This is a genomic window from Microbispora sp. NPDC046973 (assembly GCF_040644495.1).
GTDB lineage: Bacteria > Actinomycetota > Actinomycetes > Streptosporangiales > Streptosporangiaceae > Microbispora.
Map to the genome: position 1 here is coordinate 1 of NZ_JBEYWQ010000022.1, position 54,816 is coordinate 54,816.

At 71.7% G+C, this 54,816-nt stretch carries 58 protein-coding genes (1 of these 58 only partly in view); 27 read left to right on the plus strand and 31 right to left on the minus strand.

The window, feature by feature from the left end; genetic code table 11:
* Positions 1-136: 136 nt before the first annotated feature.
* From ABZ860_RS31405 to rocD, 3 genes are all read left to right on the plus strand, one after another.
* On the plus strand, positions 137-586 hold the full coding sequence (locus ABZ860_RS31405; RefSeq protein WP_357227230.1) for an Lrp/AsnC family transcriptional regulator: 450 nt from the start codon (positions 137-139) through the stop codon (positions 584-586).
* 107 nt (positions 587-693) lie between these two features.
* Positions 694-1,548, plus strand: coding sequence for a dimethylargininase (gene ddaH, locus ABZ860_RS31410; RefSeq protein WP_357226927.1), 855 nt, complete (start codon positions 694-696; stop codon positions 1,546-1,548).
* The gene (rocD, locus tag ABZ860_RS31415; RefSeq protein WP_357226929.1) at positions 1,545-2,750 is read left to right on the plus strand and encodes an ornithine--oxo-acid transaminase; all 1,206 of its coding nucleotides are present in this window, start codon (positions 1,545-1,547) and stop codon (positions 2,748-2,750) included. The genes ddaH and rocD overlap by 4 nt, the downstream gene beginning before the upstream one ends.
* Here rocD and ABZ860_RS31420 read toward each other — a convergent pair.
* Positions 2,719-4,302 carry an alkaline phosphatase D family protein gene (locus tag ABZ860_RS31420; protein WP_357226931.1) on the minus strand — a complete coding sequence of 528 codons (1,584 nt, stop codon included), beginning with the start codon at positions 4,300-4,302 and terminating at the stop codon, positions 2,719-2,721. The two genes, rocD and ABZ860_RS31420, sit on opposite strands and share 32 nt — an antisense overlap.
* Before the next feature lie 245 nt (positions 4,303-4,547).
* On the opposite strand from ABZ860_RS31420, the gene ABZ860_RS31425 reads away from it, so the two are divergent.
* Positions 4,548-5,870 carry a Glu/Leu/Phe/Val dehydrogenase gene (locus tag ABZ860_RS31425; protein ID WP_357226933.1) on the plus strand — a complete coding sequence of 441 codons (1,323 nt, stop codon included), beginning with the start codon at positions 4,548-4,550 and terminating at the stop codon, positions 5,868-5,870.
* Between the two features lie 69 nt (positions 5,871-5,939).
* Here ABZ860_RS31425 and ABZ860_RS31430 read toward each other — a convergent pair whose 3' ends face one another.
* Genes ABZ860_RS31430 through ABZ860_RS31440 form a run of 3 tightly spaced genes read right to left on the minus strand, consistent with a single transcriptional unit; the run spans position 5,940 to position 8,167 of the window.
* The gene (locus tag ABZ860_RS31430; RefSeq protein WP_357226935.1) at positions 5,940-6,845 is read right to left on the minus strand and encodes a Gfo/Idh/MocA family oxidoreductase; all 906 of its coding nucleotides are present in this window, start codon (positions 6,843-6,845) and stop codon (positions 5,940-5,942) included.
* A 34-nt stretch (positions 6,846-6,879) separates the two neighbouring features.
* Entirely contained in the window at positions 6,880-7,809 is a 930-nt protein-coding gene (locus tag ABZ860_RS31435) for an NAD-dependent epimerase/dehydratase family protein (RefSeq protein WP_357226938.1), read from the minus strand.
* A gap of 10 nt (positions 7,810-7,819) precedes the next feature.
* Complete coding sequence (locus ABZ860_RS31440) at positions 7,820-8,167, minus strand: YrdB family protein (protein ID WP_357226941.1); 348 nt, start codon at positions 8,165-8,167, stop codon at positions 7,820-7,822.
* A gap of 112 nt (positions 8,168-8,279) precedes the next feature.
* Between ABZ860_RS31440 and ABZ860_RS31445 the strand changes: the two genes are divergently transcribed.
* Positions 8,280-8,978, plus strand: a complete 699-nt coding sequence (locus tag ABZ860_RS31445; protein ID WP_357226943.1) for a TetR/AcrR family transcriptional regulator — start codon at positions 8,280-8,282, stop codon at positions 8,976-8,978.
* A 17-nt stretch (positions 8,979-8,995) separates the two neighbouring features.
* Here ABZ860_RS31445 and ABZ860_RS31450 read toward each other — a convergent pair whose 3' ends face one another.
* From ABZ860_RS31450 to leuA, 4 genes are all read right to left on the minus strand, one after another.
* Positions 8,996-9,535, minus strand: coding sequence for a MarR family transcriptional regulator (locus tag ABZ860_RS31450; protein WP_357226946.1), 540 nt, complete (start codon positions 9,533-9,535; stop codon positions 8,996-8,998).
* Positions 9,536-9,546: 11 nt separating this feature from the next.
* A complete protein-coding gene (locus tag ABZ860_RS31455) occupies positions 9,547-11,181 on the minus strand; it encodes an FUSC family protein (protein WP_357226948.1) in 1,635 nt (544 codons plus the stop codon).
* Positions 11,182-11,319: 138 nt separating this feature from the next.
* Complete coding sequence (locus tag ABZ860_RS31460) at positions 11,320-12,285, minus strand: hypothetical protein (protein WP_357226951.1); 966 nt, start codon at positions 12,283-12,285, stop codon at positions 11,320-11,322.
* 257 nt (positions 12,286-12,542) lie between these two features.
* Positions 12,543-14,267: a 2-isopropylmalate synthase gene (gene leuA, locus ABZ860_RS31465; RefSeq protein WP_357226953.1), complete on the minus strand. Its 1,725-nt coding sequence runs from the start codon at positions 14,265-14,267 to the stop codon at positions 12,543-12,545.
* 278 nt (positions 14,268-14,545) lie between these two features.
* Here leuA and ABZ860_RS31470 point away from each other — a divergent pair, with 278 nt between their 5' ends.
* Complete coding sequence (locus tag ABZ860_RS31470) at positions 14,546-14,791, plus strand: DUF2630 family protein (protein ID WP_357226956.1); 246 nt, start codon at positions 14,546-14,548, stop codon at positions 14,789-14,791.
* A 75-nt stretch (positions 14,792-14,866) separates the two neighbouring features.
* Positions 14,867-15,931: a GNAT family N-acetyltransferase gene (locus ABZ860_RS31475; RefSeq protein ID WP_357226959.1), complete on the plus strand. Its 1,065-nt coding sequence runs from the start codon at positions 14,867-14,869 to the stop codon at positions 15,929-15,931.
* 15 nt (positions 15,932-15,946) lie between these two features.
* On the opposite strand, the gene ABZ860_RS31480 is transcribed toward ABZ860_RS31475, so the two are convergent.
* Positions 15,947-16,585 carry a DUF1579 family protein gene (locus ABZ860_RS31480; protein WP_357226961.1) on the minus strand — a complete coding sequence of 213 codons (639 nt, stop codon included), beginning with the start codon at positions 16,583-16,585 and terminating at the stop codon, positions 15,947-15,949.
* A 187-nt stretch (positions 16,586-16,772) separates the two neighbouring features.
* On the opposite strand from ABZ860_RS31480, the gene ABZ860_RS31485 reads away from it, so the two are divergent.
* From ABZ860_RS31485 to ABZ860_RS31505, 5 genes are all read left to right on the plus strand, one after another.
* On the plus strand, positions 16,773-18,683 hold the full coding sequence (locus tag ABZ860_RS31485; protein WP_357226964.1) for a histidine kinase: 1,911 nt from the start codon (positions 16,773-16,775) through the stop codon (positions 18,681-18,683).
* Between the two features lie 58 nt (positions 18,684-18,741).
* On the plus strand, positions 18,742-19,347 hold the full coding sequence (locus ABZ860_RS31490) for a response regulator transcription factor (protein ID WP_357226966.1): 606 nt from the start codon (positions 18,742-18,744) through the stop codon (positions 19,345-19,347).
* Positions 19,348-19,632: 285 nt separating this feature from the next.
* Complete coding sequence (locus tag ABZ860_RS31495; RefSeq protein ID WP_357226968.1) at positions 19,633-20,037, plus strand: hypothetical protein; 405 nt, start codon at positions 19,633-19,635, stop codon at positions 20,035-20,037.
* A gap of 28 nt (positions 20,038-20,065) precedes the next feature.
* Positions 20,066-20,902: an NAD(P)H-binding protein gene (locus ABZ860_RS31500; protein WP_357226971.1), complete on the plus strand. Its 837-nt coding sequence runs from the start codon at positions 20,066-20,068 to the stop codon at positions 20,900-20,902.
* 146 nt (positions 20,903-21,048) lie between these two features.
* Positions 21,049-22,095: an alpha/beta hydrolase gene (locus ABZ860_RS31505; protein WP_357226974.1), complete on the plus strand. Its 1,047-nt coding sequence runs from the start codon at positions 21,049-21,051 to the stop codon at positions 22,093-22,095.
* On the opposite strand, the gene ABZ860_RS31510 is transcribed toward ABZ860_RS31505, so the two are convergent.
* From ABZ860_RS31510 to urtA, 7 genes are all read right to left on the minus strand, one after another.
* Positions 22,037-22,498 carry an SgcJ/EcaC family oxidoreductase gene (locus tag ABZ860_RS31510; protein WP_357226977.1) on the minus strand — a complete coding sequence of 154 codons (462 nt, stop codon included), beginning with the start codon at positions 22,496-22,498 and terminating at the stop codon, positions 22,037-22,039. The two genes, ABZ860_RS31505 and ABZ860_RS31510, sit on opposite strands and share 59 nt — an antisense overlap.
* Before the next feature lie 80 nt (positions 22,499-22,578).
* Complete coding sequence (locus ABZ860_RS31515) at positions 22,579-23,610, minus strand: sigma-70 family RNA polymerase sigma factor (protein WP_357226980.1); 1,032 nt, start codon at positions 23,608-23,610, stop codon at positions 22,579-22,581.
* Between the two features lie 177 nt (positions 23,611-23,787).
* Positions 23,788-24,480, minus strand: a complete 693-nt coding sequence (gene urtE, locus ABZ860_RS31520) for an urea ABC transporter ATP-binding subunit UrtE (RefSeq protein WP_357226983.1) — start codon at positions 24,478-24,480, stop codon at positions 23,788-23,790.
* Entirely contained in the window at positions 24,467-25,228 is a 762-nt protein-coding gene (urtD, locus tag ABZ860_RS31525; protein WP_357226985.1) for an urea ABC transporter ATP-binding protein UrtD, read from the minus strand. The genes urtE and urtD overlap by 14 nt, the downstream gene beginning before the upstream one ends.
* Positions 25,225-26,277: an urea ABC transporter permease subunit UrtC gene (gene urtC / locus ABZ860_RS31530; protein ID WP_357226988.1), complete on the minus strand. Its 1,053-nt coding sequence runs from the start codon at positions 26,275-26,277 to the stop codon at positions 25,225-25,227. The genes urtD and urtC overlap by 4 nt, the downstream gene beginning before the upstream one ends.
* Positions 26,274-27,128 carry an urea ABC transporter permease subunit UrtB gene (urtB, locus tag ABZ860_RS31535; protein WP_357226991.1) on the minus strand — a complete coding sequence of 285 codons (855 nt, stop codon included), beginning with the start codon at positions 27,126-27,128 and terminating at the stop codon, positions 26,274-26,276. The genes urtC and urtB overlap by 4 nt, the downstream gene beginning before the upstream one ends.
* Before the next feature lie 8 nt (positions 27,129-27,136).
* The gene (gene urtA, locus ABZ860_RS31540) at positions 27,137-28,333 is read right to left on the minus strand and encodes an urea ABC transporter substrate-binding protein (RefSeq protein ID WP_357227233.1); all 1,197 of its coding nucleotides are present in this window, start codon (positions 28,331-28,333) and stop codon (positions 27,137-27,139) included.
* Between the two features lie 212 nt (positions 28,334-28,545).
* On the opposite strand from urtA, the gene ABZ860_RS31545 reads away from it, so the two are divergent.
* From ABZ860_RS31545 to ABZ860_RS31575, 7 genes are read left to right on the plus strand one after another with little or no spacing between them, the layout of a single operon-like run.
* Complete coding sequence (locus ABZ860_RS31545; RefSeq protein ID WP_139579487.1) at positions 28,546-28,848, plus strand: urease subunit gamma; 303 nt, start codon at positions 28,546-28,548, stop codon at positions 28,846-28,848.
* Positions 28,845-29,201: an urease subunit beta gene (locus ABZ860_RS31550; RefSeq protein ID WP_357226993.1), complete on the plus strand. Its 357-nt coding sequence runs from the start codon at positions 28,845-28,847 to the stop codon at positions 29,199-29,201. The genes ABZ860_RS31545 and ABZ860_RS31550 overlap by 4 nt, the downstream gene beginning before the upstream one ends.
* On the plus strand, positions 29,194-30,912 hold the full coding sequence (locus tag ABZ860_RS31555) for an urease subunit alpha (RefSeq protein ID WP_357226996.1): 1,719 nt from the start codon (positions 29,194-29,196) through the stop codon (positions 30,910-30,912). Before ABZ860_RS31550 ends, ABZ860_RS31555 begins: the two co-directional genes overlap by 8 nt.
* An 8-nt stretch (positions 30,913-30,920) precedes the next feature.
* Positions 30,921-31,844: an urease accessory UreF family protein gene (locus tag ABZ860_RS31560; RefSeq protein WP_357226999.1), complete on the plus strand. Its 924-nt coding sequence runs from the start codon at positions 30,921-30,923 to the stop codon at positions 31,842-31,844.
* Positions 31,845-31,887: 43 nt separating this feature from the next.
* On the plus strand, positions 31,888-32,601 hold the full coding sequence (ureG, locus tag ABZ860_RS31565) for an urease accessory protein UreG (RefSeq protein WP_357227001.1): 714 nt from the start codon (positions 31,888-31,890) through the stop codon (positions 32,599-32,601).
* A gap of 5 nt (positions 32,602-32,606) precedes the next feature.
* Complete coding sequence (locus ABZ860_RS31570; protein ID WP_357227003.1) at positions 32,607-33,449, plus strand: urease accessory protein UreD; 843 nt, start codon at positions 32,607-32,609, stop codon at positions 33,447-33,449.
* Positions 33,450-33,459: 10 nt separating this feature from the next.
* Positions 33,460-33,942, plus strand: a complete 483-nt coding sequence (locus tag ABZ860_RS31575; RefSeq protein WP_357227005.1) for a hypothetical protein — start codon at positions 33,460-33,462, stop codon at positions 33,940-33,942.
* A gap of 6 nt (positions 33,943-33,948) precedes the next feature.
* Here the strand turns inward: ABZ860_RS31575 and era are convergent, their stop codons facing one another.
* The 7 genes from era to ABZ860_RS31610 all read right to left on the minus strand — a co-directional run bounded on the left by era (position 33,949) and on the right by ABZ860_RS31610 (position 39,553).
* A complete protein-coding gene (era, locus tag ABZ860_RS31580; protein ID WP_357227007.1) occupies positions 33,949-34,860 on the minus strand; it encodes a GTPase Era in 912 nt (303 codons plus the stop codon).
* Between the two features lies 1 nt (position 34,861).
* Positions 34,862-35,197: a cytidine deaminase gene (locus tag ABZ860_RS31585; protein WP_357227010.1), complete on the minus strand. Its 336-nt coding sequence runs from the start codon at positions 35,195-35,197 to the stop codon at positions 34,862-34,864.
* Positions 35,194-35,853 (minus strand): hypothetical protein, encoded by a 660-nt coding sequence (locus ABZ860_RS31590; RefSeq protein WP_357227012.1) that lies wholly within the window; start codon positions 35,851-35,853, stop codon positions 35,194-35,196. Before ABZ860_RS31590 ends, ABZ860_RS31585 begins: the two co-directional genes overlap by 4 nt.
* A 276-nt stretch (positions 35,854-36,129) precedes the next feature.
* The gene (locus ABZ860_RS31595; RefSeq protein WP_357227015.1) at positions 36,130-37,425 is read right to left on the minus strand and encodes a hemolysin family protein; all 1,296 of its coding nucleotides are present in this window, start codon (positions 37,423-37,425) and stop codon (positions 36,130-36,132) included.
* Entirely contained in the window at positions 37,422-37,895 is a 474-nt protein-coding gene (gene ybeY, locus ABZ860_RS31600) for an rRNA maturation RNase YbeY (RefSeq protein ID WP_079312172.1), read from the minus strand. Before ybeY ends, ABZ860_RS31595 begins: the two co-directional genes overlap by 4 nt.
* A 28-nt stretch (positions 37,896-37,923) precedes the next feature.
* Positions 37,924-38,946 (minus strand): PhoH family protein, encoded by a 1,023-nt coding sequence (locus ABZ860_RS31605; RefSeq protein WP_357227018.1) that lies wholly within the window; start codon positions 38,944-38,946, stop codon positions 37,924-37,926.
* Positions 38,947-39,208: 262 nt separating this feature from the next.
* Entirely contained in the window at positions 39,209-39,553 is a 345-nt protein-coding gene (locus tag ABZ860_RS31610; RefSeq protein ID WP_357227021.1) for a histidine triad nucleotide-binding protein, read from the minus strand.
* Between the two features lie 244 nt (positions 39,554-39,797).
* On the opposite strand from ABZ860_RS31610, the gene ABZ860_RS31615 reads away from it, so the two are divergent.
* The 3 genes from ABZ860_RS31615 to ABZ860_RS31625 all read left to right on the plus strand — a co-directional run bounded on the left by ABZ860_RS31615 (position 39,798) and on the right by ABZ860_RS31625 (position 42,280).
* On the plus strand, positions 39,798-40,277 hold the full coding sequence (locus ABZ860_RS31615) for a SigE family RNA polymerase sigma factor (protein WP_111697223.1): 480 nt from the start codon (positions 39,798-39,800) through the stop codon (positions 40,275-40,277).
* The gene (locus ABZ860_RS31620; RefSeq protein WP_357227024.1) at positions 40,274-40,939 is read left to right on the plus strand and encodes a hypothetical protein; all 666 of its coding nucleotides are present in this window, start codon (positions 40,274-40,276) and stop codon (positions 40,937-40,939) included. Before ABZ860_RS31615 ends, ABZ860_RS31620 begins: the two co-directional genes overlap by 4 nt.
* A gap of 153 nt (positions 40,940-41,092) precedes the next feature.
* Positions 41,093-42,280, plus strand: a complete 1,188-nt coding sequence (locus ABZ860_RS31625) for a lipase (RefSeq protein ID WP_357227027.1) — start codon at positions 41,093-41,095, stop codon at positions 42,278-42,280.
* Positions 42,281-42,283: 3 nt separating this feature from the next.
* Here ABZ860_RS31625 and ABZ860_RS31630 read toward each other — a convergent pair whose 3' ends face one another.
* The 3 genes from ABZ860_RS31630 to hrcA are packed head-to-tail and all read right to left on the minus strand — an operon-like array spanning position 42,284 to position 45,178.
* Positions 42,284-43,018: a 16S rRNA (uracil(1498)-N(3))-methyltransferase gene (locus tag ABZ860_RS31630; protein WP_357227030.1), complete on the minus strand. Its 735-nt coding sequence runs from the start codon at positions 43,016-43,018 to the stop codon at positions 42,284-42,286.
* 9 nt (positions 43,019-43,027) lie between these two features.
* Positions 43,028-44,164, minus strand: a complete 1,137-nt coding sequence (gene dnaJ, locus ABZ860_RS31635; protein ID WP_357227032.1) for a molecular chaperone DnaJ — start codon at positions 44,162-44,164, stop codon at positions 43,028-43,030.
* The gene (gene hrcA, locus ABZ860_RS31640; protein WP_357227035.1) at positions 44,165-45,178 is read right to left on the minus strand and encodes a heat-inducible transcriptional repressor HrcA; all 1,014 of its coding nucleotides are present in this window, start codon (positions 45,176-45,178) and stop codon (positions 44,165-44,167) included. It abuts the gene before it with no gap.
* Between the two features lie 176 nt (positions 45,179-45,354).
* Here hrcA and ABZ860_RS31645 point away from each other — a divergent pair, with 176 nt between their 5' ends.
* The gene (locus tag ABZ860_RS31645) at positions 45,355-46,011 is read left to right on the plus strand and encodes a hypothetical protein (RefSeq protein ID WP_357227039.1); all 657 of its coding nucleotides are present in this window, start codon (positions 45,355-45,357) and stop codon (positions 46,009-46,011) included.
* Positions 46,012-46,029: 18 nt separating this feature from the next.
* Positions 46,030-46,830, plus strand: coding sequence for a DUF3097 domain-containing protein (locus tag ABZ860_RS31650; protein WP_357227041.1), 801 nt, complete (start codon positions 46,030-46,032; stop codon positions 46,828-46,830).
* A 23-nt stretch (positions 46,831-46,853) separates the two neighbouring features.
* On the opposite strand, the gene ABZ860_RS31655 is transcribed toward ABZ860_RS31650, so the two are convergent.
* Complete coding sequence (locus tag ABZ860_RS31655; protein WP_357227043.1) at positions 46,854-47,789, minus strand: AraC family transcriptional regulator; 936 nt, start codon at positions 47,787-47,789, stop codon at positions 46,854-46,856.
* A gap of 106 nt (positions 47,790-47,895) precedes the next feature.
* Between ABZ860_RS31655 and ABZ860_RS31660 the strand changes: the two genes are divergently transcribed.
* The gene (locus ABZ860_RS31660; RefSeq protein WP_357227046.1) at positions 47,896-48,981 is read left to right on the plus strand and encodes a saccharopine dehydrogenase NADP-binding domain-containing protein; all 1,086 of its coding nucleotides are present in this window, start codon (positions 47,896-47,898) and stop codon (positions 48,979-48,981) included.
* A 55-nt stretch (positions 48,982-49,036) separates the two neighbouring features.
* Here ABZ860_RS31660 and hemW read toward each other — a convergent pair whose 3' ends face one another.
* Positions 49,037-50,257, minus strand: coding sequence for a radical SAM family heme chaperone HemW (gene hemW, locus ABZ860_RS31665; RefSeq protein WP_357227049.1), 1,221 nt, complete (start codon positions 50,255-50,257; stop codon positions 49,037-49,039).
* Positions 50,258-50,375: 118 nt separating this feature from the next.
* Between hemW and ABZ860_RS31670 the strand changes: the two genes are divergently transcribed.
* Positions 50,376-51,632, plus strand: a complete 1,257-nt coding sequence (locus ABZ860_RS31670) for a glycoside hydrolase family 18 protein (RefSeq protein WP_357227052.1) — start codon at positions 50,376-50,378, stop codon at positions 51,630-51,632.
* Positions 51,633-51,724: 92 nt separating this feature from the next.
* On the opposite strand, the gene ABZ860_RS31675 is transcribed toward ABZ860_RS31670, so the two are convergent.
* Positions 51,725-52,489: an SDR family NAD(P)-dependent oxidoreductase gene (locus ABZ860_RS31675; protein WP_357227056.1), complete on the minus strand. Its 765-nt coding sequence runs from the start codon at positions 52,487-52,489 to the stop codon at positions 51,725-51,727.
* A gap of 34 nt (positions 52,490-52,523) precedes the next feature.
* Positions 52,524-53,084, minus strand: coding sequence for an NAD(P)H-dependent oxidoreductase (locus ABZ860_RS31680; protein WP_357227059.1), 561 nt, complete (start codon positions 53,082-53,084; stop codon positions 52,524-52,526).
* A gap of 84 nt (positions 53,085-53,168) precedes the next feature.
* Between ABZ860_RS31680 and ABZ860_RS31685 the strand changes: the two genes are divergently transcribed.
* The gene (locus tag ABZ860_RS31685) at positions 53,169-53,636 is read left to right on the plus strand and encodes a MarR family transcriptional regulator (RefSeq protein WP_357227062.1); all 468 of its coding nucleotides are present in this window, start codon (positions 53,169-53,171) and stop codon (positions 53,634-53,636) included.
* A gap of 732 nt (positions 53,637-54,368) precedes the next feature.
* Here the strand turns inward: ABZ860_RS31685 and ABZ860_RS31690 are convergent.
* A protein-coding gene (locus tag ABZ860_RS31690; protein WP_357227064.1) for a TIGR03086 family metal-binding protein crosses the window boundary here: on the minus strand, positions 54,369-54,816 show its 3' portion. The gene runs 116 nt beyond the window's last position; 448 of the gene's 564 nt are visible here — the last part of the coding sequence; its start codon lies beyond the right edge, outside the window; its stop codon occupies positions 54,369-54,371.

The following is a 54,816-nucleotide window of genomic DNA, read 5'->3' on the forward strand; positions in this document are numbered from 1 at the left end:
CGCGGCCGTGGAGAGGGCGCGGGCCCGGCGAGGGGGCCCGCGCCCTCTGCTGCCTGCCGCCACCCGGGGCGTGCCCGGCGCGGCGCGGTGGCACGCCCGGGAGCATGCCGGGCCCGGCGGCTGTATACAGGTCCACGTGAGGTTGGACGAGCTGGATCGCGCCATAATCCGGGCCCTCGTGGAGGACGCCCGGGCGACGTACGCCGAGATAGGCGCTCAAGTGGGGCTGTCGGCTCCGGCCGTGAAGAGGCGGGTCGACCGGCTCGTCGCCAGCGGCGCGATCACCGGCTTCAGCGCCAGGGTGGAGCCGTCGGCCCTCGGCTGGACCACCGAGGCGTACGTCGAGCTGTACTGCCGGGGCAAGACCTCACCTGCGGAGATCGGCATGGCCGTGTCCCGGCATCCGGAGGTCGTCTCCGCCTGCACGGTCACCGGCGAGGCCGACGCGCTGCTGCACATCCGCGCGACCGACGTGCGGCACGTCGAGCGGGTGATCGAACGCCTGGCGGCCGAGCCGTTCGTCGTGCGCACCAAGAGCGCGATCGTGCTGTCGCGGCTGATTAACGGATCGCTGCACAACGGGTGAAGGACGCAACCGATCCACACGTGATCGCAACGCGGGCGCATTGGATTGTCGCCTTCCGATTCCTACGCTGAAGTCCCGTTCACCCGGTTTCCCGCTTGGAGTCGACGATGACACTCGCGCCAGCCACCGAGACCACGGACAGTGGTCGTACGGGTACGGCCCGGCATTTCCTGATGTGCCGGCCCGAGTTCTTCACGGTCTCGTATTCCATCAACCCGTGGATGCACCCCGAGAACGGCGCCGACACGGCCAGGGCGTTGCGGCAGTGGGAGAGCCTCCGGCAGGCGTACGAGAGCCTGGGCCACACCGTGAGCCTGATCGACCCGATCGAGGGCCTGCCGGACATGGTGTTCGCGGCGAACGGCGCGCTCGTCGTGGACGGGCGGGTCTACGGAGCGAGGTTCGCCCACCCGGAGCGCGCCGCCGAGGGCCCCGCCTACCTGCGGTGGTTCGTCGAACGGGGATACGAGACACTGGAGGCGTCCTTCACCAACGAGGGCGAGGGCGACTACCTGACGCTCGACGAGATGATCCTGGCCGGGACGGGCTTCCGCACCGACGTGGCGGCGCACATGGAGGCCCAGGAGTTCCTCGGCCGCCCGGTCGTCACGCTGCGCCTGGTCGACCCGAGGTACTACCACCTCGACACCGCCCTGTTTCCGCTGGACGGCCACAACGTGGCGTACTATCCGGAAGCGTTCAGCGAGGGCAGCAGGAAGGTGCTGCGGCGGCTGTTCCCCGACGCCGTGATCGCCACGTCCGCGGACGCGGAGGTGCTGGGCCTCAACGCGGTGAGCGACGGCCGCAACGTCGTCGTCAACGCCGAGGCGACCGGGCTGGTCCTGGAGCTCAAGCGCCGTGGCTTCGAGGTCGTCCCGGTGGACCTCACCGAGTTGCGCAAGGCCGGCGGCGGTCCCAAGTGCTGCACCCTCGAGATCCGGCCGAACAGGGAGATTCGATGAACAGCGAGGAACTGATCCGGCTCAGCGAGAGCCACAGCGCGCATAACTACCACCCGCTGCCCGTCGTGATCAGCTCGGCCGAGGGCGCCTGGGTCACCGACGTGGAGGGCAAGCGGTATCTCGACTGCCTGGCCGGCTACTCCTCGCTGAACTTCGGCCACGGCAACCCGGCGATCCTCGCGGCGGCCCGCGAGCAGCTCGACCGGCTGACGCTGACCAGCCGCGCGTTCTACCACGACCGGTTCGCCGCGTTCGTGACCGGTCTTTCCGAGCTGTGCGGCAAGGACATGGTCCTGCCGATGAACACCGGCGCGGAGGCCGTAGAGACCGCCGTCAAGGTCGCCCGCAAGTGGGGCTACGAGGTCAAGGGCGTCGCCCCCGACCAGGCCAACATCGTCGTGATGGAGGACAACTTCCACGGCCGCACCACCACCATCGTCGGCTTCTCCACCGACCCCGAGTCGCGCGACGGCTTCGGCCCCTTCTCCCCCGGCTTCCGGATCGTCAAGTACGGCTCCGCCGAGGCGGTCAGGGAGGCGATCGACGAGAACACCGTGGCCGTGCTGCTCGAGCCCATCCAGGGCGAGGCCGGCGTACTGGTCCCGCCGGACGGCTACCTGGCCGCGGTCAGGGAGATCTGCACCGACAACAACGTGCTCTTCGTGGCCGACGAGATCCAGTCGGGCCTCGGCCGCACCGGCGACACGTTCGCCTGCGATCACGAGCGCGTCGTCCCCGACCTCTACGTGCTGGGCAAGGCCCTCGGCGGCGGCGTGGTCCCGGTCTCCGCGGTCGTCGCGAACGCCGACGTCATGGGGGTGATCGGGCCCGGCCAGCACGGCTCCACCTTCGGCGGCAACCCGCTGGCGTGCGCGGTCGGCGACGCGGTGATCGGGCTGCTGCGGACCGGCGAATACCAGGCCAGGGCCCGCGAGCTCGGCGCGTTCCTGCACGCGCGCCTGGCGGACCTCGGCCCCGGCGTGGTGGCGGTGCGCGGGCGCGGGCTGTGGGCGGGCATCGACATCGACCCCTCGCTCGGCACCGGGCGGCAGATCAGCGAGGCGCTCATGCGCCGCGGCGTGCTCGTCAAGGACACGCACGGCTCGACGATCCGCCTCGCGCCGCCCCTCGTCGTCTCGCAGGACGACCTGGCCTGGGCCGCGGACCAGCTCAGCGCGGTGCTGCGGGAGGCTCGGGCCTGATCCGCACCGCGTCCTGATCGCCGGTGTCGGTGAACCACGTCACCGTGGCCTCCCCGGGCGCCAGGTCGATGGCGGTCATCATGTTGGGGAACCAGGGTCCCTTGCTGATGCGCCACCGCAACGGCGGCCGGGGCAGGCCCCCGGCCCTGGCCAGCACCCCGCCGAGCACGCCCGCCAGCCCGAACGACGCCACGATGTTGGCGAAGCGCAGGGTGCGGCTCAGCGGGTTGCGGATCGGCGAGCAGACGATCTGGTGGACGCGCCCGCCGCCCCGGCGCCGTACGGACGCCATGTAGGAGTAGTGGACGTCGCCCGACAGCAGCAGGACGGTGGCGGGCGGCCTGCCCCGGCCGCCCGAGGCGACCTCCAGCACCACGTGCGCGAGCTCCTCGAACGACCGGCGGAAGGCCCCCCAGTGCTCCAGGTCGAGAAACTGCCGCACCCGCTCGCCCCACCGCGCCGCCCTGCGGCCCCAGATGCCGTCGCAGACCGCCTCGTTCCAGCTCTCGACGTGGTGGATACCGGCGGGCAGCAGGATCGGCAGCGAGGACCCGACGAGCAGGTGGTCGAAATCGCCGGTGGCGTGCTTGTCGAACCAGTCCCACTCCCCGGGGTCGAGCATCCGCCGGCGTCCCGGCTCCAGCACCCGGGCGCTGCGGCTGTCCAGCACGATCAGCCGGCTGCCGCCCAGGTCCCTGTGGTAGCTCCAGCGCACCGAGTCGGGCTCCTTGTCGGCCCGCCGGGCGAAGGCGTCGAGCGCCTCGTCGCCGCCGCCCGCCCGCAGCGCGGCGAGCACGGGATCGGCCTCCCGCTCGGCCGGGGGCAGGTTGCCCAGGTGCTGGTAGATGTAGTACGAGCCGAGCGCGGACACGATACGCCGCTCCCACCACGGCACCTCGGCCATCTGCTCGCGCCATACGTTCGAGGTGTTCCAGTCGTCCCTGACGTCGTGGTCGTCGAAGATCATCAAGGTGGGGACCGTGGCCATCAGCCAGCGGACCGGGGGGTCGGACCACGCCTGCCGGTACAGCTCGGCGTACTCCTCGAAGTCGACGACCTCCTCGGGGCCTTCGTCCCTGCGCCCGGCGATGAACTCCTTCATGTCCGGCGTGAGCTCGTCGGCGTACACCTGGTCGCCGAGCAGCAGGATCAGGTCGGGCCGCTCGTCCGGCGACTCCATCAGGCGCAGCCCGTACGCCCGCAGGACGTCCGGGCCGTGTGTGCGCACGTACGGCTCCTCGTGCGGGACGCTGGTGCGGCAGGAGCCGAAGATCAGCCGGTCGAGGCGGGTCAGCGGGCGGATCACGCTGGGCGGCAGGCCCTCTTCCGGCCACACCCGCCGGTCGTCGAGCTCCACCTCGTAGGCCACCGGGCCCTCGATACCGACGTCGAGCAGGGCGTAGTGGTGGCCGTGCACGGTGAAGGTGCGCTGCTCGGAGCAGGCGTCGCCGGCCCGCACGCGGACCGTGCAGGGCTCGGAGGTCTCCACCCAGACGGTCGCGGCGGCCGTGTCCACGTGGCGCAGCAGCGGGCCCAGCACAAGTTCCGGCACGAGACCTGTCTACTGCAAAAGGACGGCAAAGCGCGACTTATGCCTGTCTGTCCAGCGCCGTTCACCGTCCGTGCGCCGGAACGGCGAAATCCCGCGCGGCGATCGCCGTATTGGCCTATATCGCGATCACCCGGCGCACGGTTTGATCCAGATGTCGCTCCTCCGGTCCGCCTTTCGCGGCCGTCAACGACGACGGCACGCGGGGTCCGGGGGACGACCACGCTTCCGACAGGAGAACAGCAGAAATGACCATCACGGACTTCCCGACAACGGCGTCGGGGGTTCGGTCTCCGATCCCCGGCCTCCGCACCCCCTCACCCGGTGAGCGCGCCCTCGCCGCCGCCCGCTTCCAGCTCGCCGAGGCGTCCCGGTTCCTCGGCCTCGACGACGGCCTGCACCACATGCTCGCCACCCCCCGCCGCTCGCTGACGGTCTCCGTGCCCGTACGGCGCGAGGACGGCCGCCTGGAGGTGGTGCAGGGCCACCGCGTGCAGCACAACCTGTCGCGCGGGCCGGCCAAGGGGGGCATCCGCTTCCACCCCGCCACCGATCTCGCCGAGGTCACCGCCCTCGCCATGTGGATGACGTGGAAGTGCGCCCTCGTCGGCATCCCGTACGGCGGGGCGAAGGGCGGCGTCGCGGTGGACCCGGCCACGCTGACCACCCGCGAGCTCGAACGCGTCACCCGCCGCTACGTCAACGAGATCCTGCCGCTCATCGGCCCGGAGAAGGACATCCCCGCGCCCGACGTGGGCACCGACGAGCAGACCATGGCCTGGATCATGGACACCTACAGCGCGAACGCGGGCTACTCGGTCCCGGGCGTGGTGACCGGCAAGCCCACGGCGCTCGGCGGCTCGCTGGGCCGCGCGGGCGCGACCTCGCGCGGGGTGCAGATCGCCGCGCTGCAGGCGCTGGCCCAGGCGGGTGGGGCGCGATCCCCCGAGGGCGTGACGGTGGCGGTGCAGGGCTTCGGCAAGGTGGGCGCGCTCGCCGCCCAGTATCTGGCCGACGCCGGCTGCCGTGTGGTGGCCGTCTCCGACGCGGGCGGCGCGGTCGTCCGGCCCTCGGGTCTCGACGTCGCCGCGCTGCGCGCCCACGCCGCCGAGACCGGGTCGGTCCACGGCTACCGCGACGCCGACCCGCTCTCCCGCGACGAGCTGCTCGAGCTCGACGTGGACGTGCTGGTGCCGGCCGCGCTCGAAGGCGTGATCACGGCGGACAACGCGCCGCGCGTACGGGCCCGCCTGGTCGTGGAGGGCGCCAACGGCCCCACCACGCCCGAGGCCGACCTGATCCTGGCCGGCAACGGGGTCACGGTGGTCCCCGACATCCTGGCCAACGCCGGCGGGGTGATCGTGTCCTATCTCGAATGGGTGCAGAACACCCAGGCGTACTCCTGGAGCGCCGGAGAGGTCGAGGTGAAGCTCCGCGACCTGATGGAGAACGCCTACCGGGCGGTCGCGGACCTGGCCGCGGAGCGTGACCTCACGCTCCGCCAGGCCGCCCACGCGATCGGCGTGGGGCGGGTGGCCGAGGCCCACCGGATGCGGGGCCTCTACCCCTGACGCCTCTGACGCCCATCTGAGACGGCGACGACGACCGCCTCCCGGGAATATGCGGCTTCCGGGAGGCGGTCAGGCCGTCGCCGCCGTCTCCGTGGCGGCGAGCACGATCCGCTCGCACAGCTCGTGGGTCGCCAGGGCGTCGTTGGCCGCGAGGATCCGCCCCTCCCTGACCGCGGCGAGGAACTCCAGGCAGATCTGCTCGATGCCGCGCTGCCGGGTCGCCGGGACCCAGTCGCCGCGCCTCGTGAGGATCTCGCCCTCGCCGAGGTCCACCAGGTCGCCGAGGTTGACGACCCGCCGCTTCCCGCCGCCGCCCATGACCTCGCAGGTCTCCTCGGCCGCGCCGCTGGTGCGGCTCATCACGCCGACGGCGGTGAAGTGGTCGCCGCCGAGCGTCAGCACCACGTGTTCGAGCAGGCCGTCGCGCACCCTGGTCCTGATCGCGGTGTCGGTGACCGGCCCGGGGGCGAGGAAGCGCAGCGTGTCGGCCACGTGGATGAAGTCGTCGAAGACCACGGTCCGCGGGTCGCCGGGCAGGTCACGCCGGTTCTTCTGCATCACGACCACGTCGCGCGGCAGGCCGCGCAGGGCCGCGTACGCGGGGGCGTGCCTGCGGTTGAACCCGACCATCAGCGACCTGTTGCGCTCGCGGGCCAGCCGTACGAGCCCGGCGGAGGCGGCGGCGTCGTAGGCGAGCGGCTTGTCCACATAGACGTGCACGCCCGCCTCAAGCAGCGTGGTCACGATGGGGACGTGCGCGCTGGTGGCCGCGTGCACGAAGGCGGCGTCGATCCCGGCCTCGGCGAGGCCGTCCACGGAGGTGAAGCGCGCGCCGATCCTGTAGGCGTCGCCGAGCCGGTCGAGAACCGCCCGGTCGCGGGTGCACAGCAGCGGCTCGACGCCCGGCGTCGCGGCCAGCACCGGCAGGTACGCCTTCTCCGCGATGTCTCCCAGGCCGATGATCCCGACTCTCATGCCGGGGAGACTATCGCCGTCCTTCCGGCGCCTTTCACCGCCCCCGCCACCACGCCACCGTCTCCTTCACCCCGTCCTCGATCGGCGTCGGCACAAACCCGAGGACCGCCTGGGAGGCGGAGGAGTCGAGCACGTACGGCCGGTCGAACTGATAACGGGTCTCCCCCAGCTCGCGCAGGAACGGCGACACGAGGCCCCCTGCCTTCAGCGTCCACGCCGGCAGCCGCCGCAGACGCGGCGCCGGGGCGCCCGCGGTCTCGCACACCATCTCGGCGTACCGCCGCATCGTCACCGGCGGCGCGGTCGGGACGTGCCAGGGCCGGCCCCAGGCGCGCTCCTCCTCCGCGGCCGCCGCAAGCGCCCGCACGACGTCGGGCAGGTACGTCCAGCTGTGCGGGATGTCGGGGTCGCTCACGACGGTGGCGGGCCTGCCCGCGAGCAGCGGCTCCAGGAGCCGCGGTCCCAGGTAGGACTGGTCGGACGATCGCGGCCCGTAGTAGTCCGAGCCGCGCACCTCGGTGACCCGGACCCGGCCGGCCTCGTGGGCCGCCCGCATCTCCTCCCACATCCGCGCCCGGACCATGCCCTTCGTGCCCGTCGCGGCGAGCGGCAGATCCTCGGTCATCGGCCCGTCCACCGGCCCATACCCGTACAGGTTGCCCAGGGTGACCAGGACGGCCCCGGACGACTCCGCGGCGGCCAGCAGCGAGGCCGCGATCGGCGGCCAGTCCAGGGCCCACCGGTGGTAGCGCGGGTTGGCGCAGTTGTAGAGCGCGTCGGCCCCCTCGGTGAGCCGCCGCATCACGGCGGCGTCGGCCGCGTCCGCGGCGACCGGCGAGATCCCCTGACGCTCCGGGCCGGAGCCCGAGCGGGTGACGAGGGTCACCTCGTGCCCGCGCTCCGCCAGCGTCTCGGCGAGACCTCCGCCGACCTGTCCCGCTCCGACGATCACATGCCTGCCCATCGGTTCTCCTTCAGACCTGATCCGTCAGCAGCCGCAGCACGCCGTCCACGACGTACACGACCGCGAACACCACACCGGCGGTGACGAGCCCGGAGGCCGCGAGCGCGGCCGCCCCCGCACCGAACCACACGACCTCGAAGGCGGCCCGGGCGATCCCGTGCAGCTGGTGCGGCGCCTTGCCGCCCGCCATGAACAGCCCCCAGAGCGTGGCGAACACGGCCGGGCCGCCGAGCCCCAGAAGGATCTTCACCAGGATGTTGACCTCCCGCGTGAAGCCCCAGTAGGCCAGTGAGATCAGCACTCCCAGCTCCAGGAAGAACATCACTGCCCCGATCGATCCCTTGGCCACGGCGAGCATCTGCACCCCTTGCGTTTATTGCTCCGTTTCGAGAGCAATGCTCTCCCATCGGCACGCTCTCCGTCAAGAGCACCGCTCTCTAATCGCTCGCGTGCTCTGTTAGCCTGGCCTCATGAATGCGAGCAGGACCGCGCGCGAGCGGGTGAGAGCGGAGCTGATCAGGGAGATCACGGACATCGCCCGGCGGCATCTGGCGACGGAGGGGGCCACGGGCCTGTCCCTGCGGGCGGTGGCCCGCGAGATGGGGATGGTCTCCTCGGCGATCTATCGCTACTTCCCCAGCCGCGACGACCTGCTGACGGCGTTGATCATCGACGGATACAACGCCCTCGGAGAGGCCGTCGAGCGCGCCGACGCCGCCTGCGCGCGCGACGACTTCACCGGGCGGTGGCTCGCCGTCTGCCGGGCCGTACGCGAGTGGGCCCTGGCCCATCCGCACGAGTACGCCCTGCTGTACGGCTCACCCGTGCCGGGCTACGCCGCTCCGCAGGACACCATCGCGCCGGCGGTGCGGGACACGGCCGTGTACGGGCGGATCGTCGCCGACGCCCACCGCGCGGGCAGGCTCACCCCACCCCCGATCTGCCCGCCGCCGCCCGCGATCCTGGCCGAGGACGCGAAGATCGTACGGTCGCTGATGCCGGACGTGCCGGACGACGTGGTCACGCGGGCGATCGCCGCCTGGACGGGCCTGTTCGGGATGGTCAGCTTCGAGATCTTCGGCCAGTTCAACAACACGATCACCCACCGCGCCGAGCTGTTCGAGCACAACATGACCTGCCTGGGCCACCTTCTCGGCCTGCCCGAGTAGGCGGCACGGCTCACGGGTCAGAGCGGGCGCGCGCCGAGGCGTCCTTCGAGCAGGAGGAGCAGCTCGCCGAGCAGGTCCCCCAGCTCCCGCCGCCGGTCGGCGCCCATCGCCGCCAGGAGATCGCTCTCATACCGCAGCTGCCGCGGCAGGAGCCGGTCGGCGAGCGCGCGGCCCTCCTCGGTGAGCGCGAGATGGGAGACCCGCCGGTCGCGGTCGTCGAGGCGGCGGCTCACCAGGCCGCGCTCCTCCAGGATCCGCAGCCGCTTGGTGACGGCCGCCCCCGAGGCGAAGGTCTCCCGGGCGATCCGGCCCGGAGTGAGCTCCCCGTCGAGCCGCCGCAGGGCGGCGAGGATGTCGAACTCGGGCCTGGTGAGGCCGTACTCCCGGAGGGGCGCGTCGCCGGCCTGCTGGAGCAGCAGGACGCACCGGGTGAGGCGGCCGATCACGGCGATCGGCGCGGTGTCCAGCTCGGGATGGACACGCCGCCACTGGCGTATCACCTGCGCGACGACGTCCTCTGCGACGCTCTCGGGCGCCTCCTCGGCGATGTCCTCCACGCCCCGATTCCTCAGCCCTGGGTCCGTTCGCAGCCGACTCTATCCCGAGCCGACGCGGCCAGCCTCGCCAGCAGGCGGTGCCCCTCGTGCTCGGCCCGGGCGACCTGCTCCTCCGGCAGCGCGCGCTGCCACCACTCGCCGGCCGCCACGTCGGCGGCCCGGCGCAGCTCCACCAGGGCGTCGACGAGCATGCCGCGGACCCGCGCGGTCTCCCCCGGCTCACCGGCGCCGGCCGCCAGCAGCCGCCGCGCAGCCGCCTGGGCGTCGGCCACGCGCCGCAGCGCGGCGTCGATCCGCCCGGCGCTGCGGCGGTTGGTCACGAGCAGGCAGCCGAGCAGTCCCGCCGCGACACCCACGGCCGTGTCCAGCCAGCGGTCGCTGATCAGCCGCCACCCGGGCTGATAACCGGGCAGCTCGGTGAGCAGGAGGGCCATCGGCGTCACGCACACCGTGCCCAGCCAGTAGTTGCGGGTCATCAGCGCCTCGGTGCAGAACTGGAGGGCCAGCGTGAGCAGGATGAGGGCGAGCGCGCCCGTACGGCCGATCGGCAGCAGCGCCGTGAAGACGAGCAGGCCGACCACGCTGCCGAGGGCGCGCTGCAAAGCCCGTTGCCACGACAGCGTGGCGTTGGCCTGGAAGACGGACGCCGCCGTGACCACCGCCCAGTACGGGTGGCCGACACCCGCCGCCAGCGAGACCAGCCCGGCGAGGGCGGACCCGACGGCGACGCGGACGCCGATCGGGAACAGAGGGGAGGCGGGATGGAACATGCGCAACAGGCCGGGCCCGCCCGGCGCGGCCCGTTCCAGCGCGATCCCCGTGAGCCCGGCGGTCCCCGTCTCACCGAGACTCACCTCGGGCACCGGGCGGTTGCGCCGCACGTCGTCAGCCCAGCCCGCGAAGTGACCCGCCTCGTCGCGGGACACCGAGGGGAGGGACGCCTCCACCCGGGCCAGGAGGCGTTCGAGCGCGCGCCTGCCCGGCCCCTCGGGCGACGGGAGCAACGTGTGCCAGGCCGCGTTGACCGCCGCCGCGGCGTCGTGCCGGGCGAGGGCGGCCGCCGGACCCTCCGCGTGGGAGAGCCGCACGGCGGCCTCCAGGGCGCGGGCCACCGCTGTGCGCTGCGGGCCTTCGGGCCGTACGAGCGCGGGCGCCATGCACACCAGCCAGGCGAGCGCCGCGGCGGACGCGACGAGCGCGAGGTGGATGGGGATCTCCCCGAGCCGCTGCGGCAGGAACGCGCAGGTCGCGCTCATGAAGGTGAAGATCAGGTTCCCCGGCGGCCCGATCCGGGCGGCGTCGCACGCCACCTTGTGCGCGGCGGACAGCAGCGCCGCCACCAGGACCAGGACGGGGGCCGACCGGGTGAGCCCGGCCGCGGTGAGCGCGACGCCCACGCTGGCGACCATGCCCGTCGCCACGCCGAGCAGGGTCCGGGCCCGGACCCGGTAGGGCAGGCCGTGTGCGTAGAGGGCGCACATGGCTCCGGCTGAGGTGTAGACGGCCAGATCCAGGCGGTGCAGCAGGAGAAGGACCGCGTCCGGCACAGCGAGGGCGATGACCGCGCTGACCGCGTGCTTGTGCCAGACGTCCCCCAGCCCGCCGATCCGGAACACTCCCCGCAACGGCAGCCGCCGACCTCGCATGCCCGGCCTCATGATCTCCTATTTGTTTCGCAGGTGGTTTACTCGTAAAACATATCAGCCCGCGAAACGCCTCGACCGGCGCCGAGCCGTCGGGACGCCCCGCCGTACGGCCCACCCGGCTGGGCGTCTCCTCCGGGACTACCCCCGCCGGTCCCTGAGGGCCTCGCCCACGTCGTCGATTTCGGGCAGACCGCCGGCCGGGCCCTCGACCTTGGCGACGAGCGACGACGAGGGCGGCTTGATCGTGACGCGAGGCCGCCAGGCGAGGTATTCGGTTCTCGCCGCTCCCCTGGCGTGGGGCCGGTCGGCCCCGCCCTTGACCCAGGTGTCCCAAATGGAGTCAACCATCATGGGCGTGCCGTCCTTGTCGGTCCACAGCCACCACCACACGAGGGCGGGAGCGAGGGTGGCGTCGGGCTTCTGCCCGAGAAGCGCCCGGAAGGTGGGCGAGACGGCGTACAGATCGGCGAAGGTGATCTTCCCCTTGTAGAGCATCGTGTTCTCGTGTATCCGGCCGTTGCTGTCCTTGAAGCCGGAGCGCTTTTTGAAATAGGTGTCGGACAGCAGCGTTTTCAGCGTCTGCGGCTCGAAGACGTTGACGACCTGATCGGTGAAGGCGCCGCCGTTCGGGATCCCGCCACGCAGGGCCCAGGTCTTCCCCTTGGGCAATGCGGGCGCATACAGGGATCCGGTGGTGTAGAGCCTGCCGTTCACGCTCACGGAACGGTGCGGTCGCGTCTGGATGAGGAGACTCCTGGCCACCGCATCGCCCTCGGCGGCGTCCTTCTTCACGAGGGCCGCGGAGTCGTCCCGCTTGAACCGCAGGCGCCTGCTGAGGTCGGACGCGAGCACCCCCGTCCGCCCGAGCTGGATCGACCCCGCGCGGTCGAAGTCGTACTGGAAGGTGTTGGCCGTGTGGTTGATCAGCCGTGAGCGCGAACCCAGCTGGACGTCTCCCATCTCCGCCACCTTGGCGGTGAGCCGGGCGGACAGCAGCCGCCGCACCGCGGCCACCGGATCGCCGGTGGCGGCTTCCGCGGGAGTGGGAGCCGGCAGAGTGCAGGCCACGGCCGTGGCAGCGAATACCGCAGTTAATCGCCTCATGCGCAGAATGTCCTAACCGATAACCGAGTGGTCAGACATCTTTACATGATCCATTGTGCCTGTGGCCGTGAATGGTGACGCCGCCGTCCATTGATGGACATGCGAAAGGCGGCAGTCGGGGATCTCCCGGTTGCCGCCTTTCGCGTGTTTCACGACAGCCTTATGGGCCGTCAGGGCACTCGCTTGCGCTTTTTGTGCACGGTCACAGGCAGTGAGACCGCAGGTCCTGCCGCATCACTGCGAGGTTCGGAGGGACGTCAGGCGCGGGTCGCGCGGTTGACGGCGGAGATGATGGCCTTGAGCGAGGCGCTCGTCGTGTTCGCGTCGATGCCGACGCCCCACAGCACCTGCGTGCCGTTCGGCCCGCCGACCTCGCACTCCACGTACGACGCGGCCTTGGCGTCGGCGCCCGCGCTCATCGCGTGCTCGGTGTAGTCGAGGACCCGCACCGGCACCCCGATGTTCTCCAGCGCGTCGCAGAAGGCCGAGATGGGGCCGTTGCCGACGCCCTCGATCTCCCGGATCTGGCCGTCGACCCGCACGTCGGCGCTGATCGCGTCCTTGTCGTCCACCGTGGAGGTGTGCCGGTGGGCCAGCAGGCCCAGGCGGCCCCAGGGGCTCGCCGGGTTCGGCAGGTACTCGTCGGCGAACCGCTCCCACATCTCGGCGGCCGTGACCTCGCCGCCCTCGGCGTCCGTACGGGCCTGGATGACGCGGGAGAACTCGATCTGCAGGCGGCGCGGCAGGTCGAGCTGGTGGTCGGCCTTCATGATGTAGGCGACGCCGCCCTTGCCCGACTGGCTGTTGACCCGGATGACCGCCTCGTACGAGCGGCCGATGTCCTTGGGGTCGATCGGCAGGTACGGCACGGCCCACGTGAACTGGTCGACCGGCACCCCGGCGGCGGCCGCGTCGTGCTCCAGGTGCTCGAAGCCCTTCTTGATGGCGTCCTGGTGGGAGCCGGAGAAGGCCGTGTAGACCAGCTCGCCGCCCCACGGGTGGCGGGGGTGCACGGGCAGCTGGTTGCAGTGCTCGACCACGCGCCGGATCTCGTCCATGTCCGAAAAGTCGATCTCCGGGTCGACGCCCTGGGAGAACAGGTTCATGCCCAGCGTGACCAGGCAGACGTTTCCGGTCCGCTCGCCGTTGCCGAACAGGCAGCCCTCGATGCGGTCGGCGCCGGCCATGTAGCCCAGCTCGGCGGCGGCGACGGCGGTGCCGCGGTCGTTGTGGGGGTGCAGGGACAGCACGATCGAGTCCCGGTACGCCAGGTTGCGGTGCATCCACTCGATCTGGTCGGCGTACACGTTGGGGGTGGCCATCTCGACCGTCGCCGGCAGGTTGACGATCACCTTGCGGTCGGGGGTGGGCTGCCACACGTCGTTGACGGCGTTGCAGACCTCGACGGCGTACTCCAGCTCGGTGCCGGTGAAGGACTCGGGCGAGTACTGGAAGTAGATCTCCGTGCCCTCCATCTCGGCCGCCAGCTTCTTGCACAGCTTGGCGCCCTCGACGGCGATCGCGGTGATGCCGTCCCTGTCCTGGCCGAAGACGACCCGGCGCTGGAGGGTGGAGGTGGAGTTGTACAGGTGGACGATCGCCTGGCGGGCGCCGCGCAGCGCCTCGAAGGTCCGCTCGATCAGCTCGGGCCGGGCCTGCGTCAGCACCTGGATGACCACGTCGGAGGGGATGCGCCCCTCTTCGATGATCTGACGGACGAAGTCGTAGTCGGTCTGCGACGCCGCCGGGAAGCCGACCTCGATCTCCTTGTAGCCCATCCGGACCAGCAGGTCGAACATCTTCAGCTTGCGGTCGGCGTCCATCGGGTCGATCAGCGCCTGGTTGCCGTCACGCAGGTCCACCGCGCACCAGCGGGGCGCCTTGGTGATGACCTTGTCGGGCCAGGTGCGGTCGGTCAGCCGTACGGGCTCGAACGGCGTGTAGCGGTGGAACGGCATGGGGCTGGGCTGCTGCTCATTCATGTTTGCTCCTCGTCGGGCGCACGGCGAGCCCCGGGCACGACGTTGCCGTCGATTCGTTAGGGAGGGGCGCCGTTGGATGAAACCAGGGCGGCCGACGCGCATGACTCTCGCACCGCGGCGAGGGAGCCGGCCTCTTACAGGCCCTCGCCGCGGCGGATAAGAAGGAGTCCGCGCAGCATGCCATGCAGACTAGCAGACGCCCTCAATCGGACGAGACACCCGATCACATTCCGAGACGGAGCTCCAGGTTAGGGTGACTCGTGAACGAAGGAGGCCATATGAAGGACGACGAGATCCTGCAGCGGATCAGCGAGCTGGTCGACGAGGAGCACTCCCTGCGCGAACGGCTCGTCGCGGGCGAGCTGACCTCGGACGAGGAGCACAACAGGATCGCCTCGCTGGAAGAGCAGCTCGACCGCTGCTGGGACCTGCTGCGCCAGCGCCGCGCCCGGCGCAACGTGGGCGAGGACCCCGACTTCGCCTCCCCCCGCCCGGTCAACGAGGTCGAGAACTACATGCAATAGGGACCCATACCGCCGCCGTTCCACGATGTGAAAATCAGTCGCGCCCCTGACAAGGGGTGCGGAATTCTTGTCGGCATGCAGATGAAGCGCGTCGCCCCCATCGAGAACGACGCCGAGCAAGGGGAAGACGACCCGGACGGCCCGGCGGGCCACTCCCCCCTGGCGGGTCTGTACGACATCGCGCGAGCATGCGACCATCCGGGTCCGGCGATGTCGTGGCGGCACTTCGCGGAGAGCGTCCGGAGCGGGTCGGGCGGCGAGCGGGCCGAGGCGTGGGTGGCGCGCGACGGCGGCCGAAGTGACAGCGTCCAGATCATCGGCCCGGCCGGCGGTGACCAGGTCGTCGGCGGCTACATCCTCCACTTTCCTCAGGACGACAACACCCATCTCGCGCTGCTCCGGCTGATGACGCATCCGGGCCGCAGGCGCGAGGGGATCGGCGTCGCGCTGCTCGACCACGCGATCGGCCGGGCCCGCGCCGAGGGCAGGCGCGTCCTGATCGCCGAGGCCGCGGCCGACGGTCCCGGCACGCCGTTCGCGAAGGCCCGCGGATTCTCCCCGGCCTCCACGGAGACCCGGCTGGTGCTCGACCTGCGTACGGCCGACTGGTCCGGTCTCGAACTCCTCCGGGCCCGGGCCGTACGGCACGCCACGGGCTACTCGCTCGAACGGTGGGCCGGGCCGACACCCGACGACCTGCTCGCCGACATGGCCCGCCTGGCGGAGGGCATGAACGACGAGCCGCTGGGCGAGCTCGCGATGGAGGACCAGCGGTGGACCGCCGGCCGCGTGCGCGCCCGCGAGGAGATGCTCGCGCGGGCGGGCCAGCGGACGTACACGATGATCGCCCGGCACACGGCCAGCGGAGAGCCGGCGGGGTTCACCCAGCTCGTCGTGGACGCCGACCGGCCGGAGGGATGGGGCCGCCAGGCCTCGACGACCGTCCTCGCGCCGCACCGCGGCCGGCGGCTCGGCCTGGTGCTCAAGCTCGCCAACATCACCTGGTTCCGTGCGTGCGAGCCGTCCGTCGAGCGTGTGATCACATGGAACTCCGTCGCGAACCCGCACATGCTGGCGATCAACGAGGCGATGGGCTTCGAGGTCTTCGACACCTGGCACCAGTGGCAGCTCGACATCTGACCGGGGCCGGCGGGCTTATTTGATCTTCCGGGTGTAGACGACGCGGTCGACCAGCCGTTCGGACTTACCCGGCGGGGTGAAGTACAGGTCGAAGGTGTGCCGGTCGTTCGACCTGATGGTGATCACGGTGCGCATCGGTATGGTCTTCCCGACGTACTCCGGACCGAGCACCCCGGGGTCGGTGAACGTCCCGGGCAGCGACAGCACGTTGCCGCCCTCGTCGAGGGCGGGGCCGCGGTAGGTCATCGCGGTGGGGGTGACGCTGTCGAAGGTGGTCCACTCGTAGCGCCGGTCGATGGTGGAGAAGCCGAGGATTCCCAGCCGGTAGTACGGGTGGCCGCCGAGCACGCCTTCGGCCTCCTCCTCCAGGAACCGGCCGCCCGTCTTGGCGATCCACCGCGTCTTGACCGTGATGTCGCGGGAGACGACCGGCTTGCCGTCGCCGCCGAGAAGGTAGTTGTACTTCGTGGCCTTCCACGTGCCGACCAGCGGGTCGAGCCGGCGATGGAACGGCCCGGGCGCGAGCGGATCGGCGGGTGCGCTCTGGGTCCGGGCGACCGGCGCGACGACCGGCGCCGTCGCGGCGGCCGGCGCGCCGGTCAGAGCCAGTACGGCCGCGGCCGTGACGACGGACAGGGACAGTCTCTTCAGCATGGGTGTCTCCATGAGCGGGGAGGGGCCGGCGGACGAGGTGATGTGGCCGCGCTGATGGTCCGGGCTCGTGCACAGCGAGCCGGCCGCGGGGCGTACCGGATCATGACACCGGGGAAAGCGGGGCTGATAGTGTCCCCGTCATCGGCTAGATGTGCATTTCGCACGGTTCACGGGAGGGTCCCGGCGAGTGGGGCGAACCGCGGACGACCTTCCGCTCCGGCTGGCCAGGGCCATGTTGTGGGCCTCGTTCGGCATCCTCGTCTACATCCGCGCGTTCAGCGCCCTCGACAACGGCGCCGGTCCGCTCGGCGTGCTGCTCCCGATGGCGTCCTACCCGCCGCTCATCGCGCTGTCGCTGTGGTGCTGGAGCCCAGCCGTCCGATACCGGCTCTTCGCCGCCGTGGTGCTGCTCTACTTCCTGCCGTTCCCGTTCGCCGGCCAGTCCTGGGACTGGATGCCGTGGACCGTGGCCGCCGCCGCGCTGTGCGCTCTCCCCACACGGATCGCCTGGCCGCTGTTCGTCCTCAGCGTGGCCGCGGCCGGCGCGTTGGTCCTCCTCCCCGGCTTCGACGCCTATCCCGGGCAGGAGTTCCAGGCAGGCGTCGGCTACATGATCGTCACGGCGGACGACGGTCTCATCGTCTTCGGCCTGTCCAGGCTCGTCATGGCCGTCACGAGACTTCACCAGACCCGCGAGGAACTGGCCCGGACGGCCCTGTCGAGGGAACGGCTGCGGCTGGACGGAGAGCTGCGGCGCCTGCTCGGCGGGAAACTCCACGCGATCGCGTTCCGGATGCGGACCGCGGCCCGGCAGGAGCCGGAGGAGGCGCGCCGCTCCCTCCGGGAAGGGATCGAACTCGCGCGGCGCACCCTGGCGGAGGTGCGCGGCACGGCCGGCGCCTACCGCGCCGACGCCCCCGGGAAGATCTCACCGCGGATCGAGTCGCCGCGGCTGGCGCGACGTGTGCTGCTCGCGGTCCTGGTCATCCAATGCCTGCTCGTCCTGAAGATCCTGGCCTATGTCCGCCCCGGCGACTGGCCGGCCTTCGCACTCGCCGCGGTCCTGCTCGTCGTCATCGTGATCCTCCAGATGCTCCCGCAGTCGCGGGCGGTGCTGGTCGCGCAGAGCCTGCTGATCCTGCTGCCGCTGCCTGTCGTCCCCGACGCCTGGGACCGCCTGCTGAGCGTCTTCACCGGCAAACTGCTGCTCAACGTGCGGCCGCCGCGCTCCTGGGCGATCGTCGGGGTCGTCCTGGGCGGGCACCTCGCCTGGTTCCTGCACCGCATCGACCGCAACTACCTGTTCATCGACGACCTCCCCGCCGCACTGGCCAACTTCGGCGGCCACATTATGATCATGTGGCTGGTGTACTGCCTCGGGCGGCTGAGCGGACTGCTCACCGTGCTGGAGCGGACCCGGCACGAGCTCGCCGAGGCGGCGGTGCGCCGCGAACGAGCGCGGATCGCCGGTGACCTGCACGACATCCTGGGCTACAGCCTGTCGGCGGTCGCCCTCAAGGGCGAGGTGGCCGAACACCTGCTCGGCGCCGACCCCGCCCGGGCCAGAACCCAGATCGCCTCGCTCGGGTCACTGGTCGACCGGGCCCTGGTGGAGCTCGGCTCCATCACCGGCGACCGGGTCGAGCTGCGGTTGGGCGTCGAGATCGACGCCGCCCGAGAGGTGCTGGCGGACGCGGGGATCGAGGCGGTGGTGCGGGTCGAGACGGGCCCGCTTCCCTCGGCGGTCGACACCGCCCTGGCCACGGTGCTCCGTGAAGGCGTCACCAACGTCCTGCGCCACAGTCAGGCCCGCACCTGCGAGATCGCCGTGTCGGGCACGGCGGGCGGCGTACGGCTGCGGCTGGTCAACGACGGCGCCGCCGTACGGGAGGGATCGGAGCGGCCGGAACGGCGCGGCACCGGGCTCGACAGCATCGCGGCGCGGACCAGCGGGCGGGTGACGGCGGGACACCGCGCCGAGGACAGCTTCGAGGTGCTCGCCGAGTTCCCGGCACCGGCCGAACCCGGTGGCGGTACGGAGGGCTTCCACCCGGTCGCGGGCACGCCGGCTCTCCCGCACCTGAGACCGCCGGCGTGATCGTCTCGATCGGATGCCGGTCGAGGCCGTTCGTTCGAGGGCGGGGAGAATGATGGGCGTGATTCGCGTCCTCATCGCGGAGGACATGCACATCCTCCGCGAAGCGCTGGTCGAGCTGCTGTCGCTGCACGACGACATCGAGGTGGTGGCGGGGGTCGCCTCCGGCCTGGAGATCGTGCCCGCGGCGCTGGAGCACCGGCCCGACATTGCCGTGATCGACATCGACCTGCCGGGGCTGGACGGCGTGGCCGCGGCGGCCGAGCTGCGAAGGGCGCTGCCCGAATGCGCCGTCCTGATCCTGACGGCGCTGACCAAACCGGGCGTCCTGCGCAGGGCGCTGGGCGTCCAGGTCGCGGGCTTCGTTCCGAAGGACATCCGGCCGGCCGAGCTCGCCGCGGCGATCAGGACCGTCGCGGCGGGAGGACGAGCGGTGGACCCGTCGCTGGCGCTGGTCGCGCTGGAGGCGCCGGAAAGCCCGCTCAGTCAGCGCGAGACGGAGGTGCTGCGCATGTCGGCCACGGGCGCGCAGCCCGCCGAGATCGCCGAGCGACTCTTCCTGACCTACGGCACGGTTCGCAACTACCTCACCTCAGCGGTCGCCAAGCTGGGGGCCCGCAACCGGGTCGACGCCATCCGGATCGCCACCGAGTCCGGCTGGATCTGACCGGGGAGCTCCGCGACGACCACGCAGGCGTCCGACGGCCCTGCCCTGTCTCCCACCCCGCTGAGGCACCCCGGACTCCTGTGCAAAATGCACGTCCGCCGGGTTACCAGGGCACTAACGGCATCCTCCAGCCTCCTGCCACCATCTCGGTGGAACCGAGATCCACCGAACGGCCTCCGCGGCGTGCCGCGGCTGTGCCGTCTTGTGAGCAGGAGATGTCATGCGAAAGACCGGCGATCCCACGCCCCAGCGGGCAGAGGCCCTCGCAGGCGCCGGGGCACGCTGATGGAGCCCACCGAGGTCCTGCCGATCGTCGCGATCCTGTCGATCGTCACCGTCGAGTTCGGCGGGCACGCGCTGCTGCGTTTCGTCACCACCGACCGCGACAGGCTCGGAGCCTTCCGCGAGCGCTTCTTCCGCGCCGGCCACGCGCACGCGGGTGTGCTCCTGGTGCTCTCACTCGTCTATCTGCTGTACCTGCCCCGCGCCGGCTTCCCGGACGGCCTGGAATGGCTGTGCGGCGCCGCCCTGCTCGCCGGGGTGCTGGCCCAGTCGGGCGGGTTCTTCCTCCACCTCGGTGCCGGCGAGGAGGGCCGGGGCTCGTACGGCACGGCGCTCACGCGGACCGGCGCCCTGCTCCTCGCGGCCGCGCTCATCGCCCTGGCGGCCGGACTCATCCGGGCCGCGTAGACCCCTCTGCGGACGAATGGAGATGGGAATGATCCTGGTGACCGGCGCGACGGGGAACGTCGGCTCGGAACTGGTCGAGGCGCTGCTCGGGGCGGGTGAACGAGTGCGGGCGCTGGTCCGCAACCCTGGGGACGCCGCCCTGCCCCCTGACACGGAGCCCGTCGAAGGCGACCTCAACCGGCCGGAGAGCCTGACCGAGGCGTTCGACGGTGTCCGCGGTGTGTTCCTCCTGCCGGGCTACGACGACATGCCCGGCCTGCTGGCCCGCGCCCGCCGGGCCGGGGTGGAGCGGATCGTGCTGCTGACGGGCGGCTCGGCGGCGCTGGAGGACATGACCAACGCCGTGTCCCGCTACATGACCCTCTCCGAGCGGGCCGTGCGGGCATCCGGCCTGCCCTGGACCATCCTGAGGCCGAGGTCGTTCATGTCCAACGCCCTGCGCTGGCTGCCCCAGCTCGCGGCCGGCGACGTGGTGCGCGTGCCGTTCGCCGGCGTGCGCACCGCCGCCGTCGATCCCTTCGACATCGCCGCCGTCGCGGCCAGGGCGCTGCTGGACGACGGGCACGACGGCCTGATCCACGAGGTCACCGGCCCGCAGGCGCTGCTGCCCGCCGACCAGGTCGCCGTCCTCGCCGGGGTGCTCGGCAGGGATCTGCGCTGCGAAGGCCTGACGAACGCCGAGGCCCGGGCCGAGATGGAGGCGCAGATGCCCGCGCAGTACGTCGATGCCTTCTTCCGGTTCTTCGCCGACGGCACGCTGGACGAGTCACGAGTCCACCCCACCGTGCGCGAGGTGACCGGACGCCCACCCCGCACCTTCGAGCAATGGGCGAACGCCCACGCCGACGCCTTCCGCAGGACGTAGGACGCCCTCAGCCGCCCCTTTCGATCGTCATTGATCTGGTGGCCGAACCGCTGTACGAATAGCGGTGTCACGGTGATCCAAAGCGCGACCGCCGTTCCCGTCCCTCCTGGGGAAATCATTCGGAGAACCGGCGCAAGTGGAGTGTGATGAACCGCTCGATCCGCGGCAGGGGAATCATGGTCAAGGCGCTGACGGGGCTCGTTTCGGGAGCGATCGCCGGAGCCGCCCTGAGCGCCCTCTACCAGACCTACGGAGCGTGGCGCGATCGCCGCCGATTCCCTCCTCCCGGACGTATGGTCGACGTCGGCGGCCGGCGGATTCACTTGTGGACCGCGGGCACAGGCTCGCCGACCGTCGTGATCGTGCCCGGACTGGGGGAGCCGGGTTTGAACTGGGCCGCGCTGTTACCCGAACTGGCGGTGGAGTCGTCGGTCGTCCTGTACGACCGCGCCGGACTCGGGTGGAGCGACCCGTCCCCGCGGGCGGCAACGGCGTTGGGAGCCGCTCGCGACCTGCGGCGCGCGCTGGACAAGGCGGGGATCACTCCCCCGTACGTTCTGGTGGGCCATTCAGCCGGAGGGAACGTCGTCCGGCTGTTCGCAGCCGAAAGGCCCGACGCCGTGGCAGCGGTCGTCCTTGTGGATTCCAGCCATCCCGAGCAGATCCGCCTGCTGCACCGGACGAGAACGATGATCGCCCTGGAGATGCTGCGCTCGCGCCTGACACCCCTGGGGCTTCGGCGCCTGGCCTTCGACGCCGGATGGAGCGACCGCGCCCGCCGCGAAGCCGAGGCCCGGCGCCTGCCGTCCGAGTTACTTCCCGCCAGGATCGCCTTCGACCTCAGCGATCGGCAACGCCGTGCGGAGTTGCGTGAGGCGGCGGCCGCGATCACGGTCAACCCGGTGCAGGTGCGCCGGCGAGCGTCAAGCCTGGGGGCGACTCCGCTCACCGTCGTCTCTTCCAGCCCGGACGAACCGCCGGGCACCGACATGAAGGCGGCCGCCGAACAGCGCCGCTTCTACTCCGTCTGGTCTCCGCTCCAGGCCGACCTGGTACGGCTGTCCTCGGACGCCGTACACGTCGTCGCGGAGCACGCGGGGCACCACATCCACCGGGACCGCCCGGAACTGGTCGTCAAGGTGATACTCGGCCACGTTCGGCGATTGCGGGCCGAGGCCGGGCGCGACGGCTGACCGCCGGCTCGGCGTACGGGAACGAGTGGTGCTCGTGGGCGACCACCCATCGGCCGTCCCGCCTGCGCAGGCCGAGCGTCAGCCGAAGGCGCATCCGCGGGTTCGCCGCGAGCTCTTCCGGGCCGCCGCAGCGCACCAGGGCGTGGGCGAACGCGACGTCCTCCCCCGCGGTCACCTCCAGCGACTCGATCTCGAAGCAGGCGCCCTGTGCCTGCCAGGCGAAGAAGGGCGGCCAGACCTCACGGTAGGCGTCCAGGCCGCGCACGCCCTCGTACGGCGGCGGCACGTCGAACATCACGATGTCGTCGGCGTGGTCGGCCACCACTCCGTCGATGTCGCCGCGGTGGACCGCCTCGGCCCAGCGCTCGATCAGGTCGCGGATCCGCTCGTGGTCGTCGGTCATCTGACTCGGTCCTTCCGGGTCGAGGTGCTGATGTTCGCTGTCAGCACCTACAACCCGCGCGAACCGCCGGACTTATCGCTCTACGAGGGGGACAGTTCCGCCGGCAGGCCGAACGCCGGCAGGTGGGCGTCCAGGAACGAGACCACCTCGGCGATCAGCGGCCCGCGCAGGGCGAGCAGGTCCAGGCCCGCGGGAGCGTAGACACCACGGGCGTCGTCCCAGAGATACGTGCCGAACGCGACCTGCCCGTTCGCCCGCGCCGGCAGGAAGCGCCAGCGCCGGTTCCGCGCCGTCTCCAGCAGGAAGCCGCGGATGCCGTCGTGCCCGTGGAACAAGGCCGTCAGCGGCGGCATCGAGTACTTCGCGTCGTGGGTCAGCATCGCCACGATGGCGTCCACGTCCGCGGCCTCCCACGCGGCGGCGTACCGCCGGGCCGTCTCCCGCCACGCCGGTTCGCCGAGCAGGCCGAGGGTCCGCTGCTGGGTGGCCGGCGGGACCAGGCGGCCGAGCGTGGCGCGGGCCCGCTGCAGCGCGCTGTTGACCGCGGCGACGGTCGTCTCCAGCAGGCCGGCGACCTCGCCGGAGTCGTAGCCGAGGACGTCGCGCAGCAGCAGCACGGCCCGCTGCCGTGCCGGCAGGTGCTGCAGCGCGGCGACGAAGGCCAGTTCCACGCTCTCCCGCGCCACGACGCGCGCCTCCGGGCCCAGCTCCGCCGTCCAGCCCATCAGCCTGTCGGGGAACGGCTCGACCCACGCCGCCTCGGCCGCCGGCGTGCCTCCCGGGCTCAGATCGGCGGGCAGCTCGCGCCGCCCGCGCCGTTCGATGAGCGTCAGCGCCCTGTTCGTCGCGATCGCGTACAGCCAGGCCCGCACAGAGCCCCGGTGCCGCTCATGGTCCTCGAACCGCGGGAGAGCGCGCCACGCCCGGTCAAGGGTGTCCTGGACGACGTCCTCGGCGTCGTGGACCGACCCCAGCATCCGGTAGCAGTGTGCGCGCAGCTCGTCCCGCAACGGCCCGACCAGGCGGCCGAAGGCGTCGCCGTCCCCGGAGCGGGCCGCCGCCAGCAGTTCGGCGCCGGACTGCCCCGTCCGGTCGATCCGTTCCTCACCCATCCGCCCATCCTGCCCCGGCTCGGGGCGGCGGAGGAGGAGACGACGGAGGAAGCGGTCGGGCCGTGCGCAGTGCCGGGTCCGGACGGCCCCCGCCGCTCCCGCTGCGCGGAGCCTCCGGCACGGCCGAAGGCGTTCACACGTGCGATCGCTTCCTCCCCTCCAGGGTAAGCGCCGGCTTCAGACGGACAACAGCCGGTGGACCTCCTCGTCCTGGAGCTCCCGGGCGGGGCCGGACCTGACCACACGCCCGGCGTCGAGGATCACGAACCCGTCGGCCAGCCGAAGCGCGAGGTCCAGGTACTGCTCCACCAGCAGGATCGCGAGACCGCTCGCGTGCAGGCGTTCGACGGCCTCCTCGATCTCCACGATGATCGACGGCTGGATGCCCTCGGTCGGTTCGTCCAGGATCAGCAGCTTCGGCCGGGTGACCAGGGCCCGGGCCATCGCGAGCTGCTGTTGCTGGCCGCCGGACAGGAATCCCGCAGGCCGTTTGAGCAGCGGTTTGAGCCGGGGGAAGACCTCCAGGGCCTCCTCCAGCGCCGCCCGGTCCCGGTGCGCGGACGCCTCCAGTGTGACCAGGAGATTGTCCACGACGCTGAGCTGGGGAAACGTGTCGTGTCCCTGCGGCACGTAGCCCATGCCGAGCCGTACGCGCTGGTCCGGGCGCAGCCGGGTGACGTCCTTGCCCTCGAACGTCACCCTCCCGCCGGTCGCCGGGAGCACCCCCATGACGGTGTCGAGCAGGGTCGTCTTGCCGACCCCGTTGCGGCCCATCACGCAGACGAGGCGGCCCGCGGGCACCTCCAGCGAGACGCCGAAGAGCACCCGGGCCCGGCCGTACCCCGACTCCAGTCCCTCAACGGACAGCATCCTCGGCACCCTCCCGCGCCCGTCCCAAGTAGATCTCCTGCACGCGCGGGTCGGCCCGTACCTGCTCGACCGAGCCCTCCGTCAGCACCCTGCCCTCGTGCAGCACGGTGACCTGGGAGGCGTAGCGGCGCAGGAAGTCCATGTCGTGCTCGACCACGACCACGGTGTGGTCGCGGGCGACTTCGGTGAGCAGCTCGCCGGTGCGCTCGCGCTCGCCGGAGGACATGCCGGCGACCGGCTCGTCGAGCAGCAGCAGCCGGGGCTGCTGGACGATCAGCATGCCGATCTCCAGCCACTGCCGCTGCCCGTGGGACAGCACCCCGGCCTTGCTGCCCGCCAGCGCGGCCAGGCCGGTCGTCTCCAGCGCCGCCGTGACCTCCTCCGACGCCCCGCGCCTGCGGCGCAGCAGCGACCAGAGGGGGCGGCGGAACGACGCGGCGAGGTCGAGGTTCTCCAGCACGGTGAGCTCCTCGAAGACCACCGAGGTCTGGAAGGTGCGGCCCACGCCGAGCCGGACGATCTCGTGCTCCCTGCGGCCCACGAGGTCGTGCCCCTCGAACCGCACCGAGCCCCCGGTGGGCCTGGTCAGGCCCGTGATCACGTCGATGAGGGTGGTCTTCCCCGCGCCGTTCGGCCCGATCAGGAAGCGCAGCTCACCCCGGCCGACGGTCAGGTCCACGCCGTCGAGCGCCCGGAAGCCGCCGAAGGCGACCTCCAGAGCCCGGATCTCCAAAAGCGCTTCGGTCATGCCCGTGCCTCCCTTCTCCGTACGAGATCGGCGGCCAGGCCCGCGATGCCCCTGGGCGCCAGCGCCATGACGAGCACGAACAGGGCGCCCTGCAGGTAGAGCCAGGCGTCCGGAAGCTCCTCGCTGAAGTAGGTCCGCGCGTATCCCATGACGACCGCGCCGAGCACCGCGCCGGCCAGCGCGAACCGGCCGCCGACCGCCACCGCGACGACGAGTTCGAGCGAGGGGACGACCCCGAGCAGGGCCGGCGAGATGATTCCGACCACGGGCACGAACAGCGCCCCCGCGATGCCGGCCATGCCCGCCGAGACGGCGAAGGTCAGCGTCTTCACGGTGGCCGGGTCGTAGCCGAGGAATCGGACGCGGTCCTCGCCGTCCCTGACGGCCAGCAGCAGCCGCCCGAACCGGCTGCGGACGAGTTGCCTGGCGCCCAGGTAGAGCGCCCCGAGCACGACCGCGACGAGCAGATAGAGCCCCCGCTGGGTGCCGTCGGCCGCCACGTCCTGGCCGAAGAAGTCGAAGAAGTTGGTCAGGCCGTTCGTGCCGCCGGTCAGCCCCTGCTGCCCGACCAGCAGGATCACCAGCGCCGCCGCCAGCGCCTGGGTGAGGATCGCGAAGTACGCCCCGCGTACGCGCTGGCGGAACACCAGCGTGCCGAGCAGCAGCGCGACCGCGACCGGCAGCACGACGATCATGGCCAGCGCGAAGACCGGGTTGCCGAACGGCGTCCACAGCGCCGGCAGCTTCTCCACCCCGCTCCAGACCATGAAGTCGGGCAGGTCCCCGGCGGCGTCGTTGAGCTTGAGATACATGCCCATCGCGTAGCCGCCGAGGCCGAAGAACACTCCCTGCCCGAGCGTGAGCATGCCGCCCTGTCCCCAGGCGAGGCCGATGCCCAGCGCCACGATCGCGTAGCAGAGATACTTGGCCAGCAGGCCGAGGCGGAACGGCTCCAGCAGCAGCGGCGCCGCCACCAGGGCGAGCACCGCCACGGCCGCAAACACCGCCGGGCCCTGCCATCGGCGTACGGACCGCTCCGGCGCCGTCATGTCAGCGCCCGCGACCGGACGAAGAACAGCCCCTGCGGCCGGACCTGCAGGAAGCCGATGATCGCCACGAACACCACCACCTTGGCGAGGCTGGCGTCGCTCCAGAACTCGGCGTAGGAGTTCAGCAGGCCGAGGCCGGCCGCGGCCAGCACCGCGCCGCGAAGCTGGCCCAGGCCGCCCGCGACGACCACGAGGAACGCGTCCACGATGTAGTACGTCCCGAGCGTCGGGCCGACCGGCCCGATCAGCGTGAGGGCGACCCCCGCGACCCCGGCGAGGCCGGAGCCGATGAAGAACGTCCGCTGGTCGACCCGCCCGGTGTCGATGCCGCTCGTGGCCGCCAGTCTCCTGTTCTGCATCACGGCCCGCATGCGCCGCCCCTGGCCGGTCCTGTTCATATACGCCCAGATCGCGAGCACCGACGCCGCGGCGAGCGCCATGATGAACAGCCGGTTGTACGGCAGGATCCCGATGCCGCCGCGCAGCCAGGCGGGCGAGGAGACCTGCACGTTGGGCGCTCCGAACAGGTCTCGCGCGAGTTGCTGGAGCATCAGGCTGACGCCCCAGGTGAGCAGCAGCGTGTCGAGTGGGCGGCCGTAGAAGCGCCTGATCAGCGTGCGCTCCAGCACCAGGCCCATGAGCCCGGCGACCACGAACGCGGCCGGGAGGGCGATCAGGAAGCCCACCCCCTGGAGCAGGTAGGCCGTGTAGGCCCCCGCCATGATGAACTCGCCGTGGGCCATGTTGACCACGCCCATCTGCCCGAACGTGAACGTCAGGCCGAGGGCGATGAGCAGCAGGACCGCTCCGATCGACAGCCCGATCGGCAGCTGGTTGAGCACTCCCTCCATGTCGGCCGTCAGACCAGGCCGCCGGCCCAGGAGTACGTCTTGAGGTAGGGATCCGGCTTGATCGGTTCGCCGGAGTTCCACACCTCCTTGATCTGGCCGTCCGGCTGGACGACCCCGATGCGCGCGGTCTTGTAGACGTGCTGGTTGTCGCCGTCGATGGTGACCTTGCCCTCGGGCCGGTCCAGGGACACGCCGCCGGCGGCCTTCTTGACGGCCTCCACGTCGGTGGTCCCGGCCTTCTCGGCGGCCTCGGCCCACAGATAGACGGCGTTGTATCCGGCCTCCATCGGGTCGGAGGTCACCTTGTCGGCGCCGTACTTCGCCTTGAACGCGGCGACGAACTTCTCGTTGGCCGGGGTGTCGGTCGTCTGGTAGTAGTTCCAGGCCACGAGCTGCCCGGCGACGTTGTCGACCCCGATGCCTTTGACCTCCTCCTCGGCCACGGACACCGACATGACCGGCATCTGGTCGGCGCTGATCCCGGTGCTCTTGAGCTGCTTGAAGAACGCGACGTTGCTGTCGCCGTTCAGGGTGTTGAAGACCGCGTCCGGCTTCGCCTCGACGATCTTGTTGACGAGCGTGCTGTACTCGGTGTGCCCGAGCGGGGTGTACTCCTCGCCGAGGATCTCCATCCCGTTGGCCGCGGCGTACGCCTTGATGATTTTGTTCGCGGTTCTCGGGAAGACATAGTCGCTGCCCACGAGGAAGAGCTTCTTCTTGCCCTTCTCCTTCAGATAGTCGAGCCCGGGGACGATCTGCTGGTTGGTCGTCGCGCCCGTGTAGAAGATGTACGGCGAGCTTTCCAGTCCCTCGTACTGGACCGGATACCACAGCAGCGCCTTACGCTTTTCGAAGACGGGGAGCATCGCCTTGCGGCTCGCCGACGTCCAGCCGCCGAAGACGGTGGCGACCTTGTCCTGCGCGATGAGTTTGGTGGCCTTCTCCGCGAAGGTCGGCCAGTCGGACGCGCCGTCCTCCACCACGGGCTCCAGTTTCTTGCCCAGCACGCCGCCCGCCGCGTTGATCTCCTCGATCGCGAGCAGTTCCGCGTCCCTGACCGTCACCTCGCTGATGGCCATCGTGCCGCTGAGCGAGTGAAGAATGCCCACCTTGATGGTGTCGGAGCCGCCGGACGAGGCCGATGTGTCATTCGTGGACGATTGTCCGGCACAGGCCGCGAGCGTCACAGCCGCGAGCGTGAACACCGCTCCGGTGCGCCATAATGAGTTACGCAAATGCCTCTCCCTTGCCGCCGCGGTCCCCGCACCGATCCGTCTGCCGCCAAGGTGAGCGCGCGGTATTTCCCGCCGAAATCCCGGCGGTTAACAACTCATTAGCGAAGGCTCACCGCCGTCCGGATACGCATACGAAATCAGCGGGTAACGCGGGGGAAACGCCGGGTACTTATCGTCCCGCCATGCGGCTCACTCCACACGAACAGGAACGGCTCCTCATCCACGTCGCCGCGGGCGTGGCCCGCGAGCGCAAGGAGCGCGGCCTTCGCCTCAACCATCCGGAGGCGACGGCCCTCATCGCGTCCTTCCTCCTGGAAGGCGCCCGCGACGGCCGCAGCGTCGCCGACCTGATGGACGCCGGCCGCAAGGTCCTGCGGCGCGAGGACGTCATGGAGGGCGTGCCCGAGATGCTGGAGTCCGTCCAGATCGAGGCCACCTTCCCCGACGGCACCAAGCTCGTCACCGTCCACAACCCGATCACATGAGCGAGCGAAGCGAGCGAACCGGTGAGCACGGCGTCCCGGGCGAGATCGTATGCGGCGACGGCGACGTGCCGCTGAACCCCGGCAGGGAGCGGATCACCCTGAGAGTCGTCAACACGGCCGACCGCCCGGTGCAGGTCGGGTCGCACTACCACTTCGCCGCCGCCAACCCCGGCCTCGATTTCGACCGCGAGGCGGCCTGGGGCACGCGCCTGGACATCCCGGCGGGCACCGCGGTCAGGTTCGAGCCCGGGGTGGAGCGCGACGTCACGCTGGTCCCGATCGCCGGCCACCGGGTCGTACCGGGCCTTCGTCCCGAGTGGGCCGGGCCTCTCGACGGGAGGACCGATGTCTAGCGTCGAACGCTCCCGCTACGCCGCGCTGTACGGCCCGACCACCGGCGACCGGGTGCGCCTGGCCGACACCGACCTGTACGTCGAGGTGACCGAGGACCTGTCGATGGGTCCCGCCGGAGCGGGCGACGAGGCCGTGTTCGGCGGCGGCAAGGTCATCCGCGAGTCGATGGGGCAGGCGCGCACCACGAGGGCCGAGGGCGCGGCCGACCTCGTCATCACCGGCGCGGTGATCCTCGACCACTGGGGCGTGGTCAAGGCCGACATCGGCGTCCGCGACGGCCGGATCGCCGCCATCGGCAAGGCCGGCAACCCCGACACGATGGACGGCGTCCACCCGGACCTCGTCATCGGCCCGTCCACCGAGATCCTCGCGGCGAACGGCAAGATCGTCACGGCGGGCGCCGTCGACTCCCACGTCCACCTGATCTGCCCGCAGATCCTCGACGAGGCGCTCGCCTCCGGCGTCACGACGGTCGTCGGCGGCGGCACCGGCCCCGCCGAGGGCACGAAGGCCACGACCGTGACCGGAACCTGGTATCTCGGCCGGATGCTGGAGTCGCTGGACACCTATCCGGTCAACGTGGCCCTGCTCGGCAAGGGCAACACGGTCAGCGAGGAGGGGCTGCTCGAACAGCTCAGGGCCGGGGCGTCGGGCTTCAAGCTGCACGAGGACTGGGGCACCACCCCCGCCGCCATCGACGCGTGCCTGCGGGTGTGCGACGCCACCGGGGTGCAGGTCGCCATCCACACCGACACGCTGAACGAGGCGGGGTTCGTGGAGTCGACCCTGCGGGCCATCGGCGGCCGGGCGATCCACGCCTACCACACCGAGGGCGCCGGCGGCGGCCACGCCCCGGACATCATCACGGTGGCCTCCCACGCCAACGTGCTGCCGTCGTCCACCAACCCGACCCGGCCGCACACCGTCAACACCCACCACGAGCACCTGGACATGCTGATGGTGTGCCACCACCTCAACCCCGCCATCCCGGAGGACCTGGCGTTCGCCGAGTCGCGGATCCGGCCGACGACGATGGCGGCCGAGGACGTCCTGCACGACATGGGCGCGATCTCGATGATCGGCTCGGACTCCCAGGCCATGGGCCGGATCGGCGAGACGATCATCCGCACGTGGCAGACGGCGCACGTGATGAAGCGGCGCCGCGGCGCGCTGCCGGGCGACGGCCCGGCCGACAACCTTCGCGCCCGCCGCTACGTCGCCAAGTACACGATCAACCCGGCGATCGCCCACGGCCTGGACGCGGAGATCGGCTCGGTGGAGCCCGGCAAGCTCGCCGACCTCGTCCTGTGGAGCCCGGCCTTCTTCGGGGTCAAGCCGGACCTCGTCGTCAAGGGCGGCGTCATCGCCTACGCGCAGATGGGCGACGCGAACGCGTCGATCCCGACGCCGCAGCCCGTGCTTCCCCGGCCGATGTTCGGCGCGGCCCCGGCCACCGCGGCCGCGACGTCGCTGCACTTCGTCGCGCCGCTCGCGTTGGAGGACGGCCTGGCCGGCCGCCTGGCCGTGGGCAGGCGGCTGGTCCCCGTGGCCGACGTACGCGCCCGGCGCAAGGACGCGATGCCGCTCAACGACGCCCTGCCGGACATCCGGGTGGACCCCGACACCTTCGCCGTACGCGTGGACGGCGAGCTGATCGAGCCCGCCCCGGCCGAGTCGCTGCCGATGGCGCAGCGCTACTTCCTCTTCTGATGCCCGTCATGGAGGGGGACGCGGCGCTGCTGCTGCTCGCCGACTCGCGGCTGCCCGCGGGCGGGCACGCCCACTCGGGCGGCGTGGAGGAGGCCGTACGGCGGGGCACGGTCACCGGCACCGGCGACCTGGCGCGGTTCCTGCGCGGCAGGCTCGCCACCGCCGGCCTCGTCACCGCCGCCCTCGCCGCCACCGCGTGCGAGCTGGCCGCCGCCGAAGCCGGCGCCGGAGCCGCCACCGCGCCCGCCGCGCCCGCCGCGTACGGCGGCGGTGCAGGCCCGCAGCTCGGCGCCGCCCGCGACCCGAAGGTGCCGCCCGCGGACGACGCCGCGGACGGCATCGAGCTGTGGCGGCGGCTGGACACCGAGGCCGACGCCAGGACCGCCTCGCCCGCCCAGCGGGAGGCCGCCCGCACGCAGGGACGGCTCCTGCTGCGCACGGCCCGCCGGCTGTGGCCCTCGGCCGCCCTGGACGCGCTCGCGCGGGCCGTGCCCGAGGGCCCGCACCACCCCGTCGCGCTCGGCGCGGCTGCGGCCTCGGCGGGGTGCGCGCCCCGCCAGGCCGCGCTGGCCGCCGCCTACACCTCGGTCACCGGCCCGGCCACGGCGGCCGTGCGGCTCCTCGGCCTCGACCCGGTCACCGTCCACCGCCTGCTCGCCGGCCTCGCCCCCGCGCTCGAGGACGCGGCCCGCGCCGCCTGCGCGGCGCTCGACGACGCGGCCCCGGCGGATGACGAGCCGGACGGGCGCGAGACGGAACACCACCCGGAACACATCTCAGAACGGCACCCGGGACAGCAGCCTGGACACCCCCATGGGCGGCATGCGGCCTGGCACGCGCGATGGCGCGCGCTGCCGGGGCACAGCGCGCCCGCGCTCGACCTCCTGGCGGAGGGACACCTGACCAACCCAATGAAGCTCTTCGTCTCCTGACGTCTTCGCACCGGCCACCGCACGAGAAAGAGCAGGTACCCACATGGGCGCTCACCACGACGACCTCCACGACGCGGCCGAGCCACACGGGCGGGCGCTCCGCCTCGGCATCGGCGGACCGGTCGGCAGCGGCAAGACCGCCCTGGTGGCGGCGCTGTGCCGCAGTCTCGGGCCGTCCCTGCGGCTCGGGGTCGTGACCAACGACATCTACACCACCGAGGACGCCGACTTCCTGCGCCGCGCGGGGGTCATCGACCCGGAGCGGATCCTCGCCGTGCAGACCGGCTGCTGCCCGCACACGGCCATCCGGGACGACATCGCCGCCAACCTGGACGCCGTCGAGACGCTGGAGGAGCGGTTCGGGCCGCTCGACCTCGTGATCGTCGAGAGCGGCGGCGACAACCTCACCGCCACGTTCAGCCGGGGCCTGGCCGACCGGCAGATCTTCGTGCTCGACGTGTCGGGCGGCGACAAGGTGCCGCGCAAGGGCGGGCCGGGCGTGACCTCGGCCGACCTGCTCGTCGTCAACAAGACCGACCTCGCGCCGATGGTCGGCGCCGACCTGACCGTGATGTCCCGCGACGCGGCGGCCGTACGGGACGGCAAGCCGGTGCTGTTCACGTCGATCAGGGAGGACAAGGGCGCCCACACCGTGGCGGAGTGGGTGACGCACATGGTCGACGCCTGGCAGCACGAGCACGGCGAGCCGCACCGCCACGCCGTCCCGAGCGCCGTCCAGCAGGCTCCGGCGTCCTGACCGGCATGACGGCCGTCACCGCGCGTGCGCTGATCAGGACGGAGGCCGCGGGCGGCGGCCGGACCCGCCTGGAGACGCTGCGGTCCGATCCGCCGCTGACGCTGCGGCAGACCGGCCCGCAGCGGGTCCACCTCGTCTCGACGGGCGCGGGCCCGCTGCGCGGCGACCACCTCGACCTCGGCGTGGACGTCGCCCCCGGCACCTCGCTGGAGGTCCGCTCGGTGGGTGCCACGCTGGTGCTGCCGGGTCTCGCGGACGCCCCTTCGGTCATGGTCGTGCGGGCGCGGGTCGGCGCGGGCGCCACCCTGCACTTCTCCCCCGAGCCGACCGTCCTCGCCGCCGGATGCGCCCACCGCCTCGTCGTACGGCTCTCGCTCGCCGAGGACGCCACGGTCTTCTGGCGGGAGGAGATCGTCTTCGGGCGGCACGGCGAACGGCCGGGACGCGGCCACGCGCGGTTCGACGCGACCGTGGCCGGACGGCCCCTGCTCCGTCAGGACCTCCTGGTGGGCGAGGAGGCGGTGGACGGCAGCCCGGCCGTCTACGGCGACGCCCGGTGCGTCGGCGCGACCCTGATCGCGGGACCCGCCTGGGCCCCGCCCGCCGTGCCGGACGTCAAGCGTGAGCGGCGGGCCGTGGTGGGGGACGGCTGGGCGGCGCTGCCGCTTGCCGGTCCCGGCGTGCAGGTGTGCGCGCTCGGCGCGGACGCGGTCCAGCTCAGGGAGCGGCTGCGGCGCGGCGAGGAGGCCGCGGCCGCCGCGTGCGGCTCGGCGCCCGGCGCCCCGCCGGCCGGCCTGGACCGGCTCCGAGGCACGCCAAGGGCTGAAACCGGCCGCCTCGCGCCGTAGCCTGGTGATCGTGTCGGAACCCACGCAGCATCCCGGCAGGCCGCGGCGAGGCACCAGCGTGGCCGGCGTCCTGCGGGCCGCCGGCGTGTTCGTCGCGGGATTCGCGCTGGCCGTGACCGCGCTGCTCCCGTGGGCGGGCCTCACCGCCGAGTTCGGCATCCTCAACGCGTCGCTCACGCACGCCGTGCGCGGCGTGGACGCGGGCCCCGGCTGGTTCGTGCTGGGCGCCGGGATCGCGGCGATGCTGCTCGGCGTGCTCGGCGCGACGCGAAACTGGCTGTTCACCGGGCTGGCGATCCTGCCCGGCGCGGTGGCCGCCTTCGCGCTGGCCATGTTCCTCGCCGACCCGCGCGACCTCGTGGGCCGGCTCGACTTCCAGGTCTCCGGGCTGCTGCGGGTGCACCCGACGATCCAGTACGGCTGGTTCGCCGGCCTGCTGGCCTCGGTCGCGCTGGCCGTGCTCGCCGCCGCGGCGCTGCTGCGCCGCCGGTGACGGCCGTCAGTCGTAGAAGCCGAGACGCCGCAGCTGCTTGGGATCGCGCTGCCACTCCTTGGCGACCTTGACCCGCAGGTCGAGGTAGACGCGGGTGCCGAGCAACGCCTCGATCTGCTGCCGCGCGCGGGTGCCCACGTCCTTGAGCCTCGTGCCGCCCGGGCCGATCACGATCGCCTTCTGCGAGGGGCGCTCGACGAACATGTGCGCGTACACGTCGAGGAGGTCGTCGCGGCCCTCCCGGGGGTTCATCTCCTCCACGACCACCGCGATCGAGTGGGGCAGCTCGTCGCGCACGCCCTCCAGCGCGGCCTCGCGGATCAGCTCGGCGACCAGCACCTGCTCGGGCTCGTCGGTCAGCTCCCCGCCGGCGTACAGCGGGGGCGACTCCGGCAGCCGCTTGACGAGCACGTCGGCGAGGACGTCGAGCTGCTCGCCGCCCTGCGCCGACACCGGGACGATCTCCGCGAACTCGGCCAGCGCGGACACCGCGAGAAGCTGGTGCGCGACCTGCTCGCGGGTGGCGAGGTCGCACTTGGTGACGACCGCCACCACCGGGGTCTTCTTGACGGCGGCGAGCTTGTCGACGATGAACCGGTCGCCCTTGCCGATCGGCTCGTTGGCCGGGACGCAGAACCCGATCACGTCGACCTCGGTGAGCGTGGACAGCACCAGACTGTCCAGCCGCTCCCCCAGGAGCGTGCGGGGACGGTGGAATCCGGGGGTGTCCACGATCACCAGCTGGGCGTCCGGCCGGTGGACGATGCCGCGGATGGCCCGCCGCGTGGTCTGCGGCTTGGACGAGGTGATCGCCACCTTGGTGCCGACCAGGGCGTTCATCAGGGTGGACTTGCCGACGTTGGGCCTGCCGACGAAGCAGGCGAAGCCCGCACGGAAACCGCTCGATTCGGCGTCCACGTCAGATGTACCGGCCCTTCAGCGAACCGTCCGGGGCGGCCAGGAACAGTGTGCCGTTGCCCATGTCCTCGATGACGGCCACATCCTGCTCCGCCGGGTCGTCGGCCTCGGTGACGATCGCCGCCGCCTCCAGGGACTTCGCCCCGCTGGACACGGCCATGGCCACGGCCGCCTGGAGGGCCGAGAGCCGGAGCGAGGGCAGCGCCACCGTGGTCGCGGCGTACGTCCGGCCGGTCTCGTCGCGCACCGCGGCGCCCTCGGGGGTGCCGCCGCGCGCCCGCGCCGACCTGGCCAGCGTGATGATCTTGTTGTCCTCGGGGTCCAGCGTCTGTGTCACGCGTCAAGCGTACCGACCTCGCGGACGAGCAGCCGTGCCAGTTCGGCCGTGCGGGCGGGGTCGGGCGGGGTCAGGCCCGCGTGCACGAGCGCGATGAGCGTATGGCCGGAGCGGGCGACGACCACGTGCATCCGGTAGGGGTAGCCGCCGACCCTCCCCGACAGGGCCCGGCCCGCCGCGTCCGGCCCGCCGATGCCGGGCAGCGGCGTCCGCGCGGCCGCCAGGCGGTCGTACGGCGTGCCGCCGTCGGCCGTCGCGCAGCGGGAGACGGCGTCGCGCAGCGCGGCCAGATGCCCGGCCGCCTCGCCGCCGTCGTAGACGGCGACGCCGACCCCGGCGAGCTCGCCCGCGTGCGCGCCCTGGTAGGTGGCGGCGGCGGTGCCGCTGAGCCCCTCGCGCGGAAGCCTGCCCGCGGCCGCGTCGAACAGCAGGCGGCAGGCGCGGGCGCGGGGACGGAACGGCGGACGCCAGGGCGCCCGCGCGTGGCTGAAGAACCCGTCGGGAAGGCCGTCCATCCTGCCGAGCACGACCGGCGGACGGCTCGCGTCCGCCGGCTTGCCGGGTGTCCGGACGGCGGCGTACGTGACCGCGCCCGTGCCGCAGGCACCGGTGGACAGGACCAGGCAGCCCGCGACGGCCGCGTGGACGATGCGCATACCCGCCTCCCCGCTTTGCCGGAGGTCTTCCTTCCCCGGACCGCGAGCGGGTAATCACATTGCGTAATCAATACGGGGCTCCCACCCTGAACCGGGTGAGAGCCCCGCACCGATCACGGATCCCCCAAGGGAGGCTCCGGTGCGCCGCGAACCCCTCCCGGCGCGCCGGACTCCCCAACGAGGCGCCCCGAACCCCTTCTGAGCGCCTGGGACAACAGTGGCCGGGCGCGCTTGCAGCTCGGTTGAAAGACGCTTGCAGTCCGGGACGGCGACGCGTCACTCGTGGTCGGCGCCGGCGGCCACGACCTCATCGCCCGTCGCGAGCTCCTCGCGGCGCACGACGACCGTGCTGATCCGGTTGCGGCGTCCCGCCAGGTTCTCGGCCGTCAGGCGCAGGCCGCCGACCACCGCCTCCGAGCCCGCGATCGGCACCCGGCCCAGGGCGTGCGCCAGCAGGCCTCCGACGGTGTCGACGTCCTCGACCTCGATCTCGGTCTCGAACAGCTCGCCGAGCTCGTCGACCGGGAGCCGTGCGGTCACCCGCACCGCCCCGTCGTCCAGCCATTCGACCCGGGGGGCCTCCTGGTCGTACTCGTCGGCGATCTCGCCGACGATCTCCTCGATGACGTCCTCGATGGTGACGAGGCCGGCGGTGCCGCCGTACTCGTCGATGACGATGGCGAGGTGGATCTGCCGCGCCTGCATCTCGCGCAGCAGTTCGTCGATCGGCTTGCTTTCCGGCACGTATGTCGCGGGGCGCATGAGCTCGTCCACCCGCACGCCGCCGTCGCCGGTGTCCTGGATGCGGCGGACGATGTCCTTGAGGTAGGCGATGCCCACCACGTCGTCCTCGTTCTCCCCGACCACGGGGACGCGGGAGAACCCGCTGCGCAGGGCCAGCGAGAGCGCCTGGTTGAGCGTCTTGCCGCGCTCGATGAAGACCATGTCGGTGCGCGGCACCATGACCTCGCGCACCAGCGTGTCGCCGAGCTCGAAGACCGAGTGGATCATCTCCCGCTCGTCGGGCTCGATGACCCGGCGCTGCTCGGCCAGGTCGACGAGGTCGCGCAGCTCGGCCTCCGAGGTGAACGGGCCCTCGCGGAAGCCCTTGCCCGGGGTGAGCGCGTTGCCCAGCAGGATCAGCAGCTCGGGCAGCGGGCCGAAGATGCGGGTCAGGCCGTACACGATGGGCGCGCTCGCCAGCGCCACCGGCTCGGCGTGCTGGCGGCCGAGCGTACGCGGCATGACCCCGACGATGACGTAGCTCACCAGGATCATCACCACGGCCGCCAGGGCGTACGCCTGCCCCCGGTCGCCGAGCCAGTCGATGAACAGCAGCGTCGTGATCACCGTGGCGACGAGCTCACAGCTCAGACGCAGCAGGAGCACCAGGTTGAGGTAGCGCGGCGGGTCGGCGACGATCGCCTGCAGCCGCACCGCGCCGCGCCGGCCCTCCTTGACGAACTCCTCCGCGCGCACCCTGGAGATGCGGGTCAGCGCCGTCTCCGCGCTCGCCAGCAGGCCGCCGGCCACGATCAGGAAGACGGCGGAGAGCAGCCAGCCGTTGTTCACGGCTTACGCCGCACCTCCCGCCACGCCCCGAGCAGTTCGTCCTGCAGCCCGAACATCTCGGCGTGCTCCTCGGGCTCGGCGTGGTCGTAGCCGAGCAGGTGCAGGATGCCGTGCGTGCACAGCAGCTCCAACTCGTCCTGCGCGCTGTGCCCGGCCTCGGCGGCCTGCTTGGCCGCCACCTGGGGGCACAGCACCACGTCGCCGAGAAGCGCCGGGTCGGGGGACGCGTCCTCGTCCCGGCCGCCGACGTTGGGCCGCAGCTCGTCCATGGGGAAGGCCAGCACGTCGGTCGGGCCCGGCTCCCCCATCCACTGCTCGTGCAGCTCGGCCATCGCCGCCTCGTCGATCACCAGGATCGACAGCTCGGCCAGAGGGTTGATCCCCATCCGGCCGAGGACGTGCCCGGCCAGCTCGACCAGCGCCGACTCGTCGACCTCGACGCCGGACTCGTTGGCCACCTCGATGCTCACGGGGTCTCCTCACCCGTCATGGTCGCGCTCACCGCCGGTTGTTCCGCGGCCGCTTGTTGATCGCGCGCGGCTCGGACGCCATCGCGGCGTCGTAACGGCCGTAGGCGTCGACGATGTCGCTCACCAGCTTGTGCCGTACGACGTCGGCGCTGGTCAGCCTGCTGAAATGGATATCCTCGATGCCCTCGAGGATGTGCTGGACGACCTTCAGGCCGCTGTCCTGGCCGCCGGGCAGGTCGATCTGGGTCACGTCGCCCGTGACCACGATCTTCGAATTGAACCCGAGCCTGGTCAGGAACATCTTCATCTGCTCGGGCGAGGTGTTCTGCGCCTCGTCCAGGATGATGAAGGCGTCGTTGAGCGTCCTGCCGCGCATGTAGGCGAGCGGCGCGACCTCGATCGTCCCGGCCGACATCAGGCGAGGGATCGAGTCGGGGTCGAGCATGTCGTGCAGCGCGTCGTACAGCGGCCGCAGGTACGGGTCGATCTTCTCGTAGAGCGTGCCCGGCAGGAAGCCGAGCCGCTCCCCCGCCTCGACGGCGGGGCGGGTGAGGATGATCCGGTTGACCCGCTTGTTCTGCAGGGCCTTCACGGCCTTCGCCATCGCCAGGTACGTCTTGCCGGTGCCGGCGGGGCCGATGCCGAAGACGATGGTGTGCCTGTCGATCGCGTCGACGTACCGCTTCTGGTTGACCGTCTTCGGGCGGATGGTGCGTCCCCGCGCGGACAGGATGTCCAGGGACAGGACCTCGGCCGGACGGTCGGTGGCCTGCCGCAGCATGTGGATGCTGCGCTCGACCGCGTCGGGGGACAACTCGGCACCCGAGCCGACCAGCTCCACCAGCTCCTCGAAGAGGCGCACGACGACGCCGCTCTCCTCGGGACTGCCGGTGATCGTGATCTCGTTGCCCCGCACGTGGATGTCGGCGCTGAAGGCGCCCTCGATGACCCGCAGCAGCTCGTCACCCGACCCGAGGAGGCTGACCATCGGCTGCCCCTCGGGGATGACTACCTTGGCCTGGGTCTTGTGGATGTGCTGTGACTCGGACATGGGCGGCCCTTGCGGCCCTGATCGCCTCCCTAGTTCCCTCTCATGTTAGTGCCCTCCCTCCAATCTTTGCCCCGGCGCGTCGCCCAGAGCGGCACCTCGCCGCGTTGTCGCCCCGCCCACGAAGATTCCTCGCAGGCTCGGAATCTCCGCGGGGCCCGGGGTCGTCGCCGATGACTCCGTCATCGGCTCCTCCTCCGCCTTGCGATGCACCACTCTGGACACCGCCCCGTCCGGGCAAATCTTGTCGGTCGGGCACTGCCGCTCAGCCGGGGGGCCAGGTGAGGCCTCGGCCCCCGAGGACGTGCGCGTGGACGTGGAAGACCGTCTGCCCGGCCCCCTCCCCGGTGTTGAACACGATCCGGTACCCCGTCTCTGCCACGCCCTCCTGCACGGCCACCGCGTGGCAGGCCTTGAGCAGGTCGTCGGCGAGGCCGTCGTCGGCCGCCGCCAGCGCGGCGGCGTTCTCGTGGTGAGCCTTGGGCACGACGAGGACGTGGGTGGGGGCCTGCGGGTTGATGTCGCGGAAGGCCAGCGCCCGCCCGGCCTCAAGGACGATGTCCGCCGGGATCTCCTTGGCCACGATCTTGCAGAAGAGGCAGTCGCTCACCCGCGAAAGCCTAGCCGTCGGCGCTAGTTGATGACTGCAATGATCCCCCCGGCTAGTGTGAGTGTGCGAGACTGCACCAGAAAACCCCCCTAGTGTCGGGCGAGGACACCGCTGGGCCATGCCCCCTCATGATTCGGAAGAACGTAAACCCCCCGGGGATGACGAGCGTCCTATTGATGTGACCACCGAGACCCTCGTGGCCGACAGGTCGTTGGGGACGGTGCCCGTCGGGTGGGATGCCGACATGGCCGTGACGGCGCTCTACAGCGCTCACTATCGGTCACTGGTGCGTCTCGCCGTGCTGCTGGTGCGTGATGTGGCCAGCGCGGAAGAGGTCGTTCAGGACGCGTTCGTCGCCCTCCATGGCGCCTGGCGCAGGCTGAGAGACACCGACAAGGCACTGGCCTACCTTCGCCAATCGGTCGTGAACCGATCGCGTTCCGTGCTGCGGCACCGCGCGGTCGTCGAGAAGTACGCGCCCAAGGGGCTGCCGGACGCGCCGAGCGCGGAGAACGGCGCTATCGGTGAACTGGAGCGTTCGGCCGTCATCGAGGCGCTTCGCGGCTTACCCACCCGCCAGCGCGAGGCGCTGGTGCTGCGATACTACGGCGACCTGTCGGAGGCCGAGATCGCACACGCGATGGGGATCAGCAAGGGCGCGGTGAAGAGTCACACGGCCCGCGGCATGGCCGCACTACGGATGGCACTGGAGCAGTTCTCATGACCTTCCCGCCCGACGACGAGTACGGCGAGTTGCTCCGCCGTGCCCTGCGCGCGGAGGCGGACTCGGTCGTGCCGTCTCCCGAAGGACTCGAAATCATCCGCGGGCGGATCGACCGGCGCGGTCTGCGCGGCCTGCGGAACATGCTGTGGTGGCGCATCGGAGCGGCCGCCGCTGGGGCTGTGCTCGTGGCGGGCACGGTCGTGATGATCGTCCCCGGTCTCCGGGACCAGGTGGCGCAGTCCACGGGCATCTCCAACGCGGGCGACGAGCAGGTGGACAAGACGGATACCTCGTCGGTGAACCGGCCGCCCAACCAGGCGCCCTCGCGGCCGGTCGTGATCGTGCCCGTCACCCCGAGCCCGTCCCGCGGACGGCCCGTCCCGTCCCCGACGCACAAGGTGGGCGCGACCACCAGGCCGTCGCCGTCGCCGTCCGATCCCTGCGTCACGCCCACTCCCCGGCCCGGGGTGGTGGAGCCCGACCAGGCCCTCCCGCCGACGTGCTCGCCGACGTCGGTGACGCAGCCGCCCGTGGTGACGCCCTCGGCCTCGCGCCGTCCCTCGACGGCTCCGCCCGCGACGTCCGCGCCCCCGGTCACCCCGAGCACGACGCCCACGGAGACGGCCACGCTCGACTCGGCGACCGGGACGCCCTCGCCCTGACCCGGCCCGCCGGTCATCCTGGGGTATGACCGGTGCTCGCCCGATCACCGGGGGTCGCACCGGGAGATCGTCACACGGCCGGAGGGCGTCGCGCCTCCTCGTTGGAATCCTGATCACGCAACTGACAGCGATCAGGATCGAAAGAGGCGAGACATGCCCGAAGTGTGGCGGAAGCGGGTGGGCGCGCTCGGCGCGGCCCTGGCCCTCACCATGACGGCCGCGGTTCCGGCGTCGGCGGCCGTGACGGCGGCGCCGGGAATTTCGACGGTCACCGGGATCCGGCTCTCCCTGCCCGCCCCGTCGGGGCCGCTGCCGGTCGGCACGGTCTCCGTGCGCCTGGTGGACCGGTCGCGTCCCGACCCCTGGGTGGCCGGAGGGCCCTACCGGGAGCTGATGGCGAGCGTGTGGTACCCCGCCACCCGTGCACAGCGGCGCCCGGTGTCCCCCCACCTGCCGCCGCTGGTCGCCGCCGACCTCGACGCCACGTCGGCGCCCGTCCTCCTCGGCGTACGGCCCGGCCAGGTGGACTGGGCGGCGACCCGCACGCACGCCCGCCTGCAGGCGCCCGTACGGCCGAGGGCCGGCGGCTACCCGGTGGTGCTGTACTCACCGGGCTACATGGTCCCGCGTTCGCTGGGCACGCTCGCGGCCGAGGACCTGGCCTCGCGCGGCTACGTGGTCGTCACGGTCGACCACACCTACGAGGTGTCCGCCGTCGAGTTCCCCGGCGGGCGGCTGGAGCGGGCCAAGGCGCGGGCGGACAGCATGGCCGACGCGATGAAGGCCCTCGACGTCAGGGTGGCGGACCTGCGCTTCGTCCTCGACGTGATCAGCACCAGGCACGGCGGGCTGCCCACCTGGCTGTACAAGGCGCTGGACACCACTCGCGTGGGGGCCGTGGGCTTCTCGATGGGCGGCGCGGCGACGGCGGGCCTGATGTACGCCGACCACCGGGTCAAGGCGGGAGTGAACCTCGACGGCTCGCTGCTGGGCGAGGTGGCCGAGCGCGGCCTCGACGGCCCGTTCCTCCAGCTGGCCGCCGACGAGCGGGACGACCCCTCCTGGGAGACGTTCAGGAAGCAGCGCCGGGGCTGGAAGCGCGACCTGCGGCTCGCCGGCGCGCGGCACTACTCCTTCTCCGACCTGCAGGCGCTGGTCCCGCGGATCTCCGATCGCCTGGGCACGCCGTCCGAGATCGTCGGCACCGTCGACCCGGTCCGTTCGGTCACCGCCCAGCGTGCCTACGTGGCCGCGTTCCTCGACCTGCATCTGAAGGGCCGCGAGACTCCCCTGTTCGACGGGCCGAGACCCGCGTTCCCCGAGGTGAGCTTCCTCGGCTAGTCCTCACCAGCGGCCGCAGCGGGACAGCAGGACGGCCGCCGCGGCCACGCCCGCCGTCGAGGTGCGCAGCACCGTCGGCCCCAGCAGGGCCGGCGTGGCTCCCGCGGCCCGCAACGCGGCGATCTCCTCCTCGGTGACGCCGCCCTCCGGGCCGACGACCATCACGATGTCGCCCGGCTCCTCCGGCAGGGGCAGGCGGCTCAGCGGCTCGGCGGCCTCCTCGTGCAGCACGACCGCGAGCGCCGCCGCCGAGACGAGCGAGCCGACCGCCGCGGTCGTGGCCTGCTCGGTCACCTCGGGCAGGTGAAAGCGCCGGGCCTGCTTGGCCGCCTCTCGGGCCGTGCCGCGCCAGCGGGCGAGCGCCTTGGCGGCCCGGTCGCCCTTCCACTGGGTCACGCAACGGGAGGCGGCCCAGGGGACGATCACGTCGACCCCGGCCTCGGTCATCATCTCGACCGCGAGCTCGCCCCGGTCGCCCTTGGGCAGGCCCTGGACGACCACCAGCCTCGGCCGGGGCGGCGGGACCTCGAACCGGCGCAGCACCTCGGCGGTCAGCGAGTCCTTGCCCGCCGCCGTGACCGTGCACTCGGCCACCCGCCCCGCGCCGTCGGTCAGGTCGATCCGCTCCCCCGGCCGCAGGCGGCGTACGGCGGCGGCGTGCCGCCCCTCCGGCCCGTCGAGGACGATCGTGTCCACCGCCTGGCCGGCCGCGTCCGACAGGAACACGGGAACACTCATGCGATCAGCTCAGCGGCCGTTGAAGGCGTCCCGCAGGCGGGAGAAGAAGCCCTGCTGGCCCGGGGAGAACTTGCCGGGCGGCCGCTCCTCCCCGCGCAGCTTCGACAGCTCCCGCAGCAGCTCCTCCTGCTGCGGGTCGAGCTTGGTCGGCGTCTCGACGTTCACGTGGATCAGCAGGTCGCCCCTGCCGGTCTCGTTGAGCCGCTGGACGCCCTTGCCGTACAGGGGGATGACCTGGCCGGCCTGGGTGCCGGGCCGCACGTCGATCTCCTCGGCTCCGTCGAGGGTCTCGATCGTGATCGAGGTGCCGAGCGCGGCCGCGGTCATCGGGATGTGGACCGTACAGTGCAGGTCGTCGCCGCGCCGCTCGAAGATCTGGTGCGGTCGCTCGACGATCTCCAGGAACAGGTCGCCGGGAGGCCCGCCCCCGGGGCCGACCTCGCCCTCGCCGGCGAGCTGGATGTGCGTGCCGTCCTCGACGCCGGCCGGGATCCTGACCTTGATCGTGCGCCGGGTCCTGACCCGTCCCTCGCCCGAGCACTCCATGCAGGGGTGCCGGATGACGCTGCCGTACCCGCCGCACTGGGGGCAGGGACGGGAGGTCATGACCTGGCCGAGGAACGAACGGGTCACCTGCGAGACCTCGCCGCGCCCGTGGCACATGTCGCAGGTGTCGGGGTGGGTGCCGGCCGCCGCCCCGGAGCCCTGGCAGACCTCGCAGACCACGGCGGTGTCGACCACGATCTCGCGGGTCGTGCCGAAGGCCGCCTCAGACAGGTCGAGCTCGACCCTGATGGTGGCGTTCCGGCCCCGGCGGGCGCGGGAGCGGGGCCCCCGCGCGGCGCCCGCCGAGCCGAAGAAGGCGTCCATGATGTCGCTGAACGGGAAGCCCGCGCCGAAGCCGCCGGCCCCGGCCCCCGCGGCGGCACCGCCGAACGGATCGGCGCCCATGTCGTACATGCGGCGCTTGCCCGCGTCGGACAGCACCTCGTACGCCTGGTTGATCTCCTTGAACCGCTCCTGGGTCTCCGGATCGGGGTTGACGTCCGGATGCAACTCGCGGGCGAGACGGCGGTACGCCTTCTTGATCTCTTCCTGGCTGGCGTCGCGCCGTACGCCAAGGGTCGCGTAGTAGTCGTTGGACACTTATGACCCCGCCAGGATCTGGCCGACGTAACGCGCCACCGCGCGCACCGCACCCATCGTCACCGGATAGTCCATTCGTGTCGGGCCCAGCACTCCGAGCCGGGCCAGTTCTCTGTCGCCCGAACCGTATCCCGCGGCCACGATAGAGGTGCCGCGCAGCCCGCTGTAGGGGTTCTCGGATCCGATGCGGACGGTCAGTTCGGACAGCCCGCCGGTCTCCCCCAGCAGGCGGATGAGGACGACCTGCTCCTCCAGCGCCTCCAGCACGTCCCGCAGGCCGATGCTGAAGTCGGCGGCGGCCAGGTTGGCCGTACCGCCGAAGACGATCTTCTCCTCGTGCCGCTCCACGAGCGTCTCGAGCAGCACGGAAAGGATCGTGGCCGCCACCGGCCTGTCCTCGGGAGGCAGGCGTTCGGGAACGTCGGCCACGGTCTCCGGCACCTGGGACAGGCCGCAGCCGTCCAGGCACGCGTTGAGCACGGCCCGCAGGTTCGCGACCCGGTCGTCGGCGATGGCCTCCGGCAGGTCGACCACACGCTGCTCGACCCGCCCGGTGTTCGTGATCAGCACCAGCATGACCCGGCGCTCCGCGAGCGGGACGATCTCCACATGGCGCACCGACGACCTGGTGAGCGAAGGGTACTGCACCACCGCTACCTGCCGGGTGAGCTGCGCGAGCAGCCGCACCGTGCGCATGACGATCTCGTCGAGGTCCACGGCCCCGGCGAGGAAGGTCTCGATGGCCCTGCGCTCCGCGCTCGACAGCGGCTTGATCTGCGACAGCCGGTCGACGAACAGGCGGTATCCCTTGTCCGTCGGCACCCTTCCGGCACTGGTGTGCGGCTGGGTGATGTATCCCTGCTCCTCAAGCGCCGCCATGTCGTTGCGGATCGTCGCCGGGGAGACGCCGAGGTTGTGCCTGTCCGCCAGGGCCTTGGACCCCACCGGCTCGTTGGTGGACACGTAGTCCTCGACGATGGCGCGCAGGACGGCGAGCTTGCGGTCGTCGAGCAATGTGTCACCTCCCTGTGCCTGGAAACACCGACTCTGGCACTCTGTGTTCCCGAGTGCCAAGTGTACGGCTACCACCCCACGTGGTGCGATAACGCAGAGGGCACCAAGACGGCGCAGGGCACCAGGACAAGCGAGCTGCAAATCGACCGCAAGCCGCATGGTCGACTCTTCACCCCATGCACGAGAACCAGACCTCCGCGCCGGCCGGCGTGACCGTGCGGGTGCCCCGTCCGATGCCCCCGGCGCCGCCCGGCGCGACCTTGCGGATGCCGCACCCCTTTCCCCCGCCGTACGCCGGTACCCGGCCGATCCGGCCCCGGCTGCTGTGGATCTTCCTTTCCTGGGCGCTCTTCGTCGTCCTGCTGGTGGCGGGCGTCGGCGGGTTCGCCGGTGGCCTGTTCGCCACGCTCGGCGACGCCGCGCCCGCCACGATCTTCTCCGGCGGGCAGTCGGTGAACGTCGCGCTCGACCCCGCGGACAAGCCGGCGATCTACGCGGCCGTCGACCAGCCCACCGACGTCAGGTGCCGGCTCGGCGACGGCGCCGACGCGCGGGTGCGGCTGACCCGGCCGGCCGTCTCCCAGACCGTCACGCTGAACGGCACGACCTGGGAGCTGCTATTCGAGGCCGGCGTCCCGGAGGCGGGCACCTACCCGCTCGCCTGCGAGGGCGACGGGGCGCGGTTCGGCGTCGGCAAGCAGCTCACCGGCGGCATGCTGGTGGGCGGCGCCGTCGCGCTGCTGGCGCTGCCCACCGTCGGTTTCCTGGCCGCGCTGATCGTGACGATCGTCGTGCTCGCGCGCCGCTCCGCGGCCCGCCGTCGCATGGCGTGATTTGCTAGCGTTCCCCGCATGTACGGGCGGGACGTGCTTTCCGGAGACTGGCGGCGGCCACGGCGGGGGCAGATCCCCGAGATCCCGGCCGAGCCCGACCTCGTGGTCGAGGACGCCGAGGGCCGCTTCTGCGGCGCCGTGGTGGCCTGCGACAAGGAGGCCGTGACGCTGGAGGACCGGTTCGGCAGGCGGCGGGTGTTCCCGCTGACGCCCGCCGGATTCCTCCTCGAAGGCAAACCGGTGACGCTGGTGCGTCCCCAGGGCGGCCCGAAGGGGCCGCTGCGGAGCGCCTCGGGGTCGATCGCGGTCGAGGGCCTGCGCGCGCAGGTCGCCAGGGAGAGCCGCATCTACGTCGAGGGCGTCCACGACGCCTCGCTGGTGGAGAAGATCTGGGGACACGACCTGCGGGTGGAGGGGGTCGTCGTCGAATACCTGGAGGGTGTGGACGACCTCCCGGCCATCGTCGAGGAGTTCGCCCCCGAACCGGGCAGGCGGCTCGGCGTGCTCGTCGACCACCTGGTGCCCGGCTCCAAGGAGAGCCGCATCGCCGCCCGGGTGTCCGGCGACGACGTGCTCGTGGTCGGGCATCCGTTCGTGGACATCTGGCAGGCGGTCAAGCCCCGGGCGCTCGGCATCCCCGCCTGGCCGGACGTGCCGCGCGGCGTGCCCTGGAAGGAGGGCGTGATCGCGGCCCTCGGCTGGCGGATGGACCCCCAGGAGGCGTGGCGGCACATCCTGGGCCGGGTCACGACCTACGCCGACCTTGAGCCCGAGCTGCTCGGCCGCGTGGAAGAACTGATCGACTTCGTCACGGCCTGAGCGCCCCTGGACGGGGGTCCCTGTCACCGTGCGGGCGCCTGATGGTGAGGGCCCTGCCTGCGGTACGCCCCCGGAGGCCGGCCGTAGGCGCGTTTGAAGGCGTGGGCGAACGCGTACTCAGAGGTGTAGCCCACCTTGCCCGCCACCGCGTTCGCGGGCACGTCGGAGGCACGCAGGAGCCTCGCGGCGATGGTCATGCGCCACCATGTGAGGTAGGCCAGCGGCGGCCGGCCGACCAGCGTGGTGAATCGCCGGGCGAAGGCCGCCCGTGACAGCCCCGCATGCCTGGCCAGCTCCTGGACGCTCCACTGCCGTTGCGGCTCGCCGTGCATGGCCCGCAGGGCGGCCGCGACGGGCGGGTCGTTCAAGGCGGCGCTCCAGCCGGTGGGGGTGTCCTTGCGCTCGTCGAACCAGGCACGAAGGATGTGCAGGAGGAGCACGTCCAGCAGTGCGGGCACCATGGCGTCACTGCCCGGACGGTCGCTTTCCAGCTCTCCGCCGAGGAGATCGAGTGCCGCGCGCAGGTGCGGGCGGCTGCCGACCCGGGCCGGCAGATGGACGACGTCGGGCAGCTCTTGCAGGAGTGGATGCGTGCGTGAGCGGTCGAGCAGGTAGGCCCCGCACAGCATGACCGTGTCCGGGGCGCTGCCCGGCGCACGGGCCTCCTGCGCATGGGACGGCGGTTCCGCCGGCGGCACCGGCGCGCCGGCAAGCGGGGTGGAGAGGCTGTCGGCCAGTGCGTGCCCGACACCACGAGGCAGGAACACCACATCTCCCGGCCCGAGGGGGACGGGATCACCCTCGTCCGGGATCAGCCAGGCAGCGCCCTGCAGGACCACGTGAAATCCCGCTGCGTCGCTCGAGGGGAACCTGCGGCCGAACGGGACGCTGCGGTCGACGCGGGCCGAGTGCGGCCGGCCGGTGCGCATGGTGGTGATCACGTCGGACAGGACATCCACGGATAAGACGATAAAGCAAACCCGTGCGCGTTCAACGTATTGGACGTCTCGCTTGCGATACCTACGGTGGTGCGAACCAGCGATGATCCGCCCAAGGGAGTTTCAGGTGAAGATCGCCGTCTATGGCGCGAACGGTTACCAAGGCAGGCTTGTCCTGACCGAGGCCGTCCGGCGCGGCCTGAACGTCGTGCTCGTCGGCCGCGATGCCGCGCGCCTGCGGCACGCCGCCGCCACGGTCGCCCTGTCCAATCCGGACATACGGCTGGCCGGCCCGGACATACGGGTGGCCCCTGCCGACGACCATGACGCCCTGGTCGCCGCCTTCCGCGCGGCCGACGCGGTCGTCAACTGCGCCGGTCCCTTCACCCCGACCGGGGCCGCGGTCGTCCGGGCCGCGATCGCCGCGAGCCGCCACTACGTCGACACCGCCGGCGAGCAGCCCTACATCAAGGCCGTCTTCGACACCTTCGGGGCGCGGGCGCAGGCCGCCGGGGTCACTGTGGTGCCCGCCGCGAACGACGCGTGCGTTCCGGGAGATCTGATCGCGGCCCTTCTCGCCGAACGTCTGGGACCGCTGGAGGAGATCACCAGCGTCCACCTCATCACCGGCGGCGGCGGACCATCCCGTGGATCACTCCGCTCGCTGATCGAAAGCATCGACATCATCAAGGCCGGGGGCCTGGTCTATGACGACGGCGACTGGCGGGCAGGCCTCCCCGCGCGGAAGACCTCGATCATCCTGCCCGGGAGCGCGCAGGCGGTTCCGGTGGCGAGGTTTCCCCTGTCGGAGGTCGTGACCATCCCCCGCCACGTTCGGGTCCGGCATGTCGAAGGGCTGGCCGAGGCCGCGCTCGCCGCCCGGCTGAGCGTTCCGATCGACCCGTCGATCATCGCGGGCCTGCCCGAGGGGCCCGACGAGCAGGCCCGCGCCACTCAGCGCTTCACCTACCTGATCGACGCCGTCGCGCTCGACGGCCGCCGAGCCCGCGGCGTGGTGGAAGGCCCGGACACCTACGGCACCACCGCGGTGATCGCCGTCGAGAGCGTCCGCCGCCTGGTCGCCGGCTCGGCCAAGCCCGGAGTGCTCGCTCCCGCCCAGGCCTACGACCCCGCCGCCTTCCTGCGCTCCCTCCTGCCCCACAACGTGCACTGGACCATCCAGGAAGGCGAGGAGCGGACGGCAGGCAACTGACCCATGGGTGTCGAGCTGCTCGGTCGCACATCCGCGATCGGCCGGTTCGCGGGCACTAAGGCGTGAGGTCCCGCACCACGGCGTCGGCGAGCAGCCTGCCGCGCAGCGTGAGCACGGCCAGGCCCGCCTTGAACGCCTCCGTCTCCAGCAGCCCGTCCGCCAGCGCCCGCGCGCACGCCGTACGCGCCTGGGGGTCGAGATCGGCGAGCGGGAAGCCCGAGGCGAGGCGCAGCTCCAGCATGACCCGCTCCACGGCCCTGCCCTCCGCCGCCAGCACCTCACGGGCGTGCGCGGGCGAGGTCCCGGCCGCCAGGCGGGCGGCGTACGCCGCGGGGTGCTTGACGTTCCACCAGCGGGTGCCGCCGACGTGGCTGTGCGCCCCCGGCCCGGCCCCCCACCAGTCGCCGCCGGTCCAGTACAGCAGGTTGTGGCGGCAGCGCGCCTCGTCGCCCGCCGCCCAGTTGGAGATCTCGTACCAGCTCAGGCCCGCGGCCGTCAGCATCTCCTCGGCGATGAGGTAGCGGTCGGCCGCCACGTCGTCGTCCGGCATCGGCAGCTCGCCGCGCCGGATCCTGGCGGCGAGCCGGGTGCCGTCCTCGACGATCAGGGAGTACGCCGAGACGTGGTCGGGCCCGGCGGCCAGCGCGGCTTCCAGGGAGGCCCGCCAGTCGTCGTCGCTCTCCCCCGGCGTGCCGTAGATCAGGTCGAGGTTGACATGCTCGAACCCGGCCTCGCGAGCCTCCCGTACGGCCTCGGCGGGCCGGCCGGGGGTGTGCCGCCGGTCGAGTACGGCGAGGACGTGCTCGCCCGCGCTCTGCATGCCGAAGCTCACCCGGGTGAACCCGCCCGCCCGCAGTTCCTTCAGGTAGGCCGGGTCCACGGACTCGGGGTTGGCCTCGGTCGTCACCTCGGCGTCCGGCCGCAGGCCGAACTCCTCGCCGATGGCGTCCAGGATCCGTACGAGGTCGGCGGCGGGCAGCAGGGTCGGCGTGCCGCCGCCGAAGAAGACGGTCTCCACGGGCGGCGCGGCGTCTCCCAGCACGCGCCGGGCCAGCCGTATCTCCTCGACGGCGGTGGCGGCGTAGTCGCGCTGCGCGGCGCCGGGGCCCAGCTCGGCCGCCGTGTAGGTGTTGAAGTCGCAGTAGCCGCAGCGCGTCGCGCAGAACGGCACGTGGACGTAGAAGCCGAACGGGCGGGAGCCGAGCCCGTCGAGGGCCTCGGACGGCAGCTCGCCGCTCGCGGGGACGGGGTCGCCGTCGGGAAGCACTGAAGGCACGCTCTCCAGTCTGCCGTCACTCGCGCCCTGCCATTGACGCCCTGATCACCGCGGTCTACGATCGCAGCAATTTACAGGAAACTTTCCTATAAAAAGCGCTCGGGAGGCCGGCGTGCTCATGAGAAGGACCCTCGCCGTGGCGGTCGCCGCCACCCTGGCGGCCGGGCTGGCGCCGGCAGCGGCCCAGGCCACCCCCGGCGGGGACCGTTACAAGCGGGTCGCCTACTTCATCCAGTGGGGGATCTACGCGCGGAACTTCCACGTGAAGGACGTGGACGCCAGCGGCGCCGCCGGGAAGCTGACCCACCTCAACTACGCCTTCGGGTTCGTGGGACCCGAAGGCACCTGCTACTCCGCCGACCCCTGGGCGGACTGGCAGCGTCCCGTGCCCGCCGAGCAGAGCGTCGACGGCGTCGCCGACGCCGACGACCAGCCGCTCAAGGGCAACCTCGGCCAGCTCAAGAAGCTCAAGGCCCGCCACCCCGGCCTCAAGGTCCTCATCTCCCTCGGCGGCTGGACCGGCTCCAAGTACTTCTCCGACGCCGTCCTCACCCCCGAATCCCGGGCCAGGCTCGCCGCCTCCTGCGTCGGCCTGTGGCTCAAGGGCGACCTGCCCGGCCTGCCCCCCGGCGCCGCCGCCGGCGTGTTCGACGGCATCGACCTCGACTGGGAATGGCCCGGCTCGGCCGGGAACGACGGCAACGTCATCCGCCCGGAGGACAAGCAGAACTTCACCCTGTTCCTGGCCGAACTGCGCCGCCAGATGAAGGCCCACGACCGGCGCGACGAACTGACCGCCTTCCTCCCCGCCGCAGCCGCCAAGATCGACGCCGGGTTCGAGGTGCGCAAGGTCTTCGACCAGCTCGACTTCGCCACCGTCCAGGGCTACGACCTGCACGGCCCCTGGGAGAACCGCACCGGCCACCAGGCCAACCTGCTCACCGACCGGCGCGACCCCAACGACGTGAAGTACAGCGTCGACCAGACCGTACGCGACTACGTAGGACGCGGCGCACCCAAGCAGAAGATCGTCATCGGCGTCCCCGCGTACGGCCAGGGCTGGACCGGCGTGACCTCCGGCGGCGACGGCCGGTACGCCACGGCCACCGGCCCCGCCCCCGGCACCTGGGCCGCAGGCAGCGACGACTACAAGAACCTCGTCGACAAACCCGGCAAGCGCTACCGCGACCTGCTCACCGGCACCCTGTGGCTCTACGACGGCAACGAGTTCTGGTCCTATGACGACCCCGCCGTCATGCTGCAGAAGGCCGCATACATCCGCCTCAAGGGCCTCGGCGGCTCCATGCTGTGGTCCATCGACCAGGACGACGCCGAAGCCTCCCTCACCAGCGCCCTCTACTCCGTCCTGCGCTGACCTCCACCCGGGAGGAGGGCCGCCGCGACTCTCCTCCCCGATGGAGATGTCCAGCTCCCGCATCGCCCGTCTCGGGCTCCGCACCCAGTCCCCTACCAGGCGGTCGCGCCGCCGTCAGCCGCGTAGTTGGCGCCCGTGATGTACGCCGCCCGGTCGGAGGCGAGGAATGCCGCCAGCTCGACGATCTCCTCTGGCCGGGCGAAGCGCTTGAGGAGCGTCTTACGGGTTATCGCGTCCCTGGCGGCCTGGTCGTCGCCGAGATCGCGGTCACTGGCCGGGGTGAGGACCGGCCCGGGGCTGATCGCCACCGCGCGGATCCCGTGGCGCGCGCCTTCGAGCGCGAATTGCCGGGTCATGCCGATGACCCCGGCGTTCGCCGCGCTGTGCGCGACCATCGGGGGGACCTCACCGGCGATCATGCCGGCCATGGACGCGACGTTGATGATGACGCCACCGCCCCGGCGGACCAGGTACGGCCAGGCGAACTTCGACACGAAGAAGGGAATGTCGAGTTCGCCGGCGATGGTCACCCGCCAGTCGTCCACCGAGAAATCGGGCATCGGTCCGAAGCGGGGCATGGCCGCGTTGTTGTAGACGACGTCAAGCCCGCCATATGCCGCCACGGTGTCCTCGACCAGCTGCCGCGCCTGTTCCGGGTCGGTGAGGTCGACGGGTGCGATGCCCGTCATGTCACCTCCGGCGCGACGGACGAGTTCCACCGTCTCGTTGTTGGCATCGACCTGGATGTCGCATCCGACGACCTTCGCGCCTTCCCGCGCGAAGACCAGCGACGCGACCCGGCCCTGACCTCCGGCGGTGCCGGTGATCAGCACCACCTTGCCGTCAAGCGTTCCCATGGAATTCCTCCTGATCCCCGTGTTTCGCGCGAACTCACCGGACGCGCAGCGGCGCGAGTGCCGTGCTCCACGCCACGACCTGGTCCAACACGGCGGTGAGCGACTCGAGCTGGAAGTCGTTGGGCGTGAACACGCTGAAGTCCTTGAAGTCGGTGAAGAGCGACAGCGCCACCTGGGCCCGCACGTCGGCCATCTGGAGCTCGCCGGCGATCAGGCGCAGGTGTTCCACCGCACGGGTGCCGCCGACCGAGCCGTAGCTGACGAAACCGACGGCTTTGTTGTTCCACTCGCCGTACAGGAAGTCGATGGCGTTCTTCAGCGCACCCGACGTCGAGTGGTTGTATTCCGGCGTCACCATGACGAACCCGTCGAACGAGGCGATCTTGTCGGCCCACGCCATGGTGTGCGGCTGTGTGTACTGGCCCAGCGACGGCGGCAGCGCCTCATCGAGGTGCGGGAGTTTGTAGTCGAGCAGGTCGACGAGCTCGAACTCCGCGTCGGTCCGCTGCGCGGCGACCTGGTGCACCCAGTGGGCGACGGCCTCCCCGTTGCGTCCGGGGCGGGTGCTGCCGAGGATGATCCCGATTCTGGTCATGACGATCTCACTTTCGCGGTGAAATGCTTGCTTCGCGAAGAAACCATATGAGTACTTCTTTCGTGAAGCAAGTAGAGTGTCCCCATGACCACATCGCAGCCGGCGCAGCCGGTGCAGCCGCTGACCGCTGACGAGGAGGCGTTGATCCGCGCGCTGCCTCGCCTGATCTACGCGCTGCCCCGCGCGATCGACGCCGACATGGTGCGCGAACAACAGTTGCCGCTCATCGAGTGGACCGCCCTGATGCGGTTGTCGGAGGCGCCGCAGCGGCGGATGCGGATGGGCGAGCTCGCGGTCGCCTGCGAGCTCTCCTTGAGTGGCATGACCCGCATCGTCACCGTCTTGGAGCGGCAGGGCTTGGTCGAACGGGTCAGGTGCGACGACGACGCCCGCGGGTTGAACGCCGTCCTCACCGACGCCGGCCTCGCCCGCCTGGAACAGGCGTGGCCGAGCAACCTGGCCAGCGTGCGCCGGCACTTGCTCGACCACCTCGAAGGCGTCGATGTTGCCCGCCTCGCCCGTGCGATCCAGAACGTCGGGGGTAACGCCTGACGTGGTGGGCGGCAGGCCGAGCCCATGCGCCGCCGGCGTCTTCGCCGCGGGCCGCACAGCTCGCCTAAGGCGCTGTCGGGGCTTGCCGGCGCTTTTGGCCTGGGTCTTGTGGTGTCGAAACCTTCAGCGGTCGCGTCGGTCGACTGTCTGGAGGTCCGCGGGCCGGTCGAGTCTTGAGGGATGAGCGGGCTGCCGGCTACGCCGCGCGGCCTCGCCGGTCCGCTCACGCCGCCCCCGGGCTCGGGTTCACAGGCAACGTTTGTGACAGACCCTCGTCAAGCCTCTTCCGTCATGCGGGGCAGGAGAAATCAGTGTTCTGGACAGGCGTTCTGCGGGACCTTCGTGTTGTCAGGTGAATACGCGCCGCTCGTTTCACCTCAGGCCTGCCACCGGGTAGCAGGCATCTCCTGAGAGCGTCCTGAAGGAGCGTCGTACATGTCCCGGCGCGCACGTTGCGTGAGCAGAAATCGGCGACACCGTTCTGCGCTATTCCGGATACCACTTTTCCGAGCGTCGACTCGGCCATGTCCTGGGTGAATTCTGCCGGTGGAGGTTGGGTTTCACCCGGCGCGGCCGTACAGCCCGCCGCGCACGACACGAGGGCGGCTGCGGCGATCAGTCGTGCGGTCAAGGACATGGGGGCGCCTCACGCGACTGGGGATCGGCCCGCCATTCTACGCAGGCCCCCAACGGCCGGCGCGATAGGACGAGTTCACCCCGATCCGTGGGCGGTCACAGCGTGCGCCCGAGGTAGGCGAGCAGCCGCAGGTGCGCGGGCGCCTCCGCGGGCGCGGCGATCTCGGGCCCGAAGACACCGGGCAGCCGGTAGGCGTCGATGCCGCCCATGCCGTGCATCATCGCCAGCAGTTCCTCGCAGAGCCGCTCGTCCATCCGGTCCTCCTGGCCGGTGGCGACGGCGAGGTCGACTCCATGGACGAGGATCTCGGTGAAGTGGATCACCGCGGCCATCGGCCCGGGCACCGCGCCGAGCGAGATGTGCACCGTACGCCCGAGCGCGCCTTCGCGGTGCCACGCCTCCCGGTCGGCGTCCGCGGCGGCGGCGAAGGCCGCCTGCGGGTCGTTCCCCAGCCAGTCGGCCTCGTGGTCGGCTCCGGCGTCGGTGCCGGTGAGCTCCGCGGCGAAGATGCGCATGCCGCCCACGGTGTGGTTGAGCACGGCG

Bases quoted from the DNA above. Each gene is read 5' to 3' on its own strand.
- ABZ860_RS31570 (WP_357227003.1), top strand. From the start codon at position 32,607: ATGACGGCCGTCACCGCGCGTGCGCTGATCAGGACGGAGGCCGCGGGC.
- urtE (WP_357226983.1), bottom strand. From the start codon at position 24,480: ATGCTGTCCGTTGAGGGACTGGAGTCGGGGTACGGCCGGGCCCGGGTG.
- ABZ860_RS31495 (WP_357226968.1), top strand. From the start codon at position 19,633: ATGGAGCCCACCGAGGTCCTGCCGATCGTCGCGATCCTGTCGATCGTC.
- ABZ860_RS31685 (WP_357227062.1), top strand. From the start codon at position 53,169: ATGACCACATCGCAGCCGGCGCAGCCGGTGCAGCCGCTGACCGCTGAC.
- ABZ860_RS31545 (WP_139579487.1), top strand. From the start codon at position 28,546: ATGCGGCTCACTCCACACGAACAGGAACGGCTCCTCATCCACGTCGCC.
- ABZ860_RS31670 (WP_357227052.1), top strand. From the start codon at position 50,376: ATGAGAAGGACCCTCGCCGTGGCGGTCGCCGCCACCCTGGCGGCCGGG.
- ABZ860_RS31425 (WP_357226933.1), top strand. From the start codon at position 4,548: ATGACCATCACGGACTTCCCGACAACGGCGTCGGGGGTTCGGTCTCCG.
- ureG (WP_357227001.1), top strand. From the start codon at position 31,888: ATGGGCGCTCACCACGACGACCTCCACGACGCGGCCGAGCCACACGGG.
- ABZ860_RS31440 (WP_357226941.1), bottom strand. From the start codon at position 8,167: ATGCTCGCCGTGGCCAAGGGATCGATCGGGGCAGTGATGTTCTTCCTG.
- ABZ860_RS31445 (WP_357226943.1), top strand. From the start codon at position 8,280: ATGAATGCGAGCAGGACCGCGCGCGAGCGGGTGAGAGCGGAGCTGATC.
- ABZ860_RS31515 (WP_357226980.1), bottom strand. From the start codon at position 23,610: ATGGGTGAGGAACGGATCGACCGGACGGGGCAGTCCGGCGCCGAACTG.
- ABZ860_RS31555 (WP_357226996.1), top strand. From the start codon at position 29,194: ATGTCTAGCGTCGAACGCTCCCGCTACGCCGCGCTGTACGGCCCGACC.
- urtC (WP_357226988.1), bottom strand. From the start codon at position 26,277: ATGACGGCGCCGGAGCGGTCCGTACGCCGATGGCAGGGCCCGGCGGTG.
- ABZ860_RS31620 (WP_357227024.1), top strand. From the start codon at position 40,274: ATGACCTTCCCGCCCGACGACGAGTACGGCGAGTTGCTCCGCCGTGCC.
- ABZ860_RS31615 (WP_111697223.1), top strand. From the start codon at position 39,798: ATGGCCGTGACGGCGCTCTACAGCGCTCACTATCGGTCACTGGTGCGT.
- ABZ860_RS31460 (WP_357226951.1), bottom strand. From the start codon at position 12,285: ATGAGGCGATTAACTGCGGTATTCGCTGCCACGGCCGTGGCCTGCACT.
- ABZ860_RS31590 (WP_357227012.1), bottom strand. From the start codon at position 35,853: ATGCGCATCGTCCACGCGGCCGTCGCGGGCTGCCTGGTCCTGTCCACC.
- urtD (WP_357226985.1), bottom strand. From the start codon at position 25,228: ATGACCGAAGCGCTTTTGGAGATCCGGGCTCTGGAGGTCGCCTTCGGC.
- ABZ860_RS31650 (WP_357227041.1), top strand. From the start codon at position 46,030: ATGTACGGGCGGGACGTGCTTTCCGGAGACTGGCGGCGGCCACGGCGG.
- ABZ860_RS31550 (WP_357226993.1), top strand. From the start codon at position 28,845: ATGAGCGAGCGAAGCGAGCGAACCGGTGAGCACGGCGTCCCGGGCGAG.
- ABZ860_RS31510 (WP_357226977.1), bottom strand. From the start codon at position 22,498: ATGACCGACGACCACGAGCGGATCCGCGACCTGATCGAGCGCTGGGCC.
- ABZ860_RS31475 (WP_357226959.1), top strand. From the start codon at position 14,867: ATGCAGATGAAGCGCGTCGCCCCCATCGAGAACGACGCCGAGCAAGGG.
- ABZ860_RS31435 (WP_357226938.1), bottom strand. From the start codon at position 7,809: ATGGGCAGGCATGTGATCGTCGGAGCGGGACAGGTCGGCGGAGGTCTC.
- ABZ860_RS31645 (WP_357227039.1), top strand. From the start codon at position 45,355: ATGCACGAGAACCAGACCTCCGCGCCGGCCGGCGTGACCGTGCGGGTG.
- ABZ860_RS31470 (WP_357226956.1), top strand. From the start codon at position 14,546: ATGAAGGACGACGAGATCCTGCAGCGGATCAGCGAGCTGGTCGACGAG.
- ABZ860_RS31455 (WP_357226948.1), bottom strand. From the start codon at position 11,181: ATGCGAGGTCGGCGGCTGCCGTTGCGGGGAGTGTTCCGGATCGGCGGG.
- ABZ860_RS31605 (WP_357227018.1), bottom strand. From the start codon at position 38,946: ATGTCCGAGTCACAGCACATCCACAAGACCCAGGCCAAGGTAGTCATC.
- rocD (WP_357226929.1), top strand. From the start codon at position 1,545: ATGAACAGCGAGGAACTGATCCGGCTCAGCGAGAGCCACAGCGCGCAT.
- ABZ860_RS31630 (WP_357227030.1), bottom strand. From the start codon at position 43,018: ATGAGTGTTCCCGTGTTCCTGTCGGACGCGGCCGGCCAGGCGGTGGAC.
- ABZ860_RS31500 (WP_357226971.1), top strand. From the start codon at position 20,066: ATGATCCTGGTGACCGGCGCGACGGGGAACGTCGGCTCGGAACTGGTC.
- ABZ860_RS31505 (WP_357226974.1), top strand. From the start codon at position 21,049: ATGAACCGCTCGATCCGCGGCAGGGGAATCATGGTCAAGGCGCTGACG.
- ddaH (WP_357226927.1), top strand. From the start codon at position 694: ATGACACTCGCGCCAGCCACCGAGACCACGGACAGTGGTCGTACGGGT.
- urtB (WP_357226991.1), bottom strand. From the start codon at position 27,128: ATGGAGGGAGTGCTCAACCAGCTGCCGATCGGGCTGTCGATCGGAGCG.
- ABZ860_RS31560 (WP_357226999.1), top strand. From the start codon at position 30,921: ATGGAGGGGGACGCGGCGCTGCTGCTGCTCGCCGACTCGCGGCTGCCC.
- leuA (WP_357226953.1), bottom strand. From the start codon at position 14,267: ATGAATGAGCAGCAGCCCAGCCCCATGCCGTTCCACCGCTACACGCCG.
- ABZ860_RS31480 (WP_357226961.1), bottom strand. From the start codon at position 16,585: ATGCTGAAGAGACTGTCCCTGTCCGTCGTCACGGCCGCGGCCGTACTG.
- ABZ860_RS31430 (WP_357226935.1), bottom strand. From the start codon at position 6,845: ATGAGAGTCGGGATCATCGGCCTGGGAGACATCGCGGAGAAGGCGTAC.
- ABZ860_RS31625 (WP_357227027.1), top strand. From the start codon at position 41,093: ATGCCCGAAGTGTGGCGGAAGCGGGTGGGCGCGCTCGGCGCGGCCCTG.
- ABZ860_RS31675 (WP_357227056.1), bottom strand. From the start codon at position 52,489: ATGGGAACGCTTGACGGCAAGGTGGTGCTGATCACCGGCACCGCCGGA.
- ABZ860_RS31680 (WP_357227059.1), bottom strand. From the start codon at position 53,084: ATGACCAGAATCGGGATCATCCTCGGCAGCACCCGCCCCGGACGCAAC.